The organism is Planctobacterium marinum (genome assembly GCF_020687805.1).
Taxonomy (GTDB): Bacteria; Pseudomonadota; Gammaproteobacteria; order Enterobacterales; family Alteromonadaceae; genus Planctobacterium; species Planctobacterium marinum.
The window spans coordinates 149,284-201,150 of sequence record NZ_JAJEWQ010000007.1 but is presented as its reverse complement, the minus strand read 5'-3'; the positions used below and the strand labels follow the sequence as shown (position 1 = coordinate 201,150).

Annotated in this window: 35 protein-coding genes (1 of these 35 only partly in view); 8 read left to right on the top strand and 27 right to left on the bottom strand. The window is 45.0% G+C overall.

Features of this window, described 5'->3' with window-relative positions; translation table 11 throughout:
* The 12 genes from LJ740_RS20335 to LJ740_RS20275 form a co-directional block, all read right to left on the bottom strand.
* Positions 1-7,949, bottom strand: a 7,949-nt coding sequence (locus LJ740_RS20335) for a calcium-binding protein (protein WP_324255640.1), incomplete at its 3' end; no start/stop codon positions are given.
* 14 nt (positions 7,950-7,963) lie between these two features.
* Complete coding sequence (locus LJ740_RS20325) at positions 7,964-9,352, bottom strand: hypothetical protein (protein WP_229530962.1); 1,389 nt, start codon at positions 9,350-9,352, stop codon at positions 7,964-7,966.
* Positions 9,353-9,426: 74 nt separating this feature from the next.
* On the bottom strand, positions 9,427-10,758 hold the full coding sequence (locus LJ740_RS20320) for an HlyD family type I secretion periplasmic adaptor subunit (RefSeq protein ID WP_229530961.1): 1,332 nt from the start codon (positions 10,756-10,758) through the stop codon (positions 9,427-9,429).
* Between the two features lie 21 nt (positions 10,759-10,779).
* A complete protein-coding gene (locus LJ740_RS20315; RefSeq protein WP_229530960.1) occupies positions 10,780-12,996 on the bottom strand; it encodes a type I secretion system permease/ATPase in 2,217 nt (738 codons plus the stop codon).
* Between the two features lie 223 nt (positions 12,997-13,219).
* A complete protein-coding gene (locus tag LJ740_RS20310; protein WP_229530959.1) occupies positions 13,220-15,463 on the bottom strand; it encodes an AAA family ATPase in 2,244 nt (747 codons plus the stop codon).
* Positions 15,460-15,975, bottom strand: coding sequence for a hypothetical protein (locus LJ740_RS20305; RefSeq protein ID WP_229530958.1), 516 nt, complete (start codon positions 15,973-15,975; stop codon positions 15,460-15,462). The genes LJ740_RS20310 and LJ740_RS20305 overlap by 4 nt, the downstream gene beginning before the upstream one ends.
* The gene (locus LJ740_RS20300) at positions 15,972-16,385 is read right to left on the bottom strand and encodes a hypothetical protein (RefSeq protein WP_229530957.1); all 414 of its coding nucleotides are present in this window, start codon (positions 16,383-16,385) and stop codon (positions 15,972-15,974) included. The genes LJ740_RS20305 and LJ740_RS20300 overlap by 4 nt, the downstream gene beginning before the upstream one ends.
* Positions 16,382-18,445, bottom strand: a complete 2,064-nt coding sequence (locus LJ740_RS20295; protein ID WP_229530956.1) for a hypothetical protein — start codon at positions 18,443-18,445, stop codon at positions 16,382-16,384. Before LJ740_RS20295 ends, LJ740_RS20300 begins: the two co-directional genes overlap by 4 nt.
* Positions 18,442-19,938, bottom strand: a complete 1,497-nt coding sequence (locus LJ740_RS20290) for a site-specific integrase (RefSeq protein WP_229530955.1) — start codon at positions 19,936-19,938, stop codon at positions 18,442-18,444. Before LJ740_RS20290 ends, LJ740_RS20295 begins: the two co-directional genes overlap by 4 nt.
* 17 nt (positions 19,939-19,955) lie before the next feature.
* Complete coding sequence (locus LJ740_RS20285) at positions 19,956-21,134, bottom strand: tyrosine-type recombinase/integrase (RefSeq protein WP_229530954.1); 1,179 nt, start codon at positions 21,132-21,134, stop codon at positions 19,956-19,958.
* 139 nt (positions 21,135-21,273) lie between these two features.
* Positions 21,274-21,831 carry a single-stranded DNA-binding protein gene (locus LJ740_RS20280; RefSeq protein WP_229530953.1) on the bottom strand — a complete coding sequence of 186 codons (558 nt, stop codon included), beginning with the start codon at positions 21,829-21,831 and terminating at the stop codon, positions 21,274-21,276.
* Between the two features lie 8 nt (positions 21,832-21,839).
* A complete protein-coding gene (locus LJ740_RS20275) occupies positions 21,840-23,192 on the bottom strand; it encodes an MFS transporter (RefSeq protein ID WP_229530952.1) in 1,353 nt (450 codons plus the stop codon).
* A gap of 168 nt (positions 23,193-23,360) precedes the next feature.
* On the opposite strand from LJ740_RS20275, the gene uvrA reads away from it, so the two are divergent.
* The 3 genes from uvrA to LJ740_RS20260 are packed head-to-tail and all read left to right on the top strand — an operon-like array spanning position 23,361 to position 27,297.
* On the top strand, positions 23,361-26,192 hold the full coding sequence (gene uvrA / locus LJ740_RS20270; RefSeq protein WP_229530951.1) for an excinuclease ABC subunit UvrA: 2,832 nt from the start codon (positions 23,361-23,363) through the stop codon (positions 26,190-26,192).
* Positions 26,193-26,206: 14 nt separating this feature from the next.
* Positions 26,207-26,602, top strand: a complete 396-nt coding sequence (locus LJ740_RS20265; protein ID WP_229530950.1) for an acyl-CoA thioesterase — start codon at positions 26,207-26,209, stop codon at positions 26,600-26,602.
* Positions 26,602-27,297, top strand: coding sequence for a 2OG-Fe(II) oxygenase (locus LJ740_RS20260; protein WP_229530949.1), 696 nt, complete (start codon positions 26,602-26,604; stop codon positions 27,295-27,297). The genes LJ740_RS20265 and LJ740_RS20260 overlap by 1 nt, the downstream gene beginning before the upstream one ends.
* Positions 27,298-27,331: 34 nt before the next feature.
* Here LJ740_RS20260 and LJ740_RS20255 read toward each other — a convergent pair whose 3' ends face one another.
* Both LJ740_RS20255 and LJ740_RS20250 read right to left on the bottom strand, forming a co-directional pair.
* Positions 27,332-27,802 (bottom strand): DUF3299 domain-containing protein, encoded by a 471-nt coding sequence (locus LJ740_RS20255; RefSeq protein ID WP_229530948.1) that lies wholly within the window; start codon positions 27,800-27,802, stop codon positions 27,332-27,334.
* Positions 27,803-27,805: 3 nt separating this feature from the next.
* Positions 27,806-28,999, bottom strand: coding sequence for an MFS transporter (locus LJ740_RS20250; RefSeq protein WP_229530994.1), 1,194 nt, complete (start codon positions 28,997-28,999; stop codon positions 27,806-27,808).
* 325 nt (positions 29,000-29,324) lie between these two features.
* Between LJ740_RS20250 and LJ740_RS20245 the strand changes: the two genes are divergently transcribed.
* A complete protein-coding gene (locus LJ740_RS20245; protein WP_229530947.1) occupies positions 29,325-30,974 on the top strand; it encodes an endonuclease in 1,650 nt (549 codons plus the stop codon).
* A 181-nt stretch (positions 30,975-31,155) separates the two neighbouring features.
* Positions 31,156-32,139, top strand: a complete 984-nt coding sequence (locus LJ740_RS20240; protein ID WP_229530946.1) for a catalase family peroxidase — start codon at positions 31,156-31,158, stop codon at positions 32,137-32,139.
* A gap of 206 nt (positions 32,140-32,345) precedes the next feature.
* On the opposite strand, the gene LJ740_RS20235 is transcribed toward LJ740_RS20240, so the two are convergent.
* The 3 genes from LJ740_RS20235 to LJ740_RS20225 form a co-directional block, all read right to left on the bottom strand.
* Positions 32,346-32,747 carry a DUF1842 domain-containing protein gene (locus tag LJ740_RS20235; protein WP_324255642.1) on the bottom strand — a complete coding sequence of 134 codons (402 nt, stop codon included), beginning with the start codon at positions 32,745-32,747 and terminating at the stop codon, positions 32,346-32,348.
* 524 nt (positions 32,748-33,271) lie between these two features.
* A complete protein-coding gene (locus tag LJ740_RS20230) occupies positions 33,272-33,832 on the bottom strand; it encodes a flavodoxin family protein (RefSeq protein WP_229530944.1) in 561 nt (186 codons plus the stop codon).
* 360 nt (positions 33,833-34,192) lie between these two features.
* The gene (locus LJ740_RS20225) at positions 34,193-34,747 is read right to left on the bottom strand and encodes a TetR/AcrR family transcriptional regulator (protein WP_229530943.1); all 555 of its coding nucleotides are present in this window, start codon (positions 34,745-34,747) and stop codon (positions 34,193-34,195) included.
* A gap of 154 nt (positions 34,748-34,901) precedes the next feature.
* Here LJ740_RS20225 and LJ740_RS20220 point away from each other — a divergent pair, with 154 nt between their 5' ends.
* Both LJ740_RS20220 and LJ740_RS20215 read left to right on the top strand, forming a co-directional pair.
* Positions 34,902-35,642, top strand: coding sequence for an SDR family NAD(P)-dependent oxidoreductase (locus LJ740_RS20220; protein WP_229530942.1), 741 nt, complete (start codon positions 34,902-34,904; stop codon positions 35,640-35,642).
* A gap of 31 nt (positions 35,643-35,673) precedes the next feature.
* The gene (locus LJ740_RS20215; protein WP_267498376.1) at positions 35,674-36,852 is read left to right on the top strand and encodes an MFS transporter; all 1,179 of its coding nucleotides are present in this window, start codon (positions 35,674-35,676) and stop codon (positions 36,850-36,852) included.
* Positions 36,853-36,864: 12 nt separating this feature from the next.
* On the opposite strand, the gene LJ740_RS20210 is transcribed toward LJ740_RS20215, so the two are convergent.
* From LJ740_RS20210 to LJ740_RS20180, 7 genes are all read right to left on the bottom strand, one after another.
* Complete coding sequence (locus LJ740_RS20210) at positions 36,865-37,665, bottom strand: DUF748 domain-containing protein (protein WP_456107213.1); 801 nt, start codon at positions 37,663-37,665, stop codon at positions 36,865-36,867.
* Positions 37,666-37,700: 35 nt separating this feature from the next.
* Entirely contained in the window at positions 37,701-38,030 is a 330-nt protein-coding gene (locus LJ740_RS20205) for a YdbL family protein (RefSeq protein ID WP_229530939.1), read from the bottom strand.
* Between the two features lie 19 nt (positions 38,031-38,049).
* Positions 38,050-38,199, bottom strand: coding sequence for a YnbE family lipoprotein (locus LJ740_RS20200; protein WP_229530993.1), 150 nt, complete (start codon positions 38,197-38,199; stop codon positions 38,050-38,052).
* Positions 38,200-38,254: 55 nt separating this feature from the next.
* The gene (locus LJ740_RS23360; protein WP_229530938.1) at positions 38,255-40,717 is read right to left on the bottom strand and encodes an intermembrane phospholipid transport protein YdbH family protein; all 2,463 of its coding nucleotides are present in this window, start codon (positions 40,715-40,717) and stop codon (positions 38,255-38,257) included.
* Between the two features lie 173 nt (positions 40,718-40,890).
* Complete coding sequence (gene ppa / locus LJ740_RS20190) at positions 40,891-41,439, bottom strand: inorganic diphosphatase (RefSeq protein WP_229530937.1); 549 nt, start codon at positions 41,437-41,439, stop codon at positions 40,891-40,893.
* A 169-nt stretch (positions 41,440-41,608) separates the two neighbouring features.
* Positions 41,609-44,758, bottom strand: a complete 3,150-nt coding sequence (locus LJ740_RS20185) for an efflux RND transporter permease subunit (protein WP_229530936.1) — start codon at positions 44,756-44,758, stop codon at positions 41,609-41,611.
* Positions 44,759-44,772: 14 nt separating this feature from the next.
* On the bottom strand, positions 44,773-45,924 hold the full coding sequence (locus LJ740_RS20180; protein WP_229530935.1) for an efflux RND transporter periplasmic adaptor subunit: 1,152 nt from the start codon (positions 45,922-45,924) through the stop codon (positions 44,773-44,775).
* A 486-nt stretch (positions 45,925-46,410) separates the two neighbouring features.
* Here LJ740_RS20180 and LJ740_RS20175 point away from each other — a divergent pair, with 486 nt between their 5' ends.
* Positions 46,411-48,402, top strand: coding sequence for a sodium-translocating pyrophosphatase (locus LJ740_RS20175; RefSeq protein WP_229530934.1), 1,992 nt, complete (start codon positions 46,411-46,413; stop codon positions 48,400-48,402).
* Between the two features lie 278 nt (positions 48,403-48,680).
* Here the strand turns inward: LJ740_RS20175 and LJ740_RS20170 are convergent, their stop codons facing one another.
* The 3 genes from LJ740_RS20170 to LJ740_RS20160 all read right to left on the bottom strand — a co-directional run.
* On the bottom strand, positions 48,681-49,865 hold the full coding sequence (locus tag LJ740_RS20170; protein WP_229530933.1) for a phosphoglycerate dehydrogenase: 1,185 nt from the start codon (positions 49,863-49,865) through the stop codon (positions 48,681-48,683).
* A 30-nt stretch (positions 49,866-49,895) separates the two neighbouring features.
* The gene (locus LJ740_RS20165) at positions 49,896-51,011 is read right to left on the bottom strand and encodes a phosphoserine transaminase (RefSeq protein ID WP_229530932.1); all 1,116 of its coding nucleotides are present in this window, start codon (positions 51,009-51,011) and stop codon (positions 49,896-49,898) included.
* 165 nt (positions 51,012-51,176) lie between these two features.
* Positions 51,177-51,867: the 3' portion of a class 1 fructose-bisphosphatase gene (locus LJ740_RS20160; RefSeq protein ID WP_229530931.1), read on the bottom strand. 284 nt of this gene lie beyond the right edge of the window; 691 of the gene's 975 nt are visible here — the last part of the coding sequence; the start codon falls outside the window, past its right edge — the gene reads right to left on this strand; its stop codon occupies positions 51,177-51,179.

Here is a 51,867-nt window from a genome sequence, read left to right as displayed (position 1 = left end):
GTGATGGCCTCGCCAAAAACGATGGTATCCGTTCCGCGCTCATCCGAGATGACATCCTGACCATCACCGATGCTGAACAGGTAAGTGTCACGACCTGCTCCGCCTTCCAGACGGTCATTGCCTGCTCCGCCGATGAGGGTGTCATTGCCGCCCATCGCCTGGATCAGATCATCACCACCGAGTGCCGAAATCGCTTCACCACCATTACCATCAACAAATACGTCAGCCTCTTCACTCAACTGAAGTGGCGTATTTTCATTGATAGATGCGTGGTCCCATTGTGGTCCCCCCAAGAAACGTATTAATTCAACTGGGTTAGATGCCCAGTTTTCAATAGTAATGCTATCATTTTCGCCATATTTGATAAGGAGTGTTTCTACCCCCTCTTCATTAAGGTAGCGAGACACTTCCACTAGTTCAGAATTCACACCAGGGGAAAAAGTTATGAAATCTGTACCTTTAATATCAGATATAACATCATGACCATCACCTATATCAAACCAGTATGTGTCATCGCCTCGTCCACCTTCTAATCGGTCGTCACCTTCTCCGCCCCGCAATTGATCTGCGCCATCCATACCAAATAAGACATCATTGCCAGCATAGCCATCTAAATTGTCATTTCCAGAATAACCCCACATCTTGTCTGCACTATCGCTTCCTTGTAAAAAGTCACTACTACTAGTTCCATGGTACTCTGGCTCCAGAGAGACACCCTCAAGAGCGTCAATAATTTCGTCGATACTGAAAACAGTTCCATCTGAAAAACGTATCTCGCTTATGCGGTAATTAACTTCGCCGTTTCCATTCGTTATTCCAGCAAACCAATCAAGAATCCGTACTTGTGCGCCTGACTCATTATTGATTAAGAGTAAGTTGTTGGAATTGCTCTCTCTTTGAAAGCTGACGTTTTCAGATAAAACATCTGTAAATTGAATAACATTATATTCATCAAATTGGCTTCCAAATTCATCTATCGTGTCGTTCCCTCCATTGAACGAGATAACATAGATGTCATCCCCAGAGCCCCCTTCTAGCAGATCATCACCGGTACCACTTACCAAGGTATCGTTCCCCGAAGCTCCACTCAGTCGATTGTTTCCTTCGTCTCCATATAAAATGTCATCACCACTTCCACCATTCAGGTAATCGTCCCCTGCTCCAGCATTTAGCGTATCATTTCCGCTATCACCAAGAAGAGTGTCATTACCATCAAGCCCATACATAGTGTCGGCTAAGCTCGTTCCAAATAAAACGTCATCATTTGCACTCCCCACAATATCCGCAGGTGGCTCGATTAAATTCTCGATGTCTTCTGAGGTCCAGACAGTTCCATCTGAAAAGATGAACTCCGCAATTGGAAGCTCGTCAGCGAAATCATCTGAAGAGCTTGAGGAGTACCAATTAAGAATACGTAGAGTCTCTCCTGAGTCTATAATTTCAATTAGAAGAGAGTTAAAGTCCGAACGAACTATTCGTAAATGCTCAGGGGAAACATCGCTTTTAAATTCTACGCGATTCGGTTCATTGGTGAGATTAAGGAACTCAAAGATGATGTCATTGCCACTACCTCGACCATAAATATAGGTGTCCGCTCCAAAACCCCCGTCCATGTAATCGTCTCCAGCGCCTCCGTCAATTAGATCATCTGCACGGGTTCCAATTAGATGATCATCTTCTTCGGAACCTTCTACACGTATCCTTGAATCAACAAGTGCCAACAAGGTGTCCCTTGTCCAGACCGTTCCATCGGCAAATACAAACTCAGCAATGGGAGTTTCCTCCGCAAAATCATTTGAATCACTTGAAGCAAACCATTGTTCTATACGAAGTTTCTCACCTGTATCTAATATCTCGAACGTCAAGGATCCTGAACTAGAGCGCACGACTTTCAAATCATCTGGAAGAATATCTTCCTTAAATTCCACCCGATTTGGTTCTTCAGAAAGATTTAAGAACTCATAGATAACATCATTTCCACTTCCGCGACCATAGATGTAAGTATCAGAGCCAAAGCCACCGTCCATATAATCATCACCAGCACCTCCATCGATTATATCATTAGCGTCGGTGCCAAGAATAAAGTCCTCGTCATCGCTTCCCATCACAGGAACGCGACTATCTACAAATTCACGTAAAACCTCTGGTGTCCAGACAGTTCCATCGGAAAAAATAAATTGTGAAACAGGAAGCTCGTTCGCAAACTCGTTCGAATCGGCAGCGGCAAACCACATCTCTATGCGAAGCTTCTCACCTGTTTCAATAATCTCGAAGGTGAGTGAGCCCGAATCAGTGCGAGTCACTCTCAAATCATCTGGGGTAATACCTTCTTTAAATTCAACCCGATTAGGCTGTCCAGAGAGGTTTGACATCTCAAAAATGGTGTCATTGCCGCTTCCCGTGCCATAAAGATATGTATCGGAACCAAAACCACCATCGATGTAATCATTGCCCGCGCCACCGTCAATAATGTCGTCATCATCTGTGCCTAATAAATGGTCGTCACTATCAGTGCCACGTAGAACTGCGCCGGGGTAATGAATTCCTAAAATATCAAAAATTTGTTGCGAGGTAAGAGTAGTACCATCTGCAAACTGAATTTCGGTTATTGCGGCGGTATCAGGTGTTGAAACGATTTCTTCACCAGTTTCAGAATTAATTAAAGTTCGGAAAAAGTCTCGAATTTCAAGAACATCATCTGTACCTTCAATGGTGATGTTGAGGCCCGTATAATTCATGGTCAGAATTCCCTGACTCTCACTCCCTGAGGACTCTGCCATACTGAAAGTAAGTATTTCTTGCGTAATACCCTCACCTAAAACCAAAACATTCGATTCACTAAAATCGAAACTACGTTCGGTTATCACATCCCTGCCATCTCCCAAATTATACCTGTATATATCATTCCCTTCATTGCCTTCCAGCAGGTCTCTTCCTTGTCCCCCTGAGAGGACATCGTTCCCTATTCCGCCAAACAGCCAATCACTGCCGATATGCCCATTCAGATTATCGTCACCTGCTTCGCCGTAGATTGAGTTGAAATATTCATCATCAGTGGATTGTGCGAAAACGGTATCATTCCCATTTCCACCGTATATTGTATCTGAGCGATCAACGGTACCGTAAATAGTGTCTTCGCCATCACCAGCGTAAATAAAATTGCTTCCAGAGCCTGCGAAAATAATGTCATTTCCATCCCCGCCAGTGACTTGATCATCCCCTTCTCCTGCGTGCAGCGTATCGTTGCCATTACCACCTAAAATAGTGTCATCGCCATCACCTCCAAAAATCACATCAGAGCCATCTCGTCCATCCAGATGATCGTTGCCAGACCCACCGTATATATTCTCACCAACGCTCGTACCTATTAGTCGATCTCCATTCTCAGTGCCTGAAATATCCGAACCAGGTGAGGGAATATCCAACAGGCCATATATGTCAGATGGCTGAAGGGTTGTTCCATCTTGAAACTGAAACAAAGCAATTTGATAAGGACTTTGAAATTCGTTGGTTTCTGTATTGATGAACCAATTGTCTATTCTGAGTTTATCTTCGGTACCCACAATACTGATTTGTATCCCGACACTTCCATATCGAGTAACTTGTATATCTTGCTGTTCGATTCCTTCACCAAACAAGATAATATTGACATCAGTATTGTCAGAATTAATTTCCGAAATGCGATCTTGTCCGCTTCCATATCCGAATAGGTAAGTGTCGCTACCAACCCCGCCCACCAGTAGGTCATTCCCTGCGGCACCGTCCAGAGTATCATTTCCTGATCCGCCCAGGACGATGTCTCCTCCATCACTTCCTTGAAGAACATCATCATTATCTGTCCCAACTAGATATTGAGATGGAGCCCCAATTCCCATTTGTGAATAAATATCAGCAATGTCGTAGAATGTTCCATCTGCAAACTCTACTCGGTTTACACTTCTCAAGAATTCGCCATTTTGATTTTGCTCAAACCAATTTGAAATTGTTATCGAGTCGTTTGAGTCGGTAAATGCTATGCGCAAATCATTATTTACTCGAAGGAAATAGACATTATCTTTAGAAACAGTTTCTCCAAATTGAATCGCGTCGCCGTGTTCATCCGAAGCTGAGTCCAAGATGATATCGCTTCCATCACCTTGCTCGAAGAAATATACATCATTGCCATTACCTCCTTCCAATATGTCATTCCCCATGCCTCCTTCAATGAAATCATCGCCGTCCCCAGCAGCGAGAGTGTCGTTTCCTTCGTAACCTCTAACAATATCGTCTTGAATACTTCCAGATATTGAGTCGTCGTCTTCAGTGCCAGATGTAGACGCAATGTTCACGATATCTTCAAACGTCATTGTTGTTCCGTCAGCAAAATCAATTTGCTCGATCCCTTGACCGTTTATATTCCAATTTTTTATCTGAAGTCCATTTCCATCGTTGTCGACCATTACAATCAAGTCATCTCCAGAAATTTTGAATTTTATTGAGTCTTTTGTGATCCCCTCACCGAACTCCAAAACATCAATTTCTGTAAACTCTTGATTAGACGCATTTTCACTAGAAGAAACGTTCTCCAAATACGCTCGTCTTAAAAATGATAGTTGGCCTCTAGCTCTTGGCTCTAACCGAAAATCTTCGCGATTAAAAATAAATTGTTGACGATTAACTGGCTGATTCGTTTCTGACTCGGCTTCAATCAAAGTGTCAAAGCCATCGCCGAGTGAATATTGATATCGATCATTTCCCAGGCCACCATCTAAGAGATCATCACCCTCATCACCTGTTAGTGTATCGAGTCCCTCCCCCCCATTTAATTCATCATCACCTGCACCACCATTTAAAATGTCATTACCAGAATCGCCAAATAGTCTATCGTTGCCCTCGAAACCATCAATTTCATCATTTCCTTCGCCTCCGTATAATTCGTCAATTCCAAGATCACCTTCTAATTTGTCATCAGCTAATGAACCGTCATGGGAAAGCATTTCAATGATTTCGGAGAAACCTAGCTGAGTATCGCTGAATTTCAAATTTAAAGTAGCCGTTCCTTCGGAAAACTCATCTATCTCTAGAAAAACTCCTTCGTTAGTTATGGTGTCCTTTACAAAGATGTAATTTGAATGATCAACTTGGTTGAATTGAGAGGGTGTTAATATACTGTTTTGGTCGAAACCATTCCCTTCAATTGCGATGGGTTCAACATAGACAATTTGATAACGATCAAGATTATTTGTAAATTCAATTGTTGCTATATATGACTGTAAATCAGATTTTAAGGACAGATCAATGTAATCAAATCCACTACCATATTTATATATCAATTCGCCTGATTCTGATAACTGACTTGTTGTCACGAATACCATATCATTTCCGGCGGCATCATCGACCTCAACTAAACCATCTGTCCCGACAACTATTTCAATATTATCATTCCCTGCACCAGTATCTATAAACGTCTGAGCAAACCCCGTCCTATTCCCTTTTACTCTTATGACATCGTTACCGTTTCCAGCGTAAACTTCGGATGAAACGTTATCATCTTCAAGATTTAATCCATGATTTATTTCAATTAAATCATCACCGCCAAGACTTCTGATTTCATCCTCACCACCCAAACCGAAGATAGCGTCGCTATCGGAGGAGCCAAAAATACTATCGCGTCCAGTAGCACCATAGCTATGCCCTTCTCTTAACACACCTCCAACCGATATTTGGAAAATCATAGAGGCAGGCTGTGTTCCCACAGTCACGTAACCATTTAATTCCTCAAACCACTCGGTAATAATGGATTGTGAGTTTACAACATCTTTTCTTACGCCTGTTGTATAAATAGCCCCGGTTTCCGGATTAGCAAACCCCCAACTATAATGAAGCCGTGACTCGGTAAGATTATAATAGCGATAATTCCATGGACTCCCAGCCGCCCCTACTTGAAGACCTCTCGTATCAGCAAGCTCTTCAGTGGTCATACCACGATAGGTTGGAATTTCAGATTCAGGGGGCTCAGCGTAAGAATAATAAATTGTCGTCTGGAGTGCTCCAGAATACAGTGAATACATATTTAATTGGGATTGCCAAACATGAGGGGTATGAAAACTGGTGGATTCGCCGGGTTCGAAAAGTACGACCCCCAAATCTCCACTATTAAAATCCCTAACAGTTAACACATCATTGATTATTAAATCGCCACCCAATAATTTGTACGAAAAACGGCCGTCGGAAGAGACATATGCGTCAATTTCTGAATCATAAATGCCACCTGATAACACGTAGCCATCAAATACAATAGAACCAGAATAATCGAGGATCGTGTCTATACCATCTCCCGAGTTATAGATATAAGTGTCGTTACCTAGTCCACCTTCTAGATGGTCGCTCCCATCACCACCTGACAAAGTGTCATCACCAAATCCACCATAGATAATATCATCGCCTCCGCCCCCTTCTAGTAGGTCATCACCATGACCTCCAATTAAGATATCATTTCCGGGGTTTTCGGTTATGTCTTCGGGATCTTGATAGGCATCGCCTTTCAATGTTGCCCCGGTATTGTCAGCGATAAGAATATCATCCCCCCCTCCTCCCCAAAGGGTTTGCCCGTCCCTGGAAACCAATAAATCACTTAGTTCAGTTCCCTCACCAAAGCCATCACCAAAACGAGAAATTGCATCATGCTCAAAAAGAATAAGTTGTGCATCAATCTGAGTTTTCGCTTCTTCAGGAGAAAGGGAGCCTAGTTGTAAATCATTGATATTTTCAAAATACTGTTGAAAAAGCTGAGACAAATTATCAGACAATTGTGTTTCTATAATTCTAGCTTGCCCCAAAACCGAATCACCATCTGGAATATAATTCAGATTAGCTTCAATTAATTTAACCGTAGTCTCGGCACGATCAAGGTACGAATTGCGGATCCGCGCAAGTTCTTCATAACCTTCAATAAAAGCTAATTCAACTCTGAAAAAATCCTCCATTTCACGTATGGTAGATATTTCTCCGGCATCAACTGCATTCTTTACTGATTGAATTAACGCCTCAAAAGAAACAGGTACGCCCTCTCCTTCGGAGAAGTTTCGTTCTTTTGATAATTCCTTCATAATGAACAACAAAGGTTCTAATTCACTATTTTCAAACGCCTCTCTTTCCATTGCGGCTATAAAATTATTTCTGTCATGACTCCCTCCAGGAGTTCCGGCATCGACCAGTCCCAACATAGTACCCGTGATAAAAAGCTTCCAACTTCGAGACGCTAAACCAATGCCTTGTAGAGCCGAGGCCAGATTTGGGAGCAAATCATCCACATAATTAACAGAGGTCGAAGAACCTACATATTCATCTTCAGAAAAGTAAACACCACCTGCACTAATTACACTGCCTTCTTCGTAAATATTTTCTACGTAAAGCTCACCTACTGGAGACTGAGTTATGCCCAAATTCAACAGGGTATTCGAATAATTGATATCTAGTGTTTGTTCAGTCAATATGTCTGAATCAAGTATGCCTTTCACGCCCGGCGCATCAAACGTAAGCCCCTTTGAGCCAAACGTATAAGCAAGAACTTGTGCATGAGCCCCACCCAGAGAATGTCCGACAAAAGTAACATTTGCGGGGTCAATGTTATTTATTTCGAGAAATGCATCAATCGATCTCAATGACTCGTCAAATTGTTCAGCATATGTCCTCATAAATAGTGCGGCATCAGCAGAAGCATCTCGAATAAAATCTATCCTCTCCTGCTCCGTTCCAACCCCAAAATCAGTTCCGGCAATTGCAATGACATACTCTCCATCTTGCTCATATACCTGGTATTTAAGCCCTGTCCCACTAAGTCCTTCATCACTGGAATTAGTAAGAGTAGATATCCTCCACCCAGCAACATTTTGTGCGCGAGCGTCGAAATTGTTGTAAACATCATCTATCAAATAAGAAAAAGCTAACTTTTGCTGCTGCGTAAACATATCAATTCTCCGTATCAATTTAGTTTCAGTTTTTGTTTAACCATCTGTATTAACGAGTTTTCATTCGGCTGCTTGCTGTTGTTGATGGCTACTCTATTTAGAAATTCAGCGGGGAGCACAATCTCAAATGCTGGTGTATTTTTTTCTTCGGTAGCAAAGAACCTTAAATGACCGTCTAAATATTTCGTATCATTGACGGTCGTCAGATGACGACCATAGAATGAAAAATAACTTATGTTTTGCCAATTTCGATGTGCGTTTATTGCCTCAAACCTTCCGTAACCGCCTTTTTCGACTGAGTTCAACCCCAAAAAACCAGCGGGCTGTACAAATTTCATGTATTTTTTCGCGTGGCCGAACACCTTTAGTTCGTTCCGATGTTCAGGCAAATAATAGGTAGATAAATAGGGATCTGAGTCACTTAATTTACTGTCAACATTTGGGGCCCAAACAAGTTCCAAATCTGACTCAAGAAAAACGTCTAGCTTTATTGTCGATGTAGAAAATTGGCATGAATCTTCTTCTCCGAAAAAGCCGCATCTCTCACTGGCATATGATTGTTTTCGATAGACAATTGCTGCAATACCTTCTTCTAAATTTTCTGAAACGCTTATTTCAGGTAACGAAAATCTTTGTGAAAAACCTTTGCTGTAGACCCATTCATAAGGAAGCGGCGTACTACTTTTTATTTTTTTTAGTTCTTCAAAAGAGGAGGAGATACGAAATGTTGCTTCTAAGTTCTCTGGATAGTCCTTCTTTCTTGAGAATACTTTCTGTGAAGCTCTTAGAAGAAACTCATCAGATAAATATATTTCTTTGCTCTCATCACGCTCTCCGAGAATTAAGGACTTGGTCTTGCCTAAAACGTTACATGGGAAGATTGATGAAATAAGATCCATCCCTTGAAATCTTTCCCTTTGAAATTCAACGACGCGTCCTTCATATATATTTCCTTCAAGTCCCCTTAAACGAAGACTGAAGCCTCTTGTAGCAATAACAGATTCATAATCATTTGCAGTAAAGTTGAGATGAAACCAAGGTGATTCGGGAAAATCTAAATCGAGGTGTCCTTGTTTTTCGTCCAACCAGGGCAATTGAGCATCATTTTTTGCGTAGATATCAAGATAGCAGTTGGCAGGTTTGAAACACTCTTGCTCAGGGGGACATAGTTCAACAAAAAAAGGTTGATAGCGGATAGCAAACGCTTCAATCCCTTCAGATAGTTCAGCACTAACCCATGAAGAGGGCATATCAAATCGTTTACTAAAATCTGACGTATAGATCCAAGCATTTGGATCTTTTCGAAACATCCCTCCTCTAAATGTCTGCCTTTTCTCATATTCTGTATCAAACTCTTGATTTTGCTGCTTAGGAGTAATCTCAACAATCTGTTGTGCATTCACTTTGTGGCTACAACTTATAATTACAAACAAGGTGCATAAAAAAATGGAACTCAAGACCAATCTGAACATCACAGTTACCTTTCCCTGATACCTTCATTCATGCCTTTAAGCACTGGTGACAAAAGAAATTCAATGATCCTTCGTTTCCCCGTTTTTATCTCGACTGTTGCTTGCATACCAGGTTGTAATTCAACCCACCGTTGCCCCGCCCAAATCTGATTCGTTTTAAGTTTTACTTTGATAGGAAAGGTCAACCCCCAATTTTCGTCTTCAATTGCGTCAGCGGAAATGGTCTCAACTGTTGCCTCAATGACACCGTAGGTCGTGAATGGGAAGGACTCTAGTTTGATCTCCGCCTCCTGACCGGGAGACACAAACCCAATGTCTTTGTTCAGAAGTCCAGCTTCTGCAATCAGGTATTGACCATCAGGGACGATATGCATAATTTCTTGAGCTGTTGTAACTACACCACCCAAAGTTGCAATAGCTAATTTAGTGACTGTCCCATCAACTGGAGAGACTAACTGTTGCTGCCTGGTAACCTGCCTGGCTTGTGCCAACTCCTGCTCTACACTGCGGATTTCGCGCTCAATCTGCTCTAGTTTTTCATATTGGTGCTTTTCAAATTCTTTCGAAAAAGCCCATTTTTGTTGCTGTTTTGCGCTAATATTTGATTCGAGCTGCATGACCCTGGCTTGTTCATAAGCCAACAATTCCTGCTGCTCGATATATTGTTGTTTTAGTTGCAAATACTGATCAGTTGCCACAAGAGATGAATCATTCATTTTCCGAAGGCTTTCAGTGCGTTGTGCGGTGATTGGAAGGATTTTTTTGTATCGGTTGACACTCACTTCAATTGTGTGCTTTTCAGCATTGAGTGAGGTTAACTCTGCATCAATAGATTGGATCTTAGCAAAGTACTCTGACAGCATGCTCTCCAATAATTGATCATGAGTAGTGGGGTTATCTTGTGAGTTAACGTTTTCTGTGATTTTTTTTAGTAACAGGTTTATCCGACTTGCATCGTCTTTTAGCCCCTGCAAGACGTTGTTCAACTTTAGTTGTTCAGCATTGTTTATCGTTCCGTCCAGTTCGACAAGTAAAGTTCCCTTTTCAACCCACTGCCCTTCATCGACAAAGATTTGTGTTACCACACCATTTTCTAATGGTTGGATTATTTTCACTTTTCCTGAAGGGACTAACTTACCGTTGGCGACCGCAACAATATCAATTTTGCCGAAGCAGGCCCACCCAATGAGAAGACAAAACAAAATCAGAATAAGCCAGATTATGATCCGACCAAATTTTGGTGGTGGAGCAGCCTGAATTTCCAACGCAGCAGGCATAAACTGCGTTACAAGAGGATCCTTTACTTCTTTGGTCTCAGCATCCGTGTTGTAATTCATTTTGCGAGTCCATTGAGTGAATTAAGTATTTGCAGAACTGCTAATATCACTTCCTTTAATAGTACGAACACTATTCTCCGAAAATGAATTCACAATTTTCCGCTGCTCAGGCAAACCGTTTTGCAAAGCAAACAAGTGGCGATAAATACCGTTTTCAGCGAGCAAGGCATCATGACTTCCTCGTTCAACCAAGCGCCCTTTATCAATAACAAGAATTTCATGTGCATCTCTAATTGCTGACAGACGATGCGCGATAATAAAAACAGTTCTTCCTTTACAAATCTGATTCATATTCTTACGGATTATCGCTTCAGATTCATAATCTAATGCGCTTGTCGCCTCATCAAATACAAGGACTTTAGGATCGGTTATCAATGCTCTTGCAATCGCAATTCGTTGACGCTGACCTCCTGATAATGAAGCCCCATGCTCACCAACTTGCGTATCGTAACCTTCTGGAAGCTCAAGGATAAATTCATGAGCGCCTGCAAGCTTTGCAGCCTGAATAACTTTTTCCATGGGAACTCCGGGATCAGAAATTGAAATGTTTTTCCGGACACTGTCGTTAAACAGAAAGCTTTCTTGTAACACTACACCTATTTGTTGGCGCAACCAGGCGGGGTCGACTAACGCCAGGTCAACGCCATCAATAAGTACTCGACCACTTTCTGGGACATATATACGCTGGATCAATTTGGTCAAAGTACTTTTCCCCGAACCAGAGCGTCCAACTATTCCGATAATATTCCCCGGATTAATATCAAAAGAAATATCGGTTAAAACGGAGGGTAATTGTTTGTTATAACGGAAAGTCGCGTGCTCAAACGTTACGGCTCCCTTGATTGCTGGTAAAGAAGCCTTGTTTGGATTAAACCCCGGCTCAGGTTTGACGTTTAATATGTCTCCAAGCCTTGCTAACGAGACTCGTGCCTGTTGAAACTCTTGCCATAAATTTACAAGCCTCATGATTGGACCGGATACACGCTGAGCAAGCATGTTAAAGGCGATAAACTGCCCAACAGTTAGTGCACCACCGACAACCATTAACGCCCCAAAATAGAGTGTCAGCAGAGACGATACTTTATTAATGTAAGCAGCTATTTGGCTATAAATATTATTAAGATTATTGGTTTTGAAAGCACTTGTTACGTAATCGGCAACCTTTTCATCCCATTGATTTCTCATACGGGGTTCAATTGCACTCGACTTAATGGTTTCCACGCCTGTAATAGACTCCACTAAAAAGGCATGATTCTCAGCACTGCGCTGAAACATTTCCTCCAACCTCTGCCGCAATGTCGGAGTGACGAGTATGGATAAGACAGCGTAGCAAGGAATCGTTGCAACAACTATCCAGGTCAAAAATGGCGCATAATAGAACATCAGTCCCAGAAACATAAAACTGAAGAAAACATCCAAAATCAGTGTCAGAGAAGACCCTGTAATGAAGTCACGTATGTTTTCAAGTTCCTTTACGCGTGCAACCGTTTGACCCACCTTAGAATTGCTAAAAAACCGGATAGGTAACGACAACAGATGTCGATATAGTTTGCTGCTCAACTCCACATCAATTCTGTTTGTAGTATGAGCAAAAAGCCATGTCCTGAAACCTGTCAGGAGAACTTCAAATGTAATTACGATAAAAAAGCCAATAGCCAGCACATCAAGAGTGGTTAACCCTTTGTGAACCAAAACTTTATCAATAACTACCTGGAAAAACACAGGCGAACCAAGTCCTAATAGCTGTATGAAGAAAGAAGCTAAAATCACATCTCTAAAGTAATGTCTGTATTTCTTGAATGCAGGTATAAACCATTTAAAGCCAAACTTTACAGATGAGGATGATTTTGCAGAATTTCGGCGAGTAAAAAGAAGTACTTTGCCGGTCCAGTAATCTAGGAATTCGTTGACTTTTAAATATTTTGGCTTTTCAGAGACCATCTCCTGGATGATCACTTGTCCATCATTAATTTTGGCGATTATGAAATAATGTCCGGCTCTGTCTTGACTAACAACTGGCAAATTGAATTGCTCTAACTTGTCAAAACTTACTGTTGAAGCAGCACATTTAAGTCCAATATGCTTTGAAGCTCGAATAAGGTTGGCTTCACATAAGGAGTCATCAGGCGATGAAAATTCTCTAAATAATTGTGAAGCAGAAGCAGGGATCTGAAAAAAACGCGCGATAACAGATAGACACTGGATCCCTGTCTGAAATTGTGACTTTTCGTAGTCCATCCCAATACCACTATACACAGCCTGTGGCTATTCTGTAACCAAATCGTATAGGTCAGGAATTTACACACAAATAGTCTAGATAACAATCAATATTTGTGACTTTTTTTACACATTTGATGATTGACAAAGCATCAATACTTTTGGTAATAGTGGATCCTGTCCCTCATAACCTGCGATTAATGGTTCGAAGGCCGCTGCCATAAATTCTATTCTAACGAACCTATCAATGGCCAACTCTCTGAGCGACATTTCCGAAAAATAAAACTTGCAATTTATTTCCCAAATCCGCTTTTCGACTATTATTGGATATGTTCTTGAGGATATTGCCAATGACGTTAACCTTTCCAACGAAAATAACTTTTCGCTGAGCTCTGGTGACCGCAGTATACAGCATTCGCTTATCAACAAATTTATCAAATTCAATCGGTATAATCACAACGGGAAATTGCGATCCCTGGCTTTTATGAATTGTCATTGCATAAGCAAGTTTCAGTGAATTAATAACGTCAATGGTGATTTCACGGTAAACATCGTCATCCCAAAGGATCCTTCCATAACTTGTAACGGCGGGAGACTCAGGTATCAATTGAACAGGACGAGCTTTGTCATATGCTTCAATAACCACTCCTGTGGAGCCATTCATCAAATCTGATTCATACAAATTACGACAACACATAACCTTATCACCAACTTTAAAGTCGGTATTCATTTCACGGTCGTACTCTTCAACGAAGACTTTAACGATATCGCCTTCATTGGGGGCACTACAAAGCGCATTTATTTCATTAACAGCGCGATTTGTAGGGCAGATAATCTGTGAATTTTCTGGGTCTTCAAGATAAAGCTCTGCACACTTTTTCTTTATTTTTGTTGCTCCCAAAACGGGTATCAAATAGACATCGTCATAATCAAGTGGAGGCATTGCCCCTTCCCTAATACACTGTGCCACTGAAGGAATATTGGAATTGCTTCCTTGGCGCAATACTCTGGTAAGTGTAACTTTAGGCAAGAATTCAAGGTCAATAAGTTCGTGAAGCACAAGTCCAAAATCAACAGGAGGAAGTTGCCCTGTGTCACCGAGCAAAATAATACGAGTGCCCTTTGGGATAAACTTGAACAATCGGTACATACTCGGAATATCTACCATCGAACTTTCGTCGATGACCAGAACGCACTCTTGTTCGTTAAATAAACTAAAATCAAAGGCCTTGATAAATCGCGCAATAGTATATGCGTCATAACCGGTAGCTTCACTCATACGCTTTGCCGCCTTTCCGGAGAGTGCTACCTGAATGGGGGCCAGGCCTATCTCATGAAATGCAGTGTAAATTGCCTTGAGAACCGTAGTTTTACCCACACCCGCACCGCCATTAATGATAAAAAAACGGTTTGAACACGCCTCATGGACTGCTTTTATTTGTTCCTGGTTGAGTAGCATCCCATTCTCTGATTGATACTGTTGCAATGCATTCTTGATAGCGCGATTACTGTTGGAGATTTGGAGAGATGTTTGCATGAGACCGTGAATTCTCTCTGCGATGAGAGATTCCATAACAAATGCACCATTGCTTTGATAAAGTCCGTTATCAAGTAGGACATAGTTATCACAATCAAAGCCCTGTTGTAGCGCTAAAGTGCTCAGTGGCTCATCATTTTCATCGTTTTCTTCTTTATCAAGCAGCTCAATAAGATGTGGTTTTAGCGTTTCATGATCAGCAACAGTACTTCCCCTATTAAGAACAGAATAGAGGCTTTCTTCTAGTGCAGCAGCGAGCCTGATCTGGGCATCTGTTTTAAAACCCAGACGCTTTCGGATAGCATCGCATTTCTTGAATGTCACGCCAAAGGCTAACAGGCGGAAAGGATCCTCAGATAATTTTTTTTCAGTTTCTTCTCTATAAAATTCTGACGCCCTGAAGGAAACTCCAACATCTAAATTCAGATGAACATTGCAAAATCGCATTGCCTCAATGTTGACGTAAGTGCGCCAGGCTTCAATCAAATTTTCTGCGATCGCTGGCTTTAGCACACCGGTTAGCGACTTTTCTTCGGCGTTATTAAGGATCTCGTACAGAGAATCACCGAACCGTGACCAGAGCTTTTTAGCCTTAACTGGACCTATTCCCTTGAATTTCGAACTACCCCCAATCAAATCCACAATTAACTGCCCACGGGGCCTCAAAAGTACCAGTTTCTGAGGGGTTATGATGAACCGCTCAAATTCGCCATCTGACGGGGCATAGAGTTTTGATTCTGGTTGAATATCCATGATCATGCCGCGATGGATATTTTCTACCATCAGATCAGGATCCGTATTTTCAACTTTGACAATATAATATTGCCTGACATTGACACGGTGAAGTGTTACGGAGTCAACTTCGACAGCGTTAAAGACAACAGAGTGTTTCCCAGGATAGGCGCTACGCGTAACTCTGACGGTTAAAGGCTTATCTACAGAAAAACTCATCGTGGATACCGTCCAAACTTCAAAAGGTGTTTTTCTCTTTGATCGGTATTCGTCAAACGAGCGTTGGCAATATGCAACTCGTCTTTTAAGCCATCGACGATCCCCGTCAATTCGGCGACTTTAGTCTGTAATGCTTTGATAGTTTCATTTTTTTCACGCAATTCTGACTCTGATACTGAATATTTGTTGGTACCAGGATTAGCCGATGACCTATTTTCCTTCTTTTGGTAAGGCAAATGGGCGATCAAACCTTCACTAAGAAGCCCTTCCGCCTTGTCCGTAACATATCTTTTTAAGTGAGGGTTTTGGTACAAACTCGAACGAGAAACTTCCGCCTCGATTGCGATTAGGTTTATGTTTAAACCACCATCAATGATGAAATCATGCCAGGCTTCACTATCGAGATTACCCAGCACGTCTGACACTTTTACCAGGCATTTCAACGCCGCCGGCTTCATTTTATCAAGGTTGAATGCTGACAACTCCTTCTGCTGAGCTTCGGTAAGCCTCATTTATTTACTTTCTTGCGCAAGGTCGTCTTCATTGACTCAGGAACAGGCCTATTCAATTCATCAATAGACAATCCGGCATTCGTCGCGTTGAATAACCATCGAGCGAATTTTACATCGTACTCTTTCAGAGTTTTCTTGAGTCGGTCCGTTTCGGCTTTTACTTTTTTTAGCTTGGACTCAAGTTCCTCATTCACCTTTTCTTGAGGCTTATGATTCTTGTTATTTATCTCGTTGTACAATGTTTTGATGACTGTGTTGTTGTACAACGTGGGTCGAGAAATATTAACTAATTTCGCGATTTTGACGAGGTTAACCTTGCCGTCTTCAGCGCGTGCGGCCTCGATCTTCATTAGATTACATACTTCATCTTCGATTTCAGGCGTTATTTTACCTTTCTTGTTTCTGCTCATATCGGACTACACCCATTTTCTCCGTCAGGGAAGAGCTGTATTCGCTCTCCTACTTGTATTGATTTATCTTGCTCTATTGCCAAAGCCTTCTCACAGCCGGCCAGGAGCACTTCATGAGAGCGAAGCCAATTGTTCGCATTGAAATATTCTGCGTCCACAGATTCTTTTCCTGCGTTTACCCTTAAAATGGCATCATCTCTGATTTTCTTAATTTCTTCGATTTCAGATTTTCTACCTTTCACTCGATAATATTCTGAGCACCCCCGTAAACAGGCATAATGCTTTCCACACGGAGACTCATTATAATCGTGCTTACAGAGACCAATTGCAGTGACTAACGTGGTTGTGAGGTCTTGTATCGCTTCCAACGCCTCTTCGCTGTCAACCATGTTAAAGAGGGTTGCGGCTTCCTTTAATTGGGCCTCAGTCACGTTATGAGACTCTAAAATCGCATCAGCGTGATCCAATACAGTTTTGCTTTTGTTGGTATGGTCATAAGTTTCATTATCTCCGAGATACCGCCGGCCAAAGTACCTCGCAACTTCTAACTCAGATACGGTGTCACAGAGGTTTAGCATGGTGTTAAGGAAGTGTCTAAATTGATGTGACGTCAAGGAAATGGGTTCACCTTCGAACATCATGTTATGACGTTCAAACACACTTTTAACACCGAGTTCTGGCCGCCCGGAAAGATAATCTGATATCTGTGTGTGTGTTATCAGTGTAAACTTCCATCGCTCCGCCTTTTTTTTCATGTGATGTCTTTGATATTGCGATACGAAAAGCATATTCTGCAACGAATCAGCGGGCGTCAGATTTTGGACCTGTCTCCAGAGTTTATCGATGGATTCTTTTGCCAGGCTCAACGTTTTGCTTTTAAGTTCACCTGAATGAAATGCTGACATTTTTTGCGCTCTCGTATGATGATTTGCTGCAAAAATTTTAACTTTTCTCTTTTTGAGGTAGGTGCCTAAATTGTCACTACTGGACCAGTCGAGAATTTTCCAAACATCGTTTATCAACAAAGTTCCTTTGTTTGGTATCTCTGGAAAAAAGTCATATTCGCTTTGCTGAATGGATGCAATTAAATCTCTCACCGGTTGCAATTGTTCGCGTGCGGTTGCCAGTCCTTTTTGAAGTATAGGAAGCAGGCTTTCAGCAATTGTTTTAGTCTGGTATCCGGCTCCTTTTTTACCTTTGTAACGGATCTCATAAACTGTGAATACATCCTGTTTACCGGTCAGCACGTTGCGCTCTTCAATTTCTTTCTCATACAAACAGTCAACATCAAGGCTGACAACTTCATCGAATCGAAGACCCGTTGCAAAAAGAATTTCAGTCATAGCCTGAAATAGCGCATCATCACCGCTAAGATCATGGTTTGACAATGCTGCCACTGCTATCAGACTGCGCTTCGATGGCAGCTTTTCCGCTCGAAGTGTTATCGATTCATTGTCAATACGGGTATCAGAGTTGGTTTGAACATCCCCGCGTTTTACTGACTTTTTGTAATTTATCTTATTCCTGAAAAGCCTTTTGGTATCAATGAATTTTGCAATAGTTTCCAGTTTTTTTGCTGTACGATAATACGTTGAAGCCTTTAAGTAATTGCATGCTGCCTGCTCGGCCATAATGAAATCATTCAAGTTCAGGATTGGTGAACTTATTGTTTTTAGTTTAAGAATGTTATCCAGTATTCGATATGCATTGATCACCATTTGCAATGTACCAATATCTTTAGACTTTTCAATTTGAAGTGAAGATACATGACATTTGCAGATGTCAGATAGCCATTGTGTATGAAATGGCTCCATTTCTGAGCGGCTGGTTTTTACATTTTTACCTTTTGCGTTATCACGAGAAAAATAGAGGTACTGGTTATAATGTGATTTTCTGGCCTGTGTTTTGCAGACTCCTTTTGCATTCCAGCAGATTTGGTCCCAGCTCCAATCCGCTTTTTGATTAAAGGGGGTGTGACTTGCGTAAAACGATACGAGTTCGTCAAGGTTTTCCTGAGGAGTATTATCCCCTCTGGGAAGCAAATGAACGACATTGCTCATAAAGATCCTTCCTCAAGTTTTTCAACCAGTTGCGCTGCTGCCAAAAAGTTCTTGTGTTGAAGAATTTCTATTGCATGTTGTTCGCCAAAGACCCTTTTGATCTCATTTACCATGTGGTCAACCACTGACTTGTGATCAGCATCTTCAAATGCTTCAAGAGACTTACAACCATAACAGGCCAACGGCGGGTTCAGTGAGCAGGGTTTGCCGCTGCCACAGCTACCTATCAGTGTGAGTTGAAAATCGCTCACGGGAGCAAATATTTGTTGTCCTGCCTGAGATTCTTCCCCTTGCTTTATTACCTTTCCGTTGAAAGCATCGATAATCTCTCGGGCTTCTTCACAAAGAACTTTATCAAGTTTTTGGGCGATGTGATGTGTATGTCGGTAATAGACTTCGAGTTGTTGAAGGTCGGAATGATCCATCAACTCCGCCACAACTTTTAGAGGGGTACCATTGGCAATCAACCTAGTGCAAAAAGTCTTTCTCAGTCTGCGATTTGTAACCTTAAATCCAAGATTAAGGTATTCTTCAAAGAGAATTCTTCGATTCTTAAAAGTAACATAAGAAGTTCTTTCCCCGGTCGGGTAGGACTTCCTGCCTTTTGAAAAATCACAAACGACATGCCAACTCTTGTTGAATGACGTTTTTGCTTCAGCCATGTATCGCTTCTCTAGCATATCAACTAGTTTTATTAAAACAGGGGTTACAGGACGTGTTTTTTTAGGCGTTCTCCTGGGATTTGAGCCTCGTTGTTTTGCTCTTTTAACATCAATGCTAAAAGCGCCGCTTTCTGATTTTTTCAGATCGGAGAATTGTAATCCGATCACTTGAACATCTCTGATACCTAACAATTGTCCAATTTTCAGAGCAAAAAATCCTTGCAGTTCCTGGGTAGACAAACTCTGAAGATCCACGTTCGTCATCGCATCTCTAAACTCATTTTGCTCTTTAAAAGTCAGAGGTCCTCTGTCAGGTAATTCCATAAGGACATCTAACCCCTTACCATCGTCTGTACCGAATTTTAAGGTGCTCAAATAAAAATCGTAAAAATCTTCATCAAAGTACGGAAAGCCTTCTTCCACAAACCACGCGTACATCCCTCTCAAAGAAGATTTTTCTGTTGCTTTGTTATCATCTTGCATGAAGCGTTTGTAATAATTTTCAATTGCTTCAGATATCTCTTCTGGACCATTTAGATTGGCCGGGATATCAATCGCAGCAAATAAATTTAGAAATCTAAACAATGTGTAGTTGGCATACTTTTTACAGGACGCAGAAAACCACGCTTTAAAGTGTTCTTGTAAAGGATGAGCTACTAGTAAAAAATTAATAGAGAGTTTTTCCGGTAATAGTCGCAGTTTGTCTTCTGTTAAATCCAGTTCCTGCCCAGCTTTTGAGATTACAAAAGGATCGTAAGCATTTTTGAATAAGCCATTTTCAAACGACAAACTGACAAAATTGTCCGTTGTCAACCGAGATGGTTGTTCCATTTATGATTTCTCCTTTTTTAAAGCGCTTCGAGCGTTTTGTAGTGAGTGGATAGTGCTTCAACACACTGTTCATATGTTGAAAGCTTTTCGTAGTTTTCACTCATATTTGATGTGGGACTCCAACCGCCGATTGTATTTTTGAGCTTCTTCGTTAGGACTGCGTCATAACCAAGCTCATAGAAAGTGCGATCGAGATTGTCGAAAAACGTATGACGCAGACGATGTGGGCCAAAAAAATCGACATCTGGAAGTTTCGACTTGATCCTCTCGAACACTTTTTCAAGACCAGAGATGGAAAGTGGCATATGCGGAGATTCACTTGATAAAATTAAGAATGGAGGTTGTTTTTTGGCTTCGGGAGTAGCACTCCTGATCAGCTTGTATTCTTCAATTAGCTCAGCCAAATCATTCGATATAGGAATGATCCTTTCGCGTGTTTTTTCTTGCGGAACGTCTGTTCTTGGATCGTCATACTTCACGTTATGAGATGTTTTGATATAGGGTCTTTCCACAACCGAGGTGCGCGTAAGACAATTCTCAATGACGAGACTTAATAGCTCCCCTTTGCGTATCCCGGTCTCGTAAACCAGTCGAACGATCAACTTATTCCGCAGCGCAGTATTATTGTTCCACCCAAAATATCCTGGCGTGTTGAGTCCCTTAAACAAGCTCTTTTGTTGCGCTCTTGATAACCCTTTAACATCACTATATTTGTCAACCGGAAGCACCGCTTTTTTGAATTTGATCCGCAAGCCTTCCATATTTCTTGAAATAGTTGCAATCATTGGGTCCGCGATCTGACGGCGACTTTTTTCAACGTCTGCCAGATAATTGAAGAGTTTCAAAGCTATATCAAGGCGCTGATTAAAATATTCCGCTCCAATATTTTTATTATGCAATTGCACTACCTTTCCTTGATTGTGCGCGTGGCTTTCCATGTGCCTGATAAATGACAGGTACAGTTCTCTGTCACTGAAACCTCGCAAAACAACTTCAGAATTGAGATCCACATCCAGACGCTCAACCCATCTCATCAAATGCAAAATTATCTTAGCGACCTTCTTTTTGGAATTATTGGCTCCATGAATCTCAAACAATGTGAATCGACAGAGTTCGTCAATCGGAACATCGTCTTGATCAACAATCAAATACCCGGTTTCATTGACACCATCGAGTTGGAAGCTTCGAATACGCATAATTTACATTCCAAAATAGGGTAGTTAAAACATTTGACTAATTCGCACTATAATACACTTTTACAGCATTTAAAACTAAAAAGCCCCGAAAAACGGGGCCTTTACACAACTTATGTTTTACATGTGAGCGATAGGGGGTTCAGAACGGAATATCGTCATCAAAGTCAAAATCCGGCTCCTGCATAGGCTGGGCAGGTTGTTGTGGTGCCTGGTTAAAGCCGCCACTCCCCTGATTGCCAGCGCGATTTGGCTGACCACCGCCCTGATTCGGCATTTGCTGATAACCTGGCGCTTGTTGTGGCGCACCGCCACCTTGTGCGCCCTGGTTAGGCTGATAACCACCACCTTCGTTACCGCCCTGACGGCCACCTAACATCTGCATGTTGTCGGCAACAATTTCAGTGGTGTAACGATCCTGACCGTTCTGGTCCTGCCATTTACGCGTTTGCAATTTGCCTTCAATGTAAACCTGAGAGCCTTTTTGTAAATATTGTCCGGCGATTTCCGCTAACTTGCGGAACATCACAATGCGGTGCCACTCGGTGCGTTCCTGCAATTGCCCTTGCTGATCTTTCCAGCTTTCACTGGTGGCGACGCTGATGTTGGTAACAGCGTTACCGTTTGGCATATATTTTACTTCCGGGTTTTGCCCTAGGTTGCCGACAATAATAACTTTGTTGATACCTCTGCTGGCCATGATTTCTCCTAATTCTCTTCTGGATCAGCCAGTTTTCTGGCTTGTAATATATCAAAATGTTTGCCCTGAACCTTCAGGTACACGGCTGATTCGTCCGGTACAATGGTGTACTCACTGATACCCGGTAAAGCATTAAATTCCGTTTGTAGTGTCGCTAAGTCTCGTCCGGCTAAATTCAAAGTCAGCGTGTAACGAGACAAACGCTCGGATGCATGGAACCCTACAAACAAACCTGTCCAAAGAATACAGATGCCTGCCGCTAAATACCAGACTAACTGGGAACCGAAGTTAGCCAGTATTAAACCTGAGACCAAGCCGCCTAAAAATGCGCCAAAAAACTGGAAGCTGGCGTAAACTCCCATTGCTGAGCCCTTTTTACCTGGCGGCGCGATATTGGCCACCATAGCTGGCAGATTAGCCTCAAGGTAATTGAAGCCTGTAAAAAATAAGATAATAAAAGCCATCAGGCCATAAAAACTGTCAGCCAGATTGGCCAGACCGACAAAAGCGATGGCCATCAACCACAACGCCACTATGATTACGACATGGCCGGGCAGTTTTCTGCCTGCGCCCATCAACAGGGCCATACCCACTATTGCCAGTAACAGTATTGGCAAATAGAGCATCCAGTGTTGCCCCAACTCCCAGCCTAAATTTTGTAAATTCACCGGAAATTGCACAAACACCAAGGTAATCATCATATGCAGCAGCAAGACACTGACATTCAGCCTCAGCAGGGATTTCGACTGCAGTATGTGTTTTATCTGCGACTTACCCGGCAAGGTATCACCACTGGGGGCATTAACTAAAACATTGGGCACACCAAACAACACCAACGGAATACAAATCAGGGCCAGCACGGCAGTGATTAAAAAGATACCTTGCAGACCGGCTGAGGCAGCCAACAATGGGCCGATAATTAACGATAAATAAAATGAAAAACCAATCGCGATGCCGATAGTAGCCATCACCTTACTGCGCTGATTTTCGCGACTGATATCCGCCGCCAGTGCCATAATGGCGCCAGCGATAGCCCCCGTTCCCTGCAGAAAACGCCCCAAAGTTAACAACCACATTGAATCCGCCATAGCCGCTATCAGACTACCAAAAGCGAATAATACTAAGCCTCCGATAATAACCGGTTTACGTCCCAGTTTGTCAGATAACATGCCCATCGGAATTTGCAACAGGGCCTGCGAAAGACCATAAGCGCCAATAGCGGCCCCCACCCACACCGGCGTGTAGTCGGGGTAATCTTGCGCAAGTACTACCAGCACCGGCATCACCATGAATAACCCCAGCATACGCATCAGGTAAACAAAGGCCAGTGACAGGGCACCACGTATTTCGGTCTGGTTCAAAACGGTCGAATTTCCTGTCAGAAACGGTCAAAAAAAGGTCGCGAATTTTAGCACATAACCTGGGTCAGAGACAGTATCTATTGCCCATATGGGATAAATTAAACCATTTGCTAACTACTGTATATATATGCATATAATACTCTTTTTGCGAACAGCTATTTCTACCGCATGGACAAAATTACCGTCAGGGGTGCCAGAACCCACAATCTCAAAAACGTCAACATCGAGCTGCCACGGGATAAACTGATCGTGATCACCGGTCTGTCCGGCTCTGGCAAGTCTTCTTTGGCCTTTGATACTCTGTATGCCGAAGGCCAGCGCCGTTATGTTGAATCCCTGTCAGCATATGCCAGACAGTTCTTATCCATGATGGAAAAACCCGAAGTAGATCACATTGAGGGTCTGTCTCCGGCGATTTCTATCGAGCAAAAATCCACATCCCATAACCCGCGTTCGACCGTGGGCACTATCACCGAAATATACGATTACCTGAGATTGTTGTTTGCCCGCGTCGGTGAACCTCGCTGTCCGGATCACAATGCCCCTTTGCAAGCACAAACTGTCAGCCAGATGGTGGATAAAGTGCTGGAATTGCCGGAAAACAGCAAAATGATGTTATTAGCGCCGGTAGTAAAAGATCGCAAAGGCGAACACATTAAAACTCTGGAAAATCTGGCCGCTCAGGGCTTTATCCGGGCCAGAATCGACGGTGAAATCTGTGATCTTTCCGATCCGCCGGAGCTGGATTTACACAAAAAGCACAGTATTGATGTGGTTGTTGATCGCTTTAAGGTGCGGGAAGATCTGCAGCTGCGCCTGGCTGAGAGTTTTGAAACCGCACTGGAACTCTCAGCCGGGGTAGCGCGTGTTGCCTGGATGGACGAGCCGGAAAAAGAAGAGCTGGTATTTTCGGCCAATTTCGCCTGCCCTCATTGTGGTTACAGTATTACCGAGCTGGAACCGCGTTTGTTTTCCTTCAATAACCCGGCGGGCGCCTGTGGCACCTGTGACGGCCTGGGAACCAAACAGTTTTTTGATCCGGTGCGTTTAATCACCAATGAAGAGATCAGTATTTCCGGCGGAGCCATTCGCGGTTGGGACAAACGCAGTTACTACTACTTTCAGATGCTGCAAGCCGTTGCTGAGCATTACCAATTTGATCTGAATACACCGTTTAACGAGCTGGATAAAAAAGCACAGGATATCGTGCTCTTCGGCAGTAAAGGTACTTCAATCAATTTCAAGTATATCAATGATCGCGGCGATATCATGACCCGCAAACATCCCTTTGAGGGGATCATCCCCAATATGGAGCGCCGCTACAAGGAAACCGAATCCAATGCCGTGCGCGAAGAACTCTCTAAATATCTGAGTCAGCAACCTTGCACCAGTTGCGGGGGCAGTCGATTGCGCCAGGAAGCCCGCAACGTGTTTGTGGCAGATACCACATTGCCGACTGTGTCAGAAATGTCGATTGTAGAAGCCAAAGACTTCTTTACCCATCTGCAGTTACAAGGGCAACGAGCGCAAATTGCTGAAAAAATCCTGAAAGAAATCAACGACAGACTGACCTTTTTGGTGAATGTCGGCCTGAATTACCTGAACTTGTCGCGCAGCGCCGATACCTTATCCGGCGGTGAAGCCCAGCGAATTCGACTTGCCAGCCAAATTGGTGCAGGTCTGGTAGGTGTCATGTATGTACTGGACGAACCCTCAATTGGCCTGCATCAAAGAGATAATGAGCGCTTACTCAAAACCCTGACTCATCTTAAAAACTTGGGTAACACTGTGATTGTTGTGGAGCACGATGAAGATGCCATTCGACTGGCCGATTACATCGTAGATATCGGTCCTGGTGCCGGGGTACACGGTGGTCAGATTGTGGCGGAAGGTCAGTTAGAGGATATACTGAGCAACCCAAATTCGCTGACCGGCAAGTACCTGTCAGGCAAAGAGGCCATTGCCATACCTGAAAAGCGGGTACCAGTTCAGGATGATGCCTGGGTTGAGCTGGAAGGCGCCACCGGCAATAACCTGAACGATGTTACCTTGCGGGTTCCGGTAGGGCTGATGACCTGTATCACCGGGGTGTCCGGCTCGGGTAAATCCACTCTGGTTAATGACACCTTCTACAAAATTGCCCATATTGAACTTAACGGTGCCACCACAGACGAACCGTCTCCTTATAAGTCCATCACGGGACTGGATCAGTTAGACAAAGTAGTGGATATCGATCAAAGCCCGATAGGCCGTACACCGCGCTCCAATCCGGCCACCTATACCGGTATTTTCACCCCTATCAGGGAGTTGTTCTCCGGTACTCAGGAATCCCGCTCTCGTGGCTACAAACCTGGCCGCTTTAGTTTTAACGTGAAAGGCGGTCGCTGTGAAGCCTGCCAGGGCGACGGGGTAATTAAAGTAGAAATGCACTTTTTGCCTGACGTTTACGTGCCTTGCGATGTGTGTAAAGGCAAACGCTACAATCGCGAAACGCTGGAAATTCAGTACAAAGGCAAAAACATTCACGAAGTCCTGGAAATGACGGTCGAAGATGCCCGCGTGTTTTTTGATGCCGTACCTGCGATTAATCGCAAATTACAAACCCTGATGGACGTAGGCCTGTCTTACATTCGATTAGGACAGGCTGCCACCACCCTTTCCGGTGGTGAAGCGCAACGGGTGAAGTTAGCAAAAGAGTTGTCCAAACGGGATACCGGCAAGACCCTGTACATTTTGGACGAACCCACCACAGGCCTGCACTTTCACGATATCAAACAACTACTGGCGGTGTTGCATCGCCTCAGAGATCACGGCAACACAGTGGTAGTTATTGAGCACAATCTCGATGTCATCAAAACCGCAGACTGGATTGTCGATCTCGGTCCGGAGGGTGGCTCCGGTGGTGGTAACATCATCGCCGAAGGTACACCGGAACAAGTTTGCAAAGTAAAAGCTTCACATACTGGTCATTTTCTTGCACCATTTCTTAAAAAAGAATAATCAAGGAAACGCACATGCTGGAAGAATCCTACAAAGTTCGATTTTACGAAACCGATGCCCTGAAACACGTAAGTAATACCACGTTGGTGCAATGGTTTGAGTCTGCCCGGGAACCTATTTTTAAGATGTTCACTCCTGAGTTGGATGTCGACAACTGGCCGCTGATTCTGGCCAGTTACAAAGTGGACTTCCTGAAGCAGATATTTTTGGGTGAGGTAACAATCAAAACCGGCATTAGCCGTCTCGGTGGCAGCTCATTTGACGTTTTTCAGGAAGTTTGGCAAAACGGCGAGCGCTGCGCCAAGGGTGTTACGACCATGGTGCACTTTGATTATCAGGGACAAAAAGCCTGCCCGGTACCTGACGCGGTTCGCGCCCAACTGCAAGATATTTCAGTGGCAGCAGACTGATGACGGATTTCATTAAAGTCATACCCAATGCGCTGGATAACGACACCTGCGATAACCTGATGGCTAAATTTGCACAACACCCGGGGACTTTTGAAGGTCGCACCGGTGGTGGAGTGGATACCAGCAAGAAAGTCAGCCGGGATATTTCCATCAGCAACAACCCGGAGTTTCAGGAAGAGTTCACTAAAGTCGTTCACGCCACAACGCGGCAGGTGATTGATTATTTTGATGAATTCTTTTTTGCCTTTATTGGACCGTTGGGGATTAAAGTCAGGCACCCGCAAACCGGTGAACCCACCAACATTACTGATGAGAACTATGAGGAGCTGGCCAAACCTAAAATTGACCAGTTTATTCCGCAGTTCTTTCGTTTTGGTGATGTTAATATGCAGAAATATGAGGCGGGTAAAGGCGGTTATCCTTACTGGCATTCGGAAGTCTATCCACAAATGCCCAATAACGAAGCGCTGCACCGAATTTTATTGTTTATGTATTACCTGAATGATGTGGATGAAGGTGGCGAAACTGAGTTCTATTATCAAAAGAAGCGCATCAAGCCCGAAAAAGGCACTATGGTGATTGCGCCGGCGTATTTTACTCATACCCATCGTGGCAATGTCCCCATCTCAGGCGACAAACAAATTATAACGTCCTGGGTATTGTTCCAGCGCGCCGAGCACCTTTATCGCGGTTAAACCGCGATAGCCTTGCTAACCCCAGGCATTCCCTCTATTCAAACGGCTCTATGGCTTCTCCCACCATGTTGTAGCCAACCGTCGCCATATCACCGGTCCAGCCTTCAGTTTGTAGTGTACCTGTTACCCAGATGGCATCGTAAAGGTTGTCAACATTTGCCCCTTTGGGAAATTTAACAAACACAATCTGATTAGACGGCGGTGGTGGGACGTGTATACAGGCGCCGAAAAAAGGCACCAGCAGAAACTCAGTAATGGTGTCATCACCTTCCAGCGGCACCACAAAGCCTGGAATTTTCACCTGTTTACCGTTTAAGTCCGCTCTCACCGGAGCGTTCGCATTGGATTGTGCCATCGGGTTGTTATGGTCAATCTCCGGAATTTCTTCTGAGGGTACATAACCTTCGGGTATCAACTCTTCCCAATACAATTCCAACGGTTCCGCGCTAACAACCGAACAAACCAAAGACAACAATAATAAAGTGCTAGTTAAAATGCTTTTCATAAATCAAACTTTAGAGGGTGCAAAGGGGTTAAAAACAACTTCATTGCCTTCGCCGGGCAATGCAGGAATATTGCGGGCCAGGATCAGTGAGCAAAATGCAAAGCCTGCCCCGATAAAAAATACCAGGCTTGGCGAGGTTAACCATACGATACCTAGTAAAGCCGGGATCACCACCGCCGCGATATGGTTAATGGTAAAGCTAACTCCGGCAGTTGAAGCGATATCCTTAGGATCTGCAATCTTCTGGAAATAGGTTTTAATGGCAATAGCCAGAGCAAAAAACAGGTGATCGATAATAAACAACGCGCCGGCCAGCATTGCATTGTCTACCAGGCCATAAGCAATAAATAACAGGAACAACCCGATGTATTCAAAAGTTAATGCGGTTTTGTCCCCGACTTTGTGGATCCATTTGCCGATGGCTGGCGCAAACAGCAGGTTAAATATGTAGTTGACCGCGAAGAGTAAACTGATGTGGCCCACGCTATAGCCAAACTTCTCCACCATCATGAAGGCGGCAAACACCACAAAAATTTGCCGTCTGGCACCGCTGAAAAACGTCAGCGCATAATACAACCAGTAACGTTTGCGCATGATCAGGTTTTTATGTTGACCGGTTGCTTCTTTAAAGGTGGGGAAAGTGATCCATAAAATGACAACAATCAAAAGGCCTGCACCACCTGCCAACATATACATGGCGTTGTAACTGATACCAAACCATTCCATCAACACCCAAATCGCCCCATAGGCAAACAGCGATGCAAAACTCTTCACTGCTAACTGCTGTCCCATAAAGTGGGCGGTTTTATCTTTGTGTAACCATTGCAGTGTCAGCGATTGATTGACGGTCTCAAAATAATGAAATCCAATAGACATTATTACTGTGGTGCAATACAAACCAATCTCAAAAGGAAACCAGCCCGTTAGTGCAACACCAACCGACATCAACGCCAAGGACAGCATTGCAAAGGTCTGCTCTTTTAACACCAACAGTACAAATACCGCTGTAAATGCCAAAAACCCTGGCACTTCTCTGAGGCTTTGCAGCAGGCCAATTTCAGCACCGGTAAAACTGGCTTTTTCGATCACAAAATTGTTCAGCAGTGCGTTCCAAACTGAAAATGTTAACGGCATAACAAAGGCCATAGCTAACAACAATACTTCCGGCTTCTGACGAAGTATCTGCAATTGCGACATCATTGGGTAAACCTGAAAAAGGGAAAGACCGGATTGTAAAGCAAATTGCTAGCTGAGCCTAATTCAGTTAAATAATAAGGTTACTTTTCATTGGCGGAGATTGATTTTTAACCGGTAAAAAAGTGGTACAACACCCACAATTAACTAAAACAACCTGAATTGAGCTCATTTTCTGAACCATTTGGTCAACTTTTGATAAATTTTTGCATTGTAATTGTCACAATTCGTAACCAAACTGCTCAATGTTTGAACAGGACGCTTTTGTTCCAAACAACAAGAAACATAACAATAAATAAATTCCCTTGTGACAAATCCGGAGACAATAATGAAAAAGGCTCTCGTAACCCTCACCACGGTGGCATTATTTAGCCCCCTGGCGTTGGCTCAGGTAGAAAATGGAGAATTCGAATCCTGGACAGGCAATACACCTGACGGTTGGACCACCATAGATTCAGGTATCAGTGTAAGTCAATCCACCAGCATCAGTTATAATGGCACCAGTTCAGCCGCGGTAAACGTAACAACCGGCAGTCAAAGCTCTACTGATTTCAGGCAAACGGTGAGTGTGACTTCGGGTCAAACTTACGACTTCAGCGCACGCATTTATCATACCGAAGGTAACGTAAGAGCGCGTTTATATGTCAACGGTTACCAGGGATATTCCAATGAAAACCTGACCAACCAATGGCAGCAGATCAGTCAATCCTATACCGCCAGCTCCACAGGAACCATCGAAGTTGGATTGCGCTTTTATGATGTCAGCGGCTTTGATGGCGCAGAAATTGTTTATGTGGACAGCTTTGAACCTACCGATTCAGGCTCTTCGGGTGGAGGTTCAGGGGGTGGCTCAGGCGGCTGTTCCGATACCAGTGCCGAGTTAAGTTTATCTACCGATAATTACGGCAGCGAAACCAGCTGGCAATTAACAGACGCCAGCAGTAATCAAATTGCCAGTGGCAGCAATTTATCCAGCAATACCACTTACACCGAGACATTCTGTCTGGCAGACGGTGATTACACCTTCCAGATTAATGACAGCTATGGCGATGGCATTTGCTGCGGCTATGGCAATGGCGCCTACAATATGACGGTTGACGGCACTCAGGTGTTCAGCGGCGGTCAGTTCAATTCAGTCGCAACCCATAGCTTCACTGTTGGTGGCGGCTCCGGTGGCGGTGGTTCTGGCGGTGGCGGTAATTCAGACCTTGGCGCTTATTATCAATCAGCCGAAGGTTTGAGTGGCTACACACTGAAAACCGCATTGCACGACATCATCAAGGGACACAGCAACCAAGGCTATGGCGCGTTATGGACCTTTTATGAGCAAAACGAACTGGATAGCTATTACGAAAACGACGGCACGATCCTGGATATCTATTCAGAAGCCCCCAATGGTTCCGACCCGTTCAATTTTACCAAAGTGACAGATCAATGCGGAACATACAGTGGCGAAGCAGACTGCTATAACCGTGAACACTCTTTCCCGAAAAGCTGGTTTGGCGGCACAGTGGAGCCGATGAACTCAGATGTTCACCACATTTTTGCCTCTGACGGCTATGTAAACTCAAAACGCAGCAGTTACCCATATGGTGAGGTAGGTTCAGCCAGTTACACCTCCAGCAATGGCTCCAAACTAGGGTCCTCCGCGTCAGGTTTAGGTTATTCGGGTACTGTTTTTGAACCCATTGATGAGTTTAAAGGCGACCTGGCACGCGCATACTTCTACATGGCGACCCGCTACGAAGATGTTATCGCTAACTGGGAAAATAACAGCAGTTATGGCAACGCCGTGCTAAATGGCAGCGCAAATCAGGTCTTTGAAGCCTGGTTCCTGGCCATGTTGAAGCAATGGCACAACCAGGACCCAGTAAGCCAAAAGGAAATTGACCGAAACAACGCCGCAGAATTACACCAGGCTAACAGAAACCCCTTTGTTGACCATCCACAATTTGTGGCTGATATCTGGGGTAACTAAACACCAGCACCTACAATAATAATAACAATAACGACAGAAAGTCAGGGCTCCATCGGGAGCCCTTTTTCGTTCCAGCAAGACCCCCTGAAATTTATCCATCCTGTCGCCTGTCTATGATACTAATCCCATTCAGTATCGCATGGGACAGGTATCAACACGTGTAATCTGAGAGAATAAATCAATGATAAAACCGCACTTTTTCACTGCGATCCTGATAAGTATAACGTTCAGTAATTTTGCCTATGCTGATCCGCCGTCAAACATACAGGCCAATGACCTGGTGGCATTATTTGAAAAGCTGAGTGGTAAACACCCCGGTATCCGCAAAGCACATGCCACAGGAGTGTGTGCCTCAGGTCGCTTTGAACCCAACCCTCAGTCAACGTTATTTTCTGCATCACCGCTATTGTCTCAAGGTTCGCTGCCGGTAATTGCCAGGTTTTCTGTCGGTGGCGGCATCCCACAAGCCGATGAACGCAACCCCGGTACACGGGGAATGGGCGTTCAGATCATGTTACCGGATGGCGCGCGACATATGTTTACCGGGAATAACTTCCCGGTATTTGCCGGCAAAGATCCTGAAACCTTTTTCGGATTTCTGTCCACCCTGTTGCCGGATGAAAACGGACAACGGGATCCACAAAAAACGCTTGATTACATCAGGGATAATCCCAGTGTTCAGGCAAACGCGGCATGGAACAAACAGGCCAAAACGGCATATTCCTACGCCAATACCGAATTTTTTGGCCTGCATACCTTCTTTTACAACAACGCGGGCAAGGCCATAAAATTCCGCTGGCAAATTACGCCGGATCTCGGCGTGAAAACCATCGATCCGCAGCAGGCCCAACAACTCCCGGCATCATTCCTCTCTGATCGCCTGGCTAAACAACTGGCGGACAACGAAGTCAGCTATACGCTGCGTGCGGTACTGGGCCATGAAGAAGATGTAATTAATGACCCCTCAGTGCAGTGGCCAGAAGACAGAGAAAATGTCTCACTGGGCCGGATTGTGTTGCAACAATCCGGAGATGACAGCTGCACGGCCATTAACTTCGACCCCAATGTGCTGTCACAAGGGTTCAGTGCAAGTGATGATCCGGTGCTAAGAATGCGCTCAGCGGCCTATGCCATTTCATTTGGTAAACGCCTGAGCGGGCAGTAATAAGAGGCACCTGGTTAGAAACAGAAAAATTGCAACCGCGAAGCTTTTGCTCTGAAAGAGTATGCCAGATTGTCTTAGCATGAGCCATTCAGCACAACAACTCCACGCGGTTGCATCGAATCGGCATAGCTGTCTTGAAACCGCCCCTCAACGCTACGATGGGTCTCAATCACACTATGCCGAAACTCTGTATCAGCAAGCAGAATTTAATCCACCATCCTCACTTCTGATTGATAAGTGTGGTTGCCGACTTTGAATTGACCTTCACCTTTCCATGATGAATCCAGGCTAAAGCTGGCAGAAAAAGGGGCAGATGCAAAGCCAATAGCTGGCGGAGTAAAAGGTAAACTGGCTTCACCATTAACAGCCCCCACCCGGACGATATTGCCATATCCGGTGCTATGCATCGCACCTGACACTTTAGCAGTGAACGATTGTGGATGTTCAGTGCCTTCCAAAATGGTCCCCTGAGCCTGACCGTGTAACTCACCACTTGCTGCATCGACGGTTACCGCCAGTGTCATCGAACCAGAACCCACAACACCTTTTTGCGGGTTGAAACTCAATTTAAGTAAATATAAACCTGTATCCGACCAGAGCGTGCTGATCTTTGCGGTGCAATTTTGCAGCAGTCTGTGTGCAATTTATTCGCTACTTCCCTTTAGCTCACCTGCTTCGCAGGCCAGCTAAAGTTGTTCTATGCTATTCCAACGGTATTTCGTAAACAAGGCGAATGCTTGAAGGTCTGGTGGTTCTCGATAACTGCTCCTGCGTTATTCTAATCACCTACATCCATGTCGGGATAAATCAAAAGCATACAACGAGGTATAAATTACACACAGGCGCTGCCCGACGGGTTCGTCATATAAGCGCTTTACTCTTTGTCACAGCCCCTTGACTTAGCACCACTAGGCCTGTAGGACTGTTCCGCGATTAAAGCGCTTATATCTAGAACAAATTTTGTACAGCAAAGGTCAACACGCTCTCATAACTCTCCTGTATTTATTCAGTGTTTAAATCCTTCAGTGGTTTTACTGAAGCGACACAATCAATTTAATCAAACAGGCTCAGATTTGTTATTACACACAATTACAGGCTAATGGTACTTTGCAGGTTACCTGTACAGGCAATGTTATTCGCGAAATTTTTCGACATATTTAGCGACGTTTTCTGCCAGATAGGCGGCTGTTTTTAAGTCCACATTATGCACTTCTCCATCCGCAGATTGTGCCGTAACGCCAAGATGGCACCCCAGTCGGTTAACCCCCCTGGTTTGATCGTTAAATGGCGCATCCAGGCTCACCCAAAGCATGCCGTGTTGACTCGCCAGCAATTGCATGTAACCCAGCGTAGAGGCCTGATCCCCGTTATGCGCAGTACCCGAGGTGATACCGGCCGCCAACTTCCCGGCCCATTTTTGTTCTTGCCAGAAATCACTGGTGGCATCTGCAAACGCTTTGAACTGTGCCGAGACACTGCCCATATAGGTAGGCGAACCAAAGATGATAGCGTCACAATGGAACAACGCATCAAACAGCCCCTCGTTTTTAAAGCGCCCCTGAATGATTTCATTACCGTCAATTCGGTGCGCTACCACTGCAAAGTCCATCGCCTCCAGGCGCTGCTGTACCTCTGCACAGAGTTTGCCGGTAACATCGGTATTGGTAAAATAAACCAGTCCAATTTTCGCCATCTTTTTATTTGGTCCTTTTTTGTCTGTGATGATCCGCCACTCACCATACAAGAGGCCGCAAGGGAGATAAAGGGCTTGTGTTACGTTGCTTCCCTTGGTGAACAGGAGCGGTAAAGTGTTTTTAAATTTCGTAGCGTTTGAGAAGATTGCACTGATGTTGGTTCACAACAGACACATCCTTCCTGACTATTCCTGTTGTGAGAAAACAAAACCAGTTGGAATTGAAAAACAGAGCTTCTTTCCCGGGGACTCACTGAATTAAATTTGAACTCAGTGTTTCACAATTTATTTAAATCAGGGGCAGGATTGACTGCAATTAATGCATCACGTAAACACGAGGTTTAAATTAGAGCCTGTTGATCAGGTTAGCGTATTCCAGGTATTCATAGCCAATTCAGCTATTTTTAGCAGTGAATCTTTACCAGCTCCATCTCTTGCCTTTATAGACATCCCTTGTTGTATAGCTATATAATAATCAGCTATCGCTTCTACATTAGACTTCTCAGAAATTTCCCCGGACATTTTACCTTGTACCAATATATCCTTGAGCATCTGTGTTGCATTATTTCTTTTTTCACTTAACAACTGATGTATTTCTGTACTCTTTTTACCTGAGTGTATAGCGCCAAGTGTTACTAAACACCCACCGGGTTTGTGAGGCTGAGTAAAAACTTCAGCGCTCATGTTTAACATCTTTTCCGTAGCACTTCGCGCATTAGACTCAGCTTTTACTGCGCTCCAAATCAGTTGTCCTTCTGTTGCCAAATACAACTCCACAACTTCCTGAAAAAGCTGATCTTTGGAACCGAAAGCGGCATAAATACTGGGCGAGTTTAAGCCCATACTCTCAGTTAAATCAGACATTGAGGTTCGATCATAACCTTGACTCCAGAATGTCATCATTGCTTTTTTCAATATCTCATTTCTATCAAACTTCCGTGGGCGCCCTCTCTGCTTCACACAATTCTCCTCGACAAGTTAATTTTGTACTAATCATAACAAAATTATTGACTGATGAAACTCAGCAAGATAATTTATGTAACGATCATTACATAAATAGGAAAAATATATGTCTGAATTTAAAAATAAAGTCGCTTTTGTAACAGGCGGTAGTAGAGGTATGGGTGCAGCTATTTCCAGACGTCTGGCAGAGAAGGGAGCCAACGTGGTTCTCACGTATAATAGCTCAGAAAGTGAGGCATATGAGCTCCTCAGTTTCATCGAGAGTACAGGCCAGAGGGGGCTGGCAATACAAGCAGACAACGCGAATCCTGAAGAGGTAAAAAATGCAGTTGAAAAGACCGTCGCAGAATTTGGAAGGATAGACATTCTTATAAATAATGCTGGAATTTTTGATGCTAAACCTATTGAAGAATTTACATTGAATGATTTTCAAAAAACTCTTGATATCAATGTTCGTGCTGTATTTGTAGCGTCCCAATTAGCATCAACCTTTATGACGCAAGGCGGCAGAATCATTTCTATCGGTAGCAATCTGGCCAAGCGTGCACTGATGCCAGGGCTGAGTCTTTACAGTCTCAGTAAGGCAGCACTTGTTGGCTTCACAAAAGCCCTGGCCCGGGATCTCGGTTCCCGTAAAATTACAGTTAATATCATACACCCTGGCTCTACTAATACAGCTATGAACCCCGCCGATGGTGAATTCTCCGATATGCAAAGAAGTACAATGTGTATCCCTCAATACGCTGAGCCGCTGGATGTCGCGAATTTAGTTGCATGGCTTTCAAGTGATGAAGCCCAATGTATAACCGGAAGTGAAATCACTATAGATGGGGGAACAAATGCCTAATTAATCACCATCAACTTAATCTATTTCACAAATGCCTGCCCGGACTTTTGCGCTTTTTGCCTTCATAAGTTTTGTAGTTGTAACTGCGGAGTTTATGGTTATTGGGTTAATTCCCAACATAGCTAAGGATCTTCAGATTACCCTTCAACAGGCGGGAACCCTTGTGACATGGTTCGCATTGTCCGCCGCACTACTGGGCCCTATAGTAACTTTGCTCTCTGGAAAGGTTAATTCCCGTAAATTTGCGCTATTGGCTATGTCGTCATTTGCAATTGGAAACCTGTTCCTTGCACTTTTCCCTTCTTATTCGCTGGCAGTAATAGTTCGGGTAGTACAAGGAAGTTTACTGCCGTCGATATTAAGCATTTTATCACTAGCCGCAGTTAAGCAAGTCAGCCATCAAATGGAGGGGTGGGCCATATCCCGTGTGAATCTCGGAGTTGCACTTGCCACTGTATTAGGTATACCGATGGGGACAATAATCGCTGCGGCAAGTGACTGGAAAATCAGTGTACTGGTGTTATCTGCTTTAAGTTTCATAGCGATTATTGCCATTATCTTTGGGTTTCCGTCGTTTCAAGACAAAAAGGGAGGCATTAGGCCTTTAGCGCAATTATCGTTGTTATTGCGTTTCAGATTCCTGGCTCACCTGATCTTATCCGCTTTGTTGTTCACTGGTATGTTTTCCGGATACACGTACATCGCTCCTTTACTGTCTTCCGTTGCTGATTTTAGTGAGATAGCCATAGGATGGAGCCTGATAGGCTTTGGCATTGCGGGAATTGGGGGAAACTTTGTCGCTGGGCGTTTTTCAGCCTCAAATAACTTGTCTTCTACAATTTATGTTTCCATCGTTCTTGTTTTTTCGATGGTAATGGTTGTACCAATAAGCAGGCACTTTCCGTTGTTGTTATGTGTTTTACTGCCCCTATGGGGAGCTTCTCATATGGCAGCTTTCGTCGTAACTCAAGTACGAGTAATGAAGGCAGCGCAAGGCTACAAAGGTTTTGCGGTTTCCTTAAATTTATCTGTATGCAATTTAGGTATTGCATCTGGTTCTTACATTGGCGGAGTAGCCGAAGCTAAATTGGGGATAGTTAACGTTGGTTACATTAGTACTTTTTTTATCATATTAGTTCTGGCAGCATCAATAGCGGCTTTATGTGCAGGGGCCCTGTCCGGACCCCATGCAAAATTAAATCAACGTTAAAGATGGTTGCCGTTAGTTGTCAAACAGGCTTTTTAGTTTTTCTTTGGCCTTTTCTTCCAGCTTGGCTTTTTCTTCGTCCAGTTTTTCCTGAAGTTTGGCTTCGGCCTGATCTTTTATCAGCGCTTTGACCTTGTTTTTGCCTTCTTTAATCAGATTGTCCAGCATCGAATCGACAATCGCAGCGCCCAGTTGATCAGCCGGTATGCCATTGGGTACGCCGATGGCATCAGCCTGGAATGTGGGTAAGGTCAGTTCAAACTGGCGTTGTTGTAGTGGAATCTCCCCTAAGTCCATGGCAGCAATATCAAGCGTAAATTTAACGTCTTTTACAGTGATTTTCTTTACGCTCATCAAAGGATTAATGGCATCACCAGATTGTGCTTCCGGTTCAGGCGCTGACTGAGGCAATGAGGCCTGAATGTTGTCTTTTAGCACGACCAGATTAGCTTTACCTTGCTGATTCACTTCATACACAACTTCCGGGCTATCAATCAGAATTTCGTCGATAACGTAGGGCTCCTGAGTAGACGTTCCCAGATCCACTTTAACGGTATGTAAACCAAAGGCATTCGCCTGCGAATAGCCTTGCGGATTGGCGATACTAAGCCCACTAATTGTGACTTTGGCATCAGACAACACGGTTTCCACCTGATTAACGGTAACGTTGGTTTTGGTTACTGTTGTACCTTGTTTTTCCAGTTGCTCCTTGATGAACCCATCCAGTCCCGACAGCCCCATGTAAATAAAGCCGCCCACGGCCACGAAAATAACAAGCAATGCAATTAGCAGTTTTTTCATTTTTTCCTTCCTGATTAAGATGAAATTAGTTCACAATTTTAGCGCTTATGTTAGGGCTTCTTAACCCACTCGCCCTGCATATTTTGAAGGTAGTGACCCGACTGAGTTTTTTCTGCCGCTTTTTCCGCAGCCAGCTTAGCCACCACGTCAACACTGACTCCGTTTTTGCTGGCCAGTTGTTGGTACACCTGTTTGCGTTTGGCATTTACGTCTGCAATCAGCGATTGCGCTGCTTTGTTGTTGACCACCAGTCCCAGATAACCGTCCAGTTGCTCGCCCACCAATCCATCGGCTTTCGCCTGGTCCAGAGTTACAGCAAACGCCATCGCGTTGATGGATAACAGGAACAAAAATAAGACAGGTTTAAGTAATGTTTTCATGTTGTGTCCCTATGTTTGGTTAAAACAATTCACTGTCTTCACTGAAGACATTGTCTAATTCTTTATCCAGCTTCACCCGGATCTCGTGCTCAATTTTAACATTGAGATTGATGGTAATGGGCTCTTTTGCGGCCACCTCAACCCGGTGGCTACAACCGCCCAGCAACATGGCCAGTAGGGTGAGCCCGGTCAGCGATATAAATTTCATTTGACTACCTCATTGTTTAAAACCGTTGTTCAATGGCTTTTGAAATATCCTTACCCGCTCTCAGCGCTTTAAGTCCAGTATACAGATTAGTACTGAAAGTCGGATTAAAATTAATGGGTTGCTGTTGCTCAGGATTTACCCCTTTAATATTTACCGCCAGTTCCAGCCAACCATCCGTTTGCAAACTCATCGTAGTCTGCAACTGTGAATATTGCAGATTTTCCAGTAACCCCAATGCTGCAGCCAGGCTCTGCTGACTGTGCTTTAAATTAATAAATGCGGGATTGTCTTTTATCTGGATCACGCCATTCTCCACTGCATTGAGTTTAGCTTGGCGCACACTAACAGAACCTTCGCTGAATATAACCGGTATGGCGCCGCTTAACGCGCCGGTTACCTCTAAACCAGGCTGTTCGAATAATGTCACTAGTTCAGGAACCGACAGTCGTTCTACAGCAAGGCTCAGTTGATTTTCAGAGTTGAGTGGATAAAAAGGCGTTGTAAAACCGACATTGCCGCCCAGCAAGCTTGCCGAAAAAGACTCAATCACCGGGTTTGTAAGCCCATCGGGAGTTTGCGTATCAGGGCTTAGTCGATAACTCAGTGCGATATCATCAAGGTTTACCCCGGCAAAAAAGCGTTCAACTTGCAGGTTTTGCATGTCGCTGATGAGTTTACCATCCGGGGAAAGCACACCTTTAAACTGGGTTTGTGCGTTGCTCAGCAGATAGTTGTCGTAACTGGCGGAGAATTCGTTAAGTACCATTTGAATACCGACAGGAGACAACCTGCCATTGAGTAAGTGAGCATTCACCTCGGCCGAAACCATGCCACCTTGTATCTTTAGTTTATCAGGAATACCTGCGATGAGCTTGAGCCAGGGATGTAATGGCGAAGGCCGTAGCTCATAGTGCAAGGATAAATTCTGTAAGTCACCCCTTGTGCTCAGTGCCGATCGCAGCTTGTCATTCAGTTGAATCCGATTTTCAGACACCAGGCTGTCCGGACTCAGCTGATAATCCCCCGAAAGCGACAGTTGTCTGATGCTCAGTGAATACTCGTCGGCCACACTGGCTTTAATAGTGTCGATACTTGCGTGATATTGCCCGTCTACCTGCCATTTTTCTGCCTGTAAGCTAATGTCAGAGTACCCTGACACCTGTAAAGCTCCGGCCTGAAGTGGCAAATCAACAGCGATCATTTTGGCCCAGTCGGAGCTGATTACCTGCCATTGAGACAGTTTCACCTGTTGTCTGGCGGGCGATAAGTCCAGGCTGCCAGCCAGGATAAATTGCACAGGCAGCTGTTGCGCGTTTTTTTGCAACACAAGATTACCTTCTACGCTCACCTGTCCGTTAAGGGTTTGCTGCTGCAAATTTGCGTTTATTGATTGCAACTGAGCCTGCCAGCCACCACTGTGCAACAGCACAGGGGCTGAAACCTGTATTTCCGCAAGCCCGGCAATAAAAATTGTCTCAGGTAGTGTAACTTGTACAAACTCTGACACTGGATTTTGTAATTGCCAGTCCTGCCACCTCAACGACTCAACAGGTGCTGTGCTCCATTGAGCCAGGCCACCCACTATCAGTGGCTGTTGAGTTATGCCACTCAACTGCCAATTCTGATTGTTTTTATCTATGCTGAAACCCACGTCTCCCTGCAATGAAAGTGGTTTGCCCTCATTTTCCGCTAGCGCGAAAGTTGCACTAAGACTTCGAATCTCATTGTGCGCGGAGAGTTGCTCAAGATTAGTCGGGTCCAGCTTAATGTTACCTGTCCAGATGCCTGACAGAGATTTAACCGGACTCAGATGGCTATTTAGTACCGGCAGCGGTAGTCCTTCTGCCATAGTAAATAGCTCAGCCAGTGAAAGCTGCCATGCAAGCGCCACGTCACTGGATTTATGCTGGGTTAGCTGCAACCAATCAGATGCCTGTATCAGGTTCGTAAACCGAATATGATTGTTATCCGCGTCAGAACGGGTACTGATTTGCCATGAAAATAATGAGGAGTTGCTGCCAGATGATTGGTTCGTTTCGCCTGTGAATTGCAACTGAAATTGCGAAACATTTATATTGGGCAACCGCAACCAGGGGATCACTCCTTCTACAGCACTGGCGGAATTTGACTCTGACTGGGTATACAGCTTATCTGTGGGCACCTGCAGTAAAAGTTGTTTTACCTGTATTTTTTGCAAGGTCTCATGTGCAGGGTTGCCGGACAGCAATGCCGTGACAGAAAACCCCACCTGCGCATCGTGCACTTCCATGGTGATGCCCTGATATTGCAGACACAGGTGTTTAATGTATAGCTGCTTGACGGACTTTAACTGCCAGTCAAGGCATTGCAGTTCAGCATCGAATTGTTTTACGCTGGCAGCTAACTGCTGATGTATAACACCGGGTAAGTAAAAATAACCAGCCACTAACACCAGTAGCAGGGTAATAAAAACCGCCTTGATCCCGGTAGCCTTATTCACCGTTGAGCAACCTCTCCCTGACGCAATGCAATTGTGTACAGCTTAGCCTATCCTCAATGAGTTTAATATGAATGTCCGAAGCCTGTTGATATTTTTCTTAAAAACCCGTTACCTAAATAAAAAAAACGCCGCTTCAAAAAGCGGCGTCATTTTAAAAAGCGAAATAGCGCAGCTTAGAATGCTGGCTTGTCTTCTGCTTCGTTGTAGCGTTTAACGCTATCTGTGATTTCTTTTTTCGCGGCAGCGGCGTCAGCCCAACCTTCGATTTTTACCCATTTGTTTGGCTCTAAATCTTTGTAATGCGCGAAAAAGTGTTCAATTTGCTTCAGCAACGGCTCTGAGACTTGTGTGTATTCAGTGATCCCACGATATAAGGTAGACAGCTTGTCTTTAGGTACTGCCAACACCTTAGCATCTTCACCAGACTCGTCAGTCATGTTTAGTACGCCAACCGGGCGACAGGTGATTACCGAACCCGCCAACAGAGGGAAAGGCGTGATCACCAATACGTCTACCGGATCACCGTCGTCAGATAAGGTGTGCGGCACATAACCGTAGTTAGTGGGGTAATGCATTGGTGTTGCCATAAAACGGTCAACGAAAATTGCACCAGACTCTTTGTCTACTTCGTATTTAACCGGATCTGAATGGGCCGGGATTTCGATAATAACATTGACTTCGTCCGGCAGATTCTTGCCAGCAGGTACGGCGTTTAAGCTCATGAAAGTTTCCTGAAGTTGATAGTTTAAAAGTTATCGGGGAATTATAGGGGCAAACCAGCCTGATTCAATGTTTGACTTAGAACCAGGCAATATTTTTTAGAGCATTACAAACAAAAATGGTGCCAGTTGGCACCATTTTTAGTTTCCTTTCATCTGTTACAGAGCCTTATCAGCCCTGTTGACCAGAACTCACTAAACGTTCTTTCGCTTTGATAAAGGGCATTTTGATAAACCCAAACAGTTTGCCAAACAGCCATTTAATGTCTTCCAACATCATGTACATGCTGGGCACCAACAATAGTGTCACCAGTGTGGCGTATAGCACTGCAAAGCCCAACGCGATAGCCATGGGTATAACAAACTTTGCCTGCAGGCTGGTTTCGAACATCAAAGGCAAAACCCCCACGAAAGTCGTAATGGATGTCAGGGTAATGGCACGGAAACGCGCACAGCCCGCTTCAATCACTGCTTCGCGGATTGAGTAACCTTCGCGACGATGGGAGTTCACATAGTCTGTCATTACCAGACTATCGTTGATCACTACCCCGGCAGCAGCGATCAAGCCGAAGGTGGACATCATGCTGATATCGAGGCCAAAAAAGAAGTGCCCCCATATTGCCCCCGTTAAACTGAACGGGATAACCGACATTATAATAAACGGTTGCGCATAACTCTTCAGAGGCACCGCTAACAGGATGTATACCATCAACAAGCCGGCGATAAAGAACATCATTTGCTCATTTTGCTGATCCTGGGTTTCCTTAATGGAACCGCCCAATTCAGTTTTTACCGAGGGATACATCTCTTTTAATGCCGGAAGCAGTTTTTCTGTGATGGTTTTGGTGACTTCGCCCGGTTCAACTAGCTGTTCGTCAATCGCGCCAAACACATAGACACTGCGATAACCACCTTCACGACGAATATAACTGATACCAGGCTCTTCTTTTAAGCGCACCACATCACCAAGCATCACGTCTTCGCCCGAAGGTGTAGTGATAACCGTGTACTTAAGCTCTGCGAATCGCTCACGAGTCAGTCGGGGGTAACGCACCATGACTTTGACTTCTTCACCATCACGGATCACCCGCTGTGCTTCACCACCGTAGAAGCTGTTGCCCACCTGACGGGCAATATTGGCCAAATCCAAGCCCAGATCATTCGCCACGGGCAGTAATTCCATCTGGATTTCTTTACTGGCGGGGTCAATGGTGGAGCTGACATCAAATAACCCGTCTTCATCCTGCAACATGGCGATGAACTGTCGACCCGCCGCATTTAGGGTTTTGATATCACTGCCAAACAGCAGATAGCCAAACTCGTCGGATTCACCGCCTGTGACGTTGTCCTGAATATGGAATGATTTCATACCCGGGATGTCAGGAATCGCATGACGCCAACGTCGGGACAATTCAAACGCATCAAATGGACGCAATTCCTCTTCCACCAGGGGCACGACAATCCGCCCGGTAGTGCGGCTGTTGTTAAAGGCCAGCAGATCTTTAATCATCTTTTGACCAAACTCCTGCTCGATTTGTTCGTCGACACGATACAAGGCGTCTTCAACCACTTTCAGTGCCTGAATGGTTGCTTTGTCCGACACAGTTTCGTTCATTTCAATACTGATGGCCGGAAAATCATGAGGCACTGCGGGTCTTGGTACCATACGCACATGATTCGCCTGTATTAACCCCATGGCTAACATTAACAAAGCAATAAAGGCCATAAACACTGTCCAGCGCCATTCGGTACAGAGGGTAACAAAACGCTTGTAAGGTCCGTTTACAAAGGCGAAGAAGCGCTTATTAAAACGGGCGCGCCAGGACCCCGGACGAGAGGGCTTAAACTTGGTGTGGGCAATATGCGCCGGCAAAATCAGTTTGGATTCAATCAGGCTGAAGATTAAGCACAGAGTAACCACACTGGCAATGGTTTTGAAAAATACCCCATCAGGACCGCTGGAGAACAAAAATGGCGCGAATACCGCAATGGTGGTCAGGACACCAAATGTCGCGGGTGTTGCCACGCGTTGAGCACCACGCACCACGTTGTCTATGCCACCGCCTTTATTCTCTATTTCCGTGTAGGCGGCTTCCCCGATGACTATGGCATCATCTACCACAATCCCCAACACCATGATAAAGGCAAACAAAGATAAGATATTGATACTGACACCCATCACCGGCATCAGCAATACTGCGCCGAGAAAACACACAGGTAACCCCACCATCACCCATTTCGCCAGGCCGAATCGCAGGAAAATGGTAAGCATGATGGCCACCAGCACAGAACCCTGTGCCAGGTTTTTCAGCATCATATCCAGTCGGGCATTTAAGTAGTAGGTCATATCCACCAGAATTTTCAGCTCAAGCCCCGGAGGCAGCGTAGTATTCCGCTCGGCGATATAGTCTTTTACTGACTTGGCGACCGGGATCATGTTTTGGTCTTTAGTCGCATTTACCGACAGATAAATGGCATTTTCCCCGGAATAGCTGAAATAATTTTCGCCTTCAGTAAAGCCATCATTAATCGTGGCCACGTCCTGCAGCAATACTCTGGCGCCATTGCTACCCAGCTTTACCGGAATTTGGCGGAACTCTTCACCCGAATAAAATTGATTCTCCACCCGCACTGAAACAATACCACTTTCAGTTCGCAACTGCCCGGCAGAAATATTGGCTGAATAATTGCGAATGGCATTGCTGACATCATTGATGGTTAAATCGTATTTGCGCAACTGGTCCGGATCTATTTCGATGGCAATCTCGTCTTCCGGGTCCCCCAGGTTCACCAACGACACGTTGCTTAATTGCAACAGTTCGTCTTCGATTTGCTTGGCCAGCGGCTTTAATGACTCCAGGGGCACATCACCCACCAGCGACAACTCAATCACCTGTTGCTGAAATTCTCGTTGTGAGACATTCACCGGCTCCATATCAGCGGGAAAGGTAGCAATAGAATCAACTTTGTTTTTGACCTTATCCAGAACATCGGTCAGCTCAACATCGGTTTTAATTTCCAATGCCACACTGCCGGAACCGCGGTTGGCGCGGGATATGGTCTTCTTGATTTCGGTGATCTCTTTGATGGACTCTTCAATCTTGATCAGGATACTTTCTTCGATTTCCTGTGGAGACGCTCCCGGATAAACGGCAGTTACATCGATATAGTTAATTTCGATATTCGGAAACATCTGCCGCTGAATGGTAAAATAGCTCACTATCCCCATCAATAAGATGAAGAACATCAGCAGGTTTGCCGCCACCGAATTATTGGCAAACCAGGCAATAATGCCGGTAGGTTTTTCTGTTTCGCTAGTCATTTGCTGCTCCGGCATTACAGGGTTGCAGTGGAATCGTTCGCGGCACTAATCAGCTTCACTTCCATGCCTTTTTGCGGGTACTCTGGCAATGTTGTAACCAGTCGATCATTGTTGTTTAAGCCTTCACTCACCAGATAAAATTCGCCTTCTTCCCGCAATACGGCCACCGTACGAGGTTCCAGCTTTTGCTCGTTATCCACCACCCATACCGTTTGGTTGGTGACCAGTTCCTGAGGCAGGCGATAAACGTTTTCCAGGGTTTTACCGACAAAATTCACTTCCGCAAAACTACCGAACTTTAACTTAGGTAAGTTGGTTGTCAGACCATAAGGGTCGGCAATCCGCACTACCACCTGGCCCATACGGGTAGCGGTATCTACTACGCCTAAATCGCGAGAGATAACACCGTCACGTTGCACGGTTTTAATGCCTTTGCTCACCACATTGGCTTTTAACCCGGCCACTTCTTCAGGCAAAAATGCGGTATCGAATCCGGCAATGGGTAAGGTGATTTCGGCAAATTCGATATTGTATAACTGAGCCACCTGAGCGCCTTGCGCCACAAACTGACCGACACCTAAACTACGCGACACCACCAGCGCATCATAAGGCGCGGTGACTTCACAATTAGCTAAATCACGCTGGGCAATTTTCAATTGCGCTTCGGCGGATTTTACATTGGCTTCCGCAGTTAAAAGTTGTGGTTTACGCAGATACAAATCGGTGACTCTGGCGGCAGGAATGGCTTTGGCTTCTTCCTTCGCAGCATCGGCTCTGGCTTTTTCTTCAATCAGTGCCGCTTTGGCCTGCGATAAGGTGGCTTGCGCGCTGTAAAGTGCAGCCTCATAAGTGTCTTTTTCAATACTAAACATGACTTCGCCACGTTTGATCAGGCCACCCGGTACAAAGTTGGCGTGCCAGCTGATGACTTCGCCTGACACCTGCGCCGACAAATTGGTGGATTCCAGCGGTTCCACTTCACCATAAGCCGTGATCACCACCTGATAATCTTCGGCGGATATAGCTTCAACACTGACTTTAGGCCGAGTATCTATGGCGTCTTCCTCTTCCGCCTTCTGTGCCGTTGCTTTAATCGCCGTCATGCCGGCAATCCCAAAAATTAACACTCCAAAGGGTAAAAGCCCTTTTAACCACTTTTTATTCATAACCAAATAACCCTGTTTAATCTATGGTTATAATACCAATAAGATACGTCAGGCGTCCTTCAAGATTTGTAAATAACTATGAGGATCCTGACACATTCTTTACTAATCACAGCGCCTGGCATTACGCCTCGCTCAACACTGCATTGTTGTACTTTATTCTGACAGTATTCTTGCCAATGTGCATGTGACAAAAGTCATTTGTTGCACTTATCCCGCAATCCACAGCAACGAAAACCACTAAGATCAGTTTTGCGCTGTAAAAACTGGCAGCGAGTCCCCTATGTTCTACCATTAATCTGAAAGTGGTGAAATTTTCAGCCACAAATCTTTACATTTAATTAACATTCTCACACACTGGGATTTCTTGTAGGAAATTTAAACAATAAGCGGGACGCATTGAGAACAAAATACTCATGCGCTTGGTATGGCAACCCGAATTCAGGATGAGCAGTATCGGGCGTCAAATAACAACAAGAAGGAAAGCACATGGCAGAATTAACATATCTACCACCAATTATGGGCGCGGTCGGTCTGCTCTTCGCGCTGGTCATTTATATTCTTATCAAAAAACATCCGGTCACCAATGAGGCCATCGCCAAAATAGCCGATGCCATTCACTTAGGTGCCATGGTGTTTATGCATCGTGAATACAAGATGCTGTTCATCTTTGCCCTTGTGGTCATGATAGCGGTATATTTCTCCCTCGGCACCAACACTACGTTAGCTTTTGCAGTAGGTGCCGGGTGTTCTGCTTTGGCGGGTTACATCGGTATGTTTACCGCCACTAAAGCCAATGTCCGTACTACCCAGGCTGCGCATGACAGTGGTCCGGCACAGGCGTTATCCATCGCCTTTATGGGTGGTTCGATTATGGGACTCTGTGTTGCATCCATGGGCTTATTGGGCCTTGGCTTTTTATACCTGTATTTTGGCGGTGATCCCGAGTCCGCTCACGCTATACATGGCTTTGGTATGGGGGCTTCTATTGTTGCCCTGTTCTCCCGTGTCGGTGGCGGTATCTTCACCAAAAGTGCCGATGTGGGTGCTGATTTAGTAGGTAAGGTAGAAGCCGGTATTCCAGAAGATGATCCCCGAAACCCCGGTGTTATCGCTGATAACGTGGGTGACAACGTAGGCGATGTGGCCGGCATGGGTTCTGATATCTTTGAATCCTATTGCGGCTCTATGATTGCCACTATTGCCATCGCTTCCACCATGACAGCGGGCCTGCTAGGTAGTCGCGAATCCTTAATGTTTTTGCCGTTGGCGCTGGCATCCACCGGTTTAATCTGCTCCATTTTGGGCATTTTATTGGTTAAAGCCATGTCTGCCAGTAAACCTGATGTGGCCCTAAGAGCGGGCACCATGTCAGCCGCCCTGATATTTATCGCCGCCGCCTGGTTTGTGATTTCAGAGGCCGGTATCAGCAGCAATGTTTGGTGGTCTGTAATTACTGGCGCCGTTGGCGGCATTATTATCGGCCTGGTAACCGAGTATTACACCGCATCATCACCGGTACGCAAAATCGCTAAATCCGGAGAAACCGGCTCGGCTACTGTCATGATCACCGGCTTATCTGTAGGTATGCAATCTGTGGTGATTCCGGTACTGACCATCTGCGTCATCATTTATATCTCTACCACCTTGTCAGGTTTATACGGTGTAGGCATCGCGGCTGTGGGTATGTTAGCCACAGTCGGGATAACAATGGCCATTGATGCCTATGGGCCAGTAGCAGATAACGCCGGCGGCATTGCTGAAATGGGTGGTCTGGGAGAAGAAACCCGTAAAATCACCGATTCTCTGGACGAACTGGGTAACACCACTGCCGCCATTGGTAAGGGCTTTGCCATTGGCGCCGCAGCATTAGCCGCACTGGCCATTATCGCAGCCTTTGTAGAAACCCTGTCTCTTAAAGGCGAGTTTGTATTGCATTTAGGGGAACCAATGGTTCTTGTTGGTCTGTTTATCGGGGGAATTTTACCCTTCCTGATCGCCTCCATTACCATGACAGCAGTAGGTGATGCGGCTTTTGACATGATCCAGGAAATTCGACGCCAGTTTAAAGAAATTCCCGGCCTGATGGAGGGTAAAGCCGAACCAGACACGGGCCGCTGTGTGGATATCGCCACCAAAGCTGCGCTACAAAAAATGATATTACCCGGTGTAATCGCTGTGGCAGTGCCACCACTTGTCGGTTTTGGGCTAGGCGCTCACGCCCTGGGCGGCATGTTAGGTGGCGCATTGTTGGGCTGTGTGTTACTGGCGCTGATGATGGCAAATGCGGGTGGTGCCTGGGATAATGCCAAAAAATACGTTGAAAAAGGTAACTATGGTGGCAAAGGTTCCGAAGTGCACGCAGCCACTGTGGTGGGTGACACCGTCGGTGATCCCTTTAAGGATACCTCCGGACCGTCCATGAACATACTGATCAACGTGATGGCCATTGTCAGTCTGGTAATCGCCCCGCTGTTGTAACAGTCAACGTCATTTCACCTTCAAAAAACTGTACTTCGGTACAGTTTTTTTGTTTGTGTTTTGCTTTCAGGCTGGCTTGCTCTTGCGCAGATCAGTGCAATATCGTGGCTTTCGGTATCCAGGACAGCGCCTTACTGATGGCAATTTGCGTGGCGGCGCACCTGGGATTCTGTGCTGCTGAGCGATTTAGGTGCTCCCCGCAAAAAAGCGGATAACATGAATCGAAAATGGGCGGGTAAACTCGCCCAATTTCAGGTGCAACCAATCAATCGTTCTGTTCAATTCCCCGGCAATACCCGTACACTAACCACATGTTCTACCGCCTGAATGGCCGAAACGACGGCGTCACTGGGCGTATCTTCCACATCGATGATGTTATAGGCCAGCTCACCCCGGCTTTTGTTTACCATGTCGGCAACATTGACTTCATGGTCTGCCAGCACGCTTAATACATGGCCTAAAACCCCGGAAACATTGCTGTTCGCAAAGGTAATGCGTACCGTGCCTGGGTCCCGCTCCATCGCTATTACCGGGAAATTAACCGAGTTTTTGATATTGCCGTTTTCCAGAAAATCAATCAGTTGATTGGCGGCCATAACGGCACAATTTTCTTCAGCTTCTTTGGTGCTGGCACCGATGTGCGGCATCGCCAGGACGTCATTGCGTCCCAGCAAACATGGCTCAGGAAAGTCACAAATGTATTGCGATAAGCCCCGTTCACTATCCAGGCTGGCAACAATGGCATGCGCATCTACAATGGCGTCACGGGCAAAGTTGAGCAATACCGCACCGGGTTTAACGTATGACAGGGTATCAGCGTTGAGCATATGATGTGTGGCCGGAATGGCCGGTACATGCAAACTGATGTAGTCAGACTTACTCAGCAGACTTTGCATGTTTTCCATGCGCTGCACCTGATTGGGTAGACGCCAGGCCGCTTCCACGGAAAGCGCGGGGTCGAATCCCAATACTTCCATACCCAGGGCCAGTGCGGTTTCCGCCACCATAGAGCCGATGGCACCTAAGCCAATAACCCCCAGTTTTTTACCGTAAAGTTCGTTTCCGGCGAAATTCTTTTTTTCCTGCTCCAGCAAGGCACTCATTTCCCCGGCATCATGAATGTGGGTCAGAGTTTGTACGTAGTTCATACCACCAGAAATCCCTCTGGAGCCCAACAGTAACGCACACATAACCAGCTCTTTTACGGCGTTGGCATTGGCTCCTGGCGTATTGAAGACAACAATGCCCTGCTCGTTACATTGCTGTACCGGCACATTGTTTACTCCGGCCCCCGCGCGGGCGATGGCCTTAAGCGTGCCGGGCAGCGCTTCGTCATGCAATTTATGGGAGCGCAATAACATAGCATCAGGATGCGCAATATCACTGCCCACTTCGTATTTTTCTCTGGAAAACCGCTCCAGGCCATTGACTGAAATACGATTATACGTTCGGATTTTAAACATGATATTGCCTCCTGATATCGATTATTGTACTTATGCGGTGACCTGCTCGTAAGCCCAGTCCAGCCAGGGCATCAACGCAACCAGATCGCTGCTTTCTACGGTGGCGCCGCACCAGATACGCAGACCAGCTGGCGCGTCGCGATAGGCACCAATATCAAAGGCGACCGCTTCCTGCTCCAACAATTTCACCATATTTTTTACCTGCTCTTCAGTCACAGATAATGTCAGACAAACACTGGTAGAACTCAACGTGGCCGGATCGTTGGCCAGGAAGGAAATCCACTCGCGGGATTCAACAAAGTGTTTAACCACTTCAAGATTGGCATTACACCGGGCAATGGTTTGCGAAACCCCACCGATACGCTCTACCCAGTTCAGTGCATCCAGATAATCAGCCACACACAGCATAGACGGGGTATTGATGGTGGCCCCTTTAAACACGCCTTCAATTAACTTGCCGGCTTTGGTTAAACGGAATATTTTTGGCAATGGCCAGGGCGGCGTATAAGATTCCAGCCGCTCTACCGCTCTGGGGCTCAGAATTAACATGCCATGCGCGCCTTCACCACCCAGTACTTTCTGCCATGAGTAGGTCACCACATCCAGCTTTTGCCAGGGCATATCCATAGCAAAAACAGCGGAAGTGGCATCGCATATGGTTAATCCTTCACGATCGTCGGCGATCCAGTCGCCATCCGGTACGCGCACGCCAGACGTAGTGCCATTCCAGGTAAACACTACATCGCGGCTGAAGTCTACCTGGGTTAAATCGGGTAAATCACCGTAGTCGGCTTCGAAACGACGCACATCTTGCAACTTCAGTTGTTTGGTGACATCGGTAATCCAACCAGAACCAAATGATTCCCAGGCCAGAATATCCAGACCTCTGGCTCCTAACAAAGACCATAGCGCCATCTCTACCGCGCCGGTATCCGAAGCAGGTACCACGCCGACCCGGTAGCCCTCAGGCAAACCTAACAATTCCGCGGTTTGGGAACACGCTTTGCCCAGTGCGTTTTTGCCTATGTCGGCCCGGTGGGATCGGCCCAGGGTGCTGATATCCAATTGATTTACGTCATAACCAGGACGTTTTGAACAGGGACCAGAAGAAAAATTGGGGTTTTGCGGCTTTACGCTGGGTTTCATGAGTGTCCTCTTTAGACGAGCAAGATAATAGAGAAAATAGACACTGATGATATTGGAGTTAAATTCGCTATGACAAGTAAAAAGTTATGCCAATTGGCGATATTGCAGAAGCAGATGAAAGGAGGCACTGCTGCCTCCTGCACAATGTTGCTGTTGCGGGCTGAATTAGTCCTGTTTGTGATAGTCCAGGCAAGCTTCAACCTCATTGGCTGAGCCCATAATCACCGGCACTCTCTCATGGATATCAGTCGGCATGATTTCCATGATGCGTTGCTCTCCGGTAGAGGCCATTCCGCCAGCCTGCTCCATCAGAAACGCCATCGGATTTGCTTCATACATCAGACGCAATTTGCCGGGCTTTGTGGGGTCGCGGTGATCAAAGGGGTAAGCAAACAGGCCACCACGACACAATAAACGGTGAATATCCCCCACCATCGCGGCCACCCAACGCATATTGTAGTTTTTACCCCGTGGACCTGTATCTCCAGCCAAAAGATCAGCAATATAGGACTGCATTGCTGGTTCCCAATGACGCTGGTTAGACATATTAATAGCAAATTCAGAAGTGTCCTGCGGCACCTGCACGTTACCTTTGGTGAGCAGAAAGCCGCCGTGAGTTTTATCCAGCGTATAGATATGGGTGCCGCGCCCGGTTGTCAGGGTCAGCATTGTTGACGGACCATACAACACGTAACCCGCGGCTACCATCTGTGTGCCAGGTTGCAAAAACGCAGAAGGATCGTCAGCTTCCATCCACTGCGGTGCATGGAAAATTGAAAAGATAGTACCAATCAGGCTGTTAATGTCGGTATTAGAAGAACCATCCAGTGGATCAAAGCTCACCAGATATTTACCT

What these genes read in the sequence shown, in the direction of transcription:
- LJ740_RS20265 (WP_229530950.1), top strand. Translation starts at nt 26,207, where the DNA reads ATGCTGGAAGAATCCTACAAAGTTCGATTTTACGAAACCGATGCCCTG.
- LJ740_RS20255 (WP_229530948.1), bottom strand. Translation starts at nt 27,802, where the DNA reads ATGAAAAGCATTTTAACTAGCACTTTATTATTGTTGTCTTTGGTTTGT.
- LJ740_RS20215 (WP_267498376.1), top strand. Translation starts at nt 35,674, where the DNA reads ATGCCTGCCCGGACTTTTGCGCTTTTTGCCTTCATAAGTTTTGTAGTT.
- LJ740_RS20240 (WP_229530946.1), top strand. Translation starts at nt 31,156, where the DNA reads ATGATAAAACCGCACTTTTTCACTGCGATCCTGATAAGTATAACGTTC.
- LJ740_RS20180 (WP_229530935.1), bottom strand. Translation starts at nt 45,924, where the DNA reads ATGAATAAAAAGTGGTTAAAAGGGCTTTTACCCTTTGGAGTGTTAATT.
- LJ740_RS20320 (WP_229530961.1), bottom strand. Translation starts at nt 10,758, where the DNA reads ATGAATTACAACACGGATGCTGAGACCAAAGAAGTAAAGGATCCTCTT.
- LJ740_RS20300 (WP_229530957.1), bottom strand. Translation starts at nt 16,385, where the DNA reads ATGAGCAGAAACAAGAAAGGTAAAATAACGCCTGAAATCGAAGATGAA.
- LJ740_RS20170 (WP_229530933.1), bottom strand. Translation starts at nt 49,865, where the DNA reads ATGTTTAAAATCCGAACGTATAATCGTATTTCAGTCAATGGCCTGGAG.
- LJ740_RS20250 (WP_229530994.1), bottom strand. Translation starts at nt 28,999, where the DNA reads ATGTCGCAATTGCAGATACTTCGTCAGAAGCCGGAAGTATTGTTGTTA.
- LJ740_RS20285 (WP_229530954.1), bottom strand. Translation starts at nt 21,134, where the DNA reads ATGCGTATTCGAAGCTTCCAACTCGATGGTGTCAATGAAACCGGGTAT.
- LJ740_RS20310 (WP_229530959.1), bottom strand. Translation starts at nt 15,463, where the DNA reads ATGAGTTTTTCTGTAGATAAGCCTTTAACCGTCAGAGTTACGCGTAGC.
- LJ740_RS20230 (WP_229530944.1), bottom strand. Translation starts at nt 33,832, where the DNA reads ATGGCGAAAATTGGACTGGTTTATTTTACCAATACCGATGTTACCGGC.
- LJ740_RS20280 (WP_229530953.1), bottom strand. Translation starts at nt 21,831, where the DNA reads ATGGCCAGCAGAGGTATCAACAAAGTTATTATTGTCGGCAACCTAGGG.
- LJ740_RS20295 (WP_229530956.1), bottom strand. Translation starts at nt 18,445, where the DNA reads ATGAGCAATGTCGTTCATTTGCTTCCCAGAGGGGATAATACTCCTCAG.
- LJ740_RS20260 (WP_229530949.1), top strand. Translation starts at nt 26,602, where the DNA reads ATGACGGATTTCATTAAAGTCATACCCAATGCGCTGGATAACGACACC.
- LJ740_RS20290 (WP_229530955.1), bottom strand. Translation starts at nt 19,938, where the DNA reads ATGGAACAACCATCTCGGTTGACAACGGACAATTTTGTCAGTTTGTCG.
- LJ740_RS20205 (WP_229530939.1), bottom strand. Translation starts at nt 38,030, where the DNA reads ATGAAAACATTACTTAAACCTGTCTTATTTTTGTTCCTGTTATCCATC.
- LJ740_RS20175 (WP_229530934.1), top strand. Translation starts at nt 46,411, where the DNA reads ATGGCAGAATTAACATATCTACCACCAATTATGGGCGCGGTCGGTCTG.
- uvrA (WP_229530951.1), top strand. Translation starts at nt 23,361, where the DNA reads ATGGACAAAATTACCGTCAGGGGTGCCAGAACCCACAATCTCAAAAAC.
- LJ740_RS20185 (WP_229530936.1), bottom strand. Translation starts at nt 44,758, where the DNA reads ATGACTAGCGAAACAGAAAAACCTACCGGCATTATTGCCTGGTTTGCC.
- LJ740_RS20165 (WP_229530932.1), bottom strand. Translation starts at nt 51,011, where the DNA reads ATGAAACCCAGCGTAAAGCCGCAAAACCCCAATTTTTCTTCTGGTCCC.
- LJ740_RS20245 (WP_229530947.1), top strand. Translation starts at nt 29,325, where the DNA reads ATGAAAAAGGCTCTCGTAACCCTCACCACGGTGGCATTATTTAGCCCC.
- LJ740_RS20200 (WP_229530993.1), bottom strand. Translation starts at nt 38,199, where the DNA reads ATGTTGCTGGGCGGTTGTAGCCACCGGGTTGAGGTGGCCGCAAAAGAG.
- ppa (WP_229530937.1), bottom strand. Translation starts at nt 41,439, where the DNA reads ATGAGCTTAAACGCCGTACCTGCTGGCAAGAATCTGCCGGACGAAGTC.
- LJ740_RS20220 (WP_229530942.1), top strand. Translation starts at nt 34,902, where the DNA reads ATGTCTGAATTTAAAAATAAAGTCGCTTTTGTAACAGGCGGTAGTAGA.
- LJ740_RS20315 (WP_229530960.1), bottom strand. Translation starts at nt 12,996, where the DNA reads ATGGACTACGAAAAGTCACAATTTCAGACAGGGATCCAGTGTCTATCT.
- LJ740_RS20305 (WP_229530958.1), bottom strand. Translation starts at nt 15,975, where the DNA reads ATGAGGCTTACCGAAGCTCAGCAGAAGGAGTTGTCAGCATTCAACCTT.